The sequence below is a fragment of the Myxococcota bacterium genome (assembly GCA_039030075.1).
Classification (GTDB): domain Bacteria; phylum Myxococcota_A; class UBA9160; order UBA9160; family SMWR01; genus JAHEJV01.
Window position 1 is genome coordinate 1 of the sequence record JBCCEW010000016.1, and the last position, 57671, is coordinate 57671.

50 protein-coding genes and 2 tRNA genes (1 of these 52 running past the window's edge) are annotated in these 57671 nt (G+C 69.6%); 26 read left to right on the forward strand and 26 right to left on the reverse strand.

Annotated features, from left to right (window positions below; all coding sequences use genetic code 11):
- From AAF430_16635 to AAF430_16645, 3 genes are all read left to right on the forward strand, one after another.
- Window positions 1–757: phosphotransferase (locus tag AAF430_16635; protein ID MEM7411859.1), on the forward strand; the 757-nt coding region annotated here is incomplete at its 5' end.
- Window positions 754–1692, forward strand: a complete 939-nt coding sequence (locus tag AAF430_16640; protein MEM7411860.1) for a sugar phosphate nucleotidyltransferase — start codon at window positions 754–756, stop codon at window positions 1690–1692. The genes AAF430_16635 and AAF430_16640, both read left to right, overlap by 4 nt.
- A 27-nt stretch (window positions 1693–1719) precedes the next feature.
- On the forward strand, window positions 1720–2457 hold the full coding sequence (locus AAF430_16645; protein MEM7411861.1) for an MBL fold metallo-hydrolase: 738 nt from the start codon (window positions 1720–1722) through the stop codon (window positions 2455–2457).
- Here AAF430_16645 and AAF430_16650 read toward each other — a convergent pair.
- Entirely contained in the window at window positions 2441–3598 is a 1158-nt protein-coding gene (locus AAF430_16650) for an anhydro-N-acetylmuramic acid kinase (GenBank protein ID MEM7411862.1), read from the reverse strand. The two genes, AAF430_16645 and AAF430_16650, sit on opposite strands and share 17 nt — an antisense overlap.
- Before the next feature lie 196 nt (window positions 3599–3794).
- On the opposite strand from AAF430_16650, the gene AAF430_16655 reads away from it, so the two are divergent.
- From AAF430_16655 to AAF430_16670, 4 genes are read left to right on the forward strand one after another with little or no spacing between them, the layout of a single operon-like run.
- On the forward strand, window positions 3795–4043 hold the full coding sequence (locus tag AAF430_16655; protein MEM7411863.1) for a hypothetical protein: 249 nt from the start codon (window positions 3795–3797) through the stop codon (window positions 4041–4043).
- Window positions 4043–5296, forward strand: a complete 1254-nt coding sequence (locus tag AAF430_16660) for a glycosyltransferase family 4 protein (GenBank protein MEM7411864.1) — start codon at window positions 4043–4045, stop codon at window positions 5294–5296. Before AAF430_16655 ends, AAF430_16660 begins: the two co-directional genes overlap by 1 nt.
- Window positions 5265–5981, forward strand: coding sequence for a class I SAM-dependent methyltransferase (locus AAF430_16665; protein MEM7411865.1), 717 nt, complete (start codon window positions 5265–5267; stop codon window positions 5979–5981). The genes AAF430_16660 and AAF430_16665 overlap by 32 nt, the downstream gene beginning before the upstream one ends.
- The gene (locus tag AAF430_16670; protein MEM7411866.1) at window positions 5981–7282 is read left to right on the forward strand and encodes a glycosyltransferase family 4 protein; all 1302 of its coding nucleotides are present in this window, start codon (window positions 5981–5983) and stop codon (window positions 7280–7282) included. Before AAF430_16665 ends, AAF430_16670 begins: the two co-directional genes overlap by 1 nt.
- On the opposite strand, the gene AAF430_16675 is transcribed toward AAF430_16670, so the two are convergent.
- Window positions 7213–8004 (reverse strand): methyltransferase domain-containing protein, encoded by a 792-nt coding sequence (locus tag AAF430_16675; GenBank protein ID MEM7411867.1) that lies wholly within the window; start codon window positions 8002–8004, stop codon window positions 7213–7215. The genes AAF430_16670 and AAF430_16675 overlap by 70 nt on opposite strands.
- Window positions 8005–8135: 131 nt before the next feature.
- Between AAF430_16675 and AAF430_16680 the strand changes: the two genes are divergently transcribed.
- Entirely contained in the window at window positions 8136–9407 is a 1272-nt protein-coding gene (locus AAF430_16680) for a hypothetical protein (protein ID MEM7411868.1), read from the forward strand.
- Between the two features lie 16 nt (window positions 9408–9423).
- Here AAF430_16680 and AAF430_16685 read toward each other — a convergent pair whose 3' ends face one another.
- The 3 genes from AAF430_16685 to AAF430_16695 all read right to left on the reverse strand — a co-directional run bounded on the left by AAF430_16685 (window position 9424) and on the right by AAF430_16695 (window position 12939).
- Entirely contained in the window at window positions 9424–9798 is a 375-nt protein-coding gene (locus AAF430_16685; protein MEM7411869.1) for a response regulator, read from the reverse strand.
- A complete protein-coding gene (locus tag AAF430_16690) occupies window positions 9795–11429 on the reverse strand; it encodes an ATP-binding protein (protein ID MEM7411870.1) in 1635 nt (544 codons plus the stop codon). The genes AAF430_16685 and AAF430_16690 overlap by 4 nt, the downstream gene beginning before the upstream one ends.
- 112 nt (window positions 11430–11541) lie before the next feature.
- Complete coding sequence (locus AAF430_16695) at window positions 11542–12939, reverse strand: sigma-54 dependent transcriptional regulator (protein ID MEM7411871.1); 1398 nt, start codon at window positions 12937–12939, stop codon at window positions 11542–11544.
- Window positions 12940–13048: 109 nt separating this feature from the next.
- Between AAF430_16695 and AAF430_16700 the strand changes: the two genes are divergently transcribed.
- Window positions 13049–14446 carry a sigma-54 dependent transcriptional regulator gene (locus AAF430_16700; GenBank protein MEM7411872.1) on the forward strand — a complete coding sequence of 466 codons (1398 nt, stop codon included), beginning with the start codon at window positions 13049–13051 and terminating at the stop codon, window positions 14444–14446.
- A gap of 373 nt (window positions 14447–14819) precedes the next feature.
- Window positions 14820–15584, forward strand: coding sequence for a FliA/WhiG family RNA polymerase sigma factor (locus AAF430_16705; GenBank protein ID MEM7411873.1), 765 nt, complete (start codon window positions 14820–14822; stop codon window positions 15582–15584).
- A 114-nt stretch (window positions 15585–15698) separates the two neighbouring features.
- Here the strand turns inward: AAF430_16705 and AAF430_16710 are convergent, their stop codons facing one another.
- Window positions 15699–16439 carry a Stp1/IreP family PP2C-type Ser/Thr phosphatase gene (locus AAF430_16710; protein MEM7411874.1) on the reverse strand — a complete coding sequence of 247 codons (741 nt, stop codon included), beginning with the start codon at window positions 16437–16439 and terminating at the stop codon, window positions 15699–15701.
- 218 nt (window positions 16440–16657) lie between these two features.
- On the opposite strand from AAF430_16710, the gene AAF430_16715 reads away from it, so the two are divergent.
- From AAF430_16715 to AAF430_16750, 8 genes are all read left to right on the forward strand, one after another.
- Window positions 16658–18103: a response regulator gene (locus AAF430_16715; protein MEM7411875.1), complete on the forward strand. Its 1446-nt coding sequence runs from the start codon at window positions 16658–16660 to the stop codon at window positions 18101–18103.
- Window positions 18104–18159: 56 nt separating this feature from the next.
- A complete protein-coding gene (gene nadC, locus AAF430_16720; GenBank protein MEM7411876.1) occupies window positions 18160–19044 on the forward strand; it encodes a carboxylating nicotinate-nucleotide diphosphorylase in 885 nt (294 codons plus the stop codon).
- Window positions 19041–20039, forward strand: coding sequence for a biotin--[acetyl-CoA-carboxylase] ligase (locus AAF430_16725; protein ID MEM7411877.1), 999 nt, complete (start codon window positions 19041–19043; stop codon window positions 20037–20039). Before nadC ends, AAF430_16725 begins: the two co-directional genes overlap by 4 nt.
- On the forward strand, window positions 20036–20842 hold the full coding sequence (locus tag AAF430_16730; GenBank protein MEM7411878.1) for a type III pantothenate kinase: 807 nt from the start codon (window positions 20036–20038) through the stop codon (window positions 20840–20842). The genes AAF430_16725 and AAF430_16730 overlap by 4 nt, the downstream gene beginning before the upstream one ends.
- 37 nt (window positions 20843–20879) lie before the next feature.
- Window positions 20880–22937: an elongation factor G gene (gene fusA, locus AAF430_16735; protein ID MEM7411879.1), complete on the forward strand. Its 2058-nt coding sequence runs from the start codon at window positions 20880–20882 to the stop codon at window positions 22935–22937.
- 65 nt (window positions 22938–23002) lie between these two features.
- The gene (locus tag AAF430_16740) at window positions 23003–24088 is read left to right on the forward strand and encodes a hypothetical protein (protein ID MEM7411880.1); all 1086 of its coding nucleotides are present in this window, start codon (window positions 23003–23005) and stop codon (window positions 24086–24088) included.
- On the forward strand, window positions 24088–25053 hold the full coding sequence (locus AAF430_16745; protein MEM7411881.1) for an ADP-ribosylation factor-like protein: 966 nt from the start codon (window positions 24088–24090) through the stop codon (window positions 25051–25053). Before AAF430_16740 ends, AAF430_16745 begins: the two co-directional genes overlap by 1 nt.
- Window positions 25053–27338 (forward strand): sensor domain-containing diguanylate cyclase, encoded by a 2286-nt coding sequence (locus AAF430_16750; GenBank protein MEM7411882.1) that lies wholly within the window; start codon window positions 25053–25055, stop codon window positions 27336–27338. The genes AAF430_16745 and AAF430_16750 overlap by 1 nt, the downstream gene beginning before the upstream one ends.
- Here the strand turns inward: AAF430_16750 and ald are convergent.
- The 4 genes from ald to AAF430_16770 form a co-directional block, all read right to left on the reverse strand.
- On the reverse strand, window positions 27335–28468 hold the full coding sequence (gene ald / locus AAF430_16755) for an alanine dehydrogenase (protein MEM7411883.1): 1134 nt from the start codon (window positions 28466–28468) through the stop codon (window positions 27335–27337). The two genes, AAF430_16750 and ald, sit on opposite strands and share 4 nt — an antisense overlap.
- Window positions 28469–28557: 89 nt before the next feature.
- Entirely contained in the window at window positions 28558–29583 is a 1026-nt protein-coding gene (locus AAF430_16760) for a hypothetical protein (protein MEM7411884.1), read from the reverse strand.
- The gene (locus AAF430_16765; GenBank protein MEM7411885.1) at window positions 29580–30095 is read right to left on the reverse strand and encodes a Mov34/MPN/PAD-1 family protein; all 516 of its coding nucleotides are present in this window, start codon (window positions 30093–30095) and stop codon (window positions 29580–29582) included. Before AAF430_16765 ends, AAF430_16760 begins: the two co-directional genes overlap by 4 nt.
- Before the next feature lie 127 nt (window positions 30096–30222).
- Window positions 30223–30711, reverse strand: coding sequence for an Rrf2 family transcriptional regulator (locus tag AAF430_16770; GenBank protein ID MEM7411886.1), 489 nt, complete (start codon window positions 30709–30711; stop codon window positions 30223–30225).
- A 258-nt stretch (window positions 30712–30969) separates the two neighbouring features.
- On the opposite strand from AAF430_16770, the gene AAF430_16775 reads away from it, so the two are divergent.
- A complete protein-coding gene (locus tag AAF430_16775; protein MEM7411887.1) occupies window positions 30970–33990 on the forward strand; it encodes a DEAD/DEAH box helicase in 3021 nt (1006 codons plus the stop codon).
- On the opposite strand, the gene AAF430_16780 is transcribed toward AAF430_16775, so the two are convergent.
- Window positions 33873–36038 (reverse strand): VacB/RNase II family 3'-5' exoribonuclease, encoded by a 2166-nt coding sequence (locus tag AAF430_16780; GenBank protein ID MEM7411888.1) that lies wholly within the window; start codon window positions 36036–36038, stop codon window positions 33873–33875. The two genes, AAF430_16775 and AAF430_16780, sit on opposite strands and share 118 nt — an antisense overlap.
- 66 nt (window positions 36039–36104) lie before the next feature.
- On the opposite strand from AAF430_16780, the gene AAF430_16785 reads away from it, so the two are divergent.
- A tRNA-Leu gene (locus tag AAF430_16785) sits at window positions 36105–36191 on the forward strand.
- A 243-nt stretch (window positions 36192–36434) separates the two neighbouring features.
- Window positions 36435–38843 carry an endopeptidase La gene (lon, locus tag AAF430_16790; protein ID MEM7411889.1) on the forward strand — a complete coding sequence of 803 codons (2409 nt, stop codon included), beginning with the start codon at window positions 36435–36437 and terminating at the stop codon, window positions 38841–38843.
- On the opposite strand, the gene AAF430_16795 is transcribed toward lon (AAF430_16790), so the two are convergent.
- The 5 genes from AAF430_16795 to AAF430_16815 form a co-directional block, all read right to left on the reverse strand.
- On the reverse strand, window positions 38840–39358 hold the full coding sequence (locus AAF430_16795; protein MEM7411890.1) for an N-acetyltransferase family protein: 519 nt from the start codon (window positions 39356–39358) through the stop codon (window positions 38840–38842). The genes lon (AAF430_16790) and AAF430_16795 overlap by 4 nt on opposite strands.
- A 14-nt stretch (window positions 39359–39372) precedes the next feature.
- Complete coding sequence (locus tag AAF430_16800) at window positions 39373–40605, reverse strand: glycosyl transferase (GenBank protein ID MEM7411891.1); 1233 nt, start codon at window positions 40603–40605, stop codon at window positions 39373–39375.
- A gap of 78 nt (window positions 40606–40683) precedes the next feature.
- Window positions 40684–41016 carry a PilZ domain-containing protein gene (locus tag AAF430_16805; protein MEM7411892.1) on the reverse strand — a complete coding sequence of 111 codons (333 nt, stop codon included), beginning with the start codon at window positions 41014–41016 and terminating at the stop codon, window positions 40684–40686.
- Between the two features lie 105 nt (window positions 41017–41121).
- Complete coding sequence (locus AAF430_16810; GenBank protein MEM7411893.1) at window positions 41122–42189, reverse strand: DNA polymerase IV; 1068 nt, start codon at window positions 42187–42189, stop codon at window positions 41122–41124.
- Between the two features lie 7 nt (window positions 42190–42196).
- Complete coding sequence (locus AAF430_16815; GenBank protein ID MEM7411894.1) at window positions 42197–44635, reverse strand: penicillin acylase family protein; 2439 nt, start codon at window positions 44633–44635, stop codon at window positions 42197–42199.
- Window positions 44636–44811: 176 nt separating this feature from the next.
- On the opposite strand from AAF430_16815, the gene gap reads away from it, so the two are divergent.
- From gap to AAF430_16840, 5 genes are all read left to right on the forward strand, one after another.
- A complete protein-coding gene (gap, locus tag AAF430_16820; GenBank protein ID MEM7411895.1) occupies window positions 44812–45807 on the forward strand; it encodes a type I glyceraldehyde-3-phosphate dehydrogenase in 996 nt (331 codons plus the stop codon).
- A 40-nt stretch (window positions 45808–45847) separates the two neighbouring features.
- Window positions 45848–47029: a phosphoglycerate kinase gene (locus AAF430_16825; protein MEM7411896.1), complete on the forward strand. Its 1182-nt coding sequence runs from the start codon at window positions 45848–45850 to the stop codon at window positions 47027–47029.
- A 62-nt stretch (window positions 47030–47091) separates the two neighbouring features.
- On the forward strand, window positions 47092–47844 hold the full coding sequence (tpiA, locus tag AAF430_16830) for a triose-phosphate isomerase (GenBank protein MEM7411897.1): 753 nt from the start codon (window positions 47092–47094) through the stop codon (window positions 47842–47844).
- A gap of 58 nt (window positions 47845–47902) precedes the next feature.
- A complete protein-coding gene (secG, locus tag AAF430_16835; protein MEM7411898.1) occupies window positions 47903–48274 on the forward strand; it encodes a preprotein translocase subunit SecG in 372 nt (123 codons plus the stop codon).
- A gap of 61 nt (window positions 48275–48335) precedes the next feature.
- Window positions 48336–48422: transfer RNA gene (locus AAF430_16840), tRNA-Leu, on the forward strand.
- A gap of 41 nt (window positions 48423–48463) precedes the next feature.
- On the opposite strand, the gene AAF430_16845 is transcribed toward AAF430_16840, so the two are convergent.
- The 10 genes from AAF430_16845 to dnaK form a co-directional block, all read right to left on the reverse strand.
- On the reverse strand, window positions 48464–48970 hold the full coding sequence (locus AAF430_16845) for a hypothetical protein (protein ID MEM7411899.1): 507 nt from the start codon (window positions 48968–48970) through the stop codon (window positions 48464–48466).
- Window positions 48971–49052: 82 nt separating this feature from the next.
- Window positions 49053–49706 (reverse strand): DsbA family protein, encoded by a 654-nt coding sequence (locus AAF430_16850; GenBank protein MEM7411900.1) that lies wholly within the window; start codon window positions 49704–49706, stop codon window positions 49053–49055.
- 28 nt (window positions 49707–49734) lie between these two features.
- On the reverse strand, window positions 49735–50214 hold the full coding sequence (locus tag AAF430_16855; protein ID MEM7411901.1) for a flavin reductase family protein: 480 nt from the start codon (window positions 50212–50214) through the stop codon (window positions 49735–49737).
- On the reverse strand, window positions 50211–50615 hold the full coding sequence (locus AAF430_16860) for a hypothetical protein (protein MEM7411902.1): 405 nt from the start codon (window positions 50613–50615) through the stop codon (window positions 50211–50213). The genes AAF430_16855 and AAF430_16860 overlap by 4 nt, the downstream gene beginning before the upstream one ends.
- Before the next feature lie 57 nt (window positions 50616–50672).
- Window positions 50673–52067: an AarF/UbiB family protein gene (locus tag AAF430_16865; GenBank protein ID MEM7411903.1), complete on the reverse strand. Its 1395-nt coding sequence runs from the start codon at window positions 52065–52067 to the stop codon at window positions 50673–50675.
- 11 nt (window positions 52068–52078) lie between these two features.
- The gene (locus AAF430_16870) at window positions 52079–53404 is read right to left on the reverse strand and encodes a DUF4147 domain-containing protein (protein MEM7411904.1); all 1326 of its coding nucleotides are present in this window, start codon (window positions 53402–53404) and stop codon (window positions 52079–52081) included.
- The gene (locus AAF430_16875) at window positions 53401–54144 is read right to left on the reverse strand and encodes an OmpA family protein (GenBank protein ID MEM7411905.1); all 744 of its coding nucleotides are present in this window, start codon (window positions 54142–54144) and stop codon (window positions 53401–53403) included. Before AAF430_16875 ends, AAF430_16870 begins: the two co-directional genes overlap by 4 nt.
- Window positions 54145–54196: 52 nt before the next feature.
- Window positions 54197–56620, reverse strand: a complete 2424-nt coding sequence (gene lon, locus AAF430_16880) for an endopeptidase La (protein MEM7411906.1) — start codon at window positions 56618–56620, stop codon at window positions 54197–54199.
- Window positions 56621–56658: 38 nt separating this feature from the next.
- Entirely contained in the window at window positions 56659–57051 is a 393-nt protein-coding gene (locus AAF430_16885; GenBank protein MEM7411907.1) for an Hsp20/alpha crystallin family protein, read from the reverse strand.
- A 30-nt stretch (window positions 57052–57081) separates the two neighbouring features.
- Window positions 57082–57671 carry the end of a molecular chaperone DnaK gene (dnaK, locus tag AAF430_16890; protein MEM7411908.1) on the reverse strand. Its footprint extends 1336 nt past the window's final position, so 590 of the gene's 1926 nt are visible here — the last part of the coding sequence; its start codon lies off the right edge, out of view; the stop codon is at window positions 57082–57084.

The following is a 57671-nucleotide window of genomic DNA, read 5'->3' on the forward strand; positions in this document are numbered from 1 at the left end:
CCAACTCCTCGAGGACTGTGGACGCCTGCCGCTGCGAGACGCCGTCGCGACGCTGTCCGGGCCCGAGCGCTGGTCGCTCCACATCGAAGCGTGCGACTGGGTCGCGCGGTTGCAAGCGGTGCCGCGCGAAGCAGGCGTGGAAGCCTTCGGGCGCCGGCTCGACGCCACCTTGCTCGCCTACAAGGCCGATCTCGTGATCGAGCACGGACTGACCGCGCGCGGCCGGGCGACGACATCGGCAGAAGCCGAGGTCGTGCGCGCGGCGTTCTCCGAGATCGAAGCCGCCGTCCAAGAGGCGCCCTCGAGACTCGCCCACCGCGACTACCAGAGCGCCAACCTGCTGGTCGATCCGGCGGCACCCGCGGGCCAGCGGCTGCGCATGATCGATCTACAGGGGGCGTTCCTCGCGCCGCCCGAATACGACCTCGTCTGCCTTCTGTGCGACTCGTACATCGAGATCCCGGAGGAGACGATCGTTTCCCTTCGAGAGGCGATCCGACCGAAGCTCCCGGACGCACCCGACCCCGACGAATGTGCGCGTCGTTTCGACCTCCTGACGCTCTCGCGCAAGGGCAAGGACCACGCGCGCTTCCTCTACGCCGCCCGCCAACGCGGCGACACACGTTTCCTCGACTGGGTGCCCTACACGGTACGCCTGCTCCAACGGGCCGCGCAGCGCCTGGCCCCCACCCACCCTGCCCTGGCGTCCTACGCCGAGCTGGTCCACGCACTTCCGGAGTCTCCGTGCGCGCCATGATCGTCGCGGCAGGCCGGGGCACCCGCCTCGCACCGCTCACGGACTGGGTGCCGAAGCCGGCCGTACCGGTTCGGGGCTTGCCGCTCATCGCCTACCCGCTGGCGTTGCTCGCCGAGCACGGTGTCGACGAGGTCATCATCAACCTCCACCACCTGCCCGACGCGCTTCGCGAAGCCGCCCTCGCCCACTGCCCTCCTGGGATGCGGCTCGAGTTCTCGGTCGAAGAGGAGCTTCTCGATACGGGAGGAGGGATCCGACGCGCAGCCGATTTCCTCCGCGAGAGTGATCCGTGTCTGATTCTGGGCGGAGACATGCTGCTCGACTTCGATCTCGGTGGCCTCTTGCGCGCCCACCGCGATGACGCGGCGGTCACGATGCTCCTCAAGGAGGACCCGCGGGTCGCGACGTTCGGCAGTGTGGGCGTGGACGCCGAAGGCGTGGTGCGGCGCATCGGCTCCCGCTTCGACTTCCGCAACGATCCTGGCGAAGAGGCGCGTGCGGGGATCTACGTGTGGGCGAATCTCGTCTCCGCACGCGCGTTCGATTCACTTCCCGAGCGCGAGGTCTTCAGCCACATCGACCACTGGTGGGCTCCGTTGCTCTCGAACGGCGCGCGAGACATCCGGGGTGTCTTCGAACCGTGTACCTGGGAGCCCGTGGGCACCTTGCCCGAGTACCTGCATGCGAACTTCCATCCGCCCTCGCTGCGCTTCATCGACCCCGATGCGCAGGCACAGGCCCGCGGGGTCCAGATCGACGCGCACTGGGTCTGCGGTGCTGGCGCGCAGGTCGGCGCCGGAGCTAGCCTCGATCGCGTGGTGGTCTGGGACGGAGAGCGGATTCCGGCGGGCTTCGAGGCCCGCAACGGCGTCTTCGCCGGCGGTCGTTTCATTGGCCTGCCCGAGCGCGACGCGGACGACGGCTCCTCGTCGTGACCTCCCGGGCCGAGGGCGCGCGCACCCGTGAGTGAGATCGTCTTCGTCGGGACGAGCGACGCGTTCGGTGCCGGCGGGCGACGCCAGTCCGCGATCGTGCTGCGCGGCGCCTCGGGCACGGTGTTGTTGGATTGCGGCGCCACCACGGGAAGCGGACTCAACGAACTCGGGATCGCGGTCGAGGAACTCGACACGATCCTCATCTCCCACTTCCACGGAGATCATTTCGGGGGCATCCCGCTGCTGTTGCTCTCGGCGCTCTACGAAGACGAGCGCAAGCGTGCGCTCCGCATCGCGGGGCCGCCCGGAATCGAAGCACGCGTCCGGGCCCTGGCTCAGGCCATGGGCCACAGCCTCGACGGACGGGAGTGGACCTTCCCGATCGAATTCACCGAGCTCCCGGCCGGCACGCGCCGCGAGATCGGGCCCATTCAGGTGCGTTCCTTCGAAACCCACCACTCCCCCGACGCGATCCCCCATGGCCTGGTGATCGAGAACGCCGGCACGCGGCTCGCCTACTCGGGCGACACGGGTTGGTTCGAAGGGCTACCCGGCGAAGTGGCGGGCGCGGATCTCTTCATCTGCGAGTGCACCTATCACCGGAGCGGGTTCCACTACCACCTCTCGCTCGAGGAGCTCGCCGAGCGCCGGGAGCGCTTCGACTGCGGCCGCATGGTGCTCACCCATCTCGGCAAGGAGATGAGCGACCGACGCGCCAGCTGCGACTTCGAAGTCGCCGACGACGGGCTCAAGCTCCGAATCTGAGTCCAGCCCGTCCGGGCACGATCTCGCCCAGCACCCGCGCCTCTCCGGCCCCGGTGCAGGCGGGGAGATGGTTGGGGAGTCCGAGGAGCGCGTTGCGACCCATCAGCGCAAAGGCCATCGCCTCGGCCGCGTCCGCCGGCACCCCACAGGCATCGAAGGGCTCCACGGCTGCGCCGGGGACCGCGCGTCCGAGCGCCGCCATCGAGGCCGGGTTCCGCGCGCCGCCCCCGCCCACCAACAGACGGTCCACCTTGCCCCCGCCCAGATGGGTTCGGCAGGCGTGGCCGACCGCTTCCGCCGTGAAGGCGACGAGGGTCGCCGCCAGATCGTCGAGGGGGCGCTCGCCCCAGCGCGCGACCAGCGCATCGACCTCATCGCTCCCGTAGCGTTCACGACCCGTCGACTTCGGCGGTGGCGCGAGCAGGAACGCGTCGTCGAGCAGTTCGTCGAGGAGCGCGCGATCGACCTCGCCCCGCAGTGCGCGCGCGCCATCTCGATCCATGCGTTCTGCGCCCCCGGTAACGCGTTGGATCACACCGTCGAGCAGCGCATTCGCGGGACCGACGTCGAAGGCAATCACGTTCTCGCCGCGGTCGCCCGCGGGCAGCCAGGTGACGTTCGCGATCCCGCCGAGGTTCAGGACCACGCGGTTCTCGTCCGCCGATGCGAACGCCACGAAATGGAAGAAGGGCGCGAGCGGCGCTCCCTCCCCGCCGGCCGCGATGTCGCGTGGGCGGAAGTCCGCGACCGTCGTCACCCCCGTACGCTCCGCGATGACGGATGGATCGCCGATCTGCAGCGTCGCGCGCAGCTCGGGATGGTGGGCCACGGTCTGCCCATGAGACGCGATCGCGTCGATCTCGTCGATCGGCACGCCGGCCGCCTCGGCGACCGAAATCGCGGCATCCGCGAATAAATGCCCCAGCTCCACGTCCAAGCCGGCGAATTCGCGAAGTGCCTCGCCTGGCGCGACGCGCCCCGCCGCCACCCGATGAATCCGCTCTTGGAGCGCCGGCGGCAAGGGCGTCTCGAGTTGCGCCCGCAACCGAAACGGACGCGGGGCCTGCGGATCGTCCCACTCCACAAGGGCGGCATCCACGCCGTCCGCCGACGTTCCCGACATCAACCCGATCACCCGCATGGGGCGCAACGTACCCCGGGACAAGGGCGGACCGCGATGGCCTGCTCTCCCAGTTTGACAGTCCCCACGACCGCGGGGATCATCCTCGCCCCGGCGCGCCACGCCTTGGGGTGAAACCCCTCCGGATCGTCGCGCGCTGCCCCACCCCTCGATTCCACCCCGCACACGCCTCTGGCCTCGATCCATGGAGGATCCGATGAACGACTCTTCGCGCACCCAGGGTGGCCTGATCTGCGTCGGCGTGGCCGTCCTCGCCGCGCTGTTCCTGATCGGACTGCTGCAGCAGAGCTACTGGGCCGTCGCCATCCCGGTGGCCATCCTGGTCTTCTTCGTGCTCGGGCTGACGTTCTGGGTCGGCTACACGATCGCCACCATCCAGGTCGAGCCCGAGATCGCCCCGCCGGCACCGCCCGCCGACGCCGAGGGGACGGAGTCCTCGGCCTAGTGCGGATCGCGCTGCTCACGTATCGCGGGAACATGTTCTGTGGCGGTCAGGGCATTTACGCCGCCTATCTCGCTCGAGAATGGAAGAAGGCGGGGCACGACGTCCACGTGATCGCCGGCCCGCCCTTCCCGGAACTCGAGCCCGACATTCCGCTCCACGAGATTCCAAACGAGAACGTCTTCGGCGTGGAGCATCCGGAGTGGGCGCGACGCGAGAATCCGTTCTCGCTGCTGAAGCCGCTTTCCTTGTGGGAGCTCGGCGTCTCGCGCTTCGGCGTGTTCCCCGAGATGCAGACCTTCTCGCTGCGCCTGCTCGCGCGCTGGAAGCAGCTCCACGACCGCTACAAGTTCGACATCGTCTTCGACAACCAGTGCCTCGGCTGGGGCCTGCTCGGCATTCGCGCGACGGGAGTGCCGGTCGTCTCGGTGATCCATCACCCGCTCCACATCGACCGCGAGGCCGACTTCGCGATCGATCCGAGCCTCGTCAAGAAGATCAAGCGCACGCTCTACTTCCCGCTGTTCATGCAACAGCAGGTCGCGCCGCGGCTCGATCGAATCGTCACCGTGAGCGAGGCCTCGCGGCGGGAGATCGAGAAGTACTTCCGCATTCCCGAGAAGGAAGTGCGGGTCGTCTACAACGGCACCGACACCGACCTCTTCCACCCCGTCGAAGTCCAGAAGGACGCCGACCTCCTCTTCATTGGCCGCACCGAAGACCGGAAGAAAGGAGTGGGCACGCTGCTCGAAGCGATGGCCCGGCTCCCGGACGTCCACCTCAAGATCGTAGACGGACGCATTCCCGACGACGGCCTCGTCATGCGCTACCTGGATCGCTACCAGATCCACGACCGGGTGACCCTGCACCGGGAGATGCTCTCCATCGAGGATCTCGTGCGCCAGTACTCGACGGCACGCGCCGCCGTGGTGCCGTCGTTCTTCGAGGGGTTCGGCTTCCCCGCCAGCGAGGCAATGGCTTGCGGTCTTCCCGTGATCGCGAACGCCGCCGGCGCGCTGCCCGAGGTGGTCGGGACCGACGGGACGAGCGGTCGCCTGGTACCCCCGCGCGACCCCGATGCGATGGCCGAGGCGATTCGGGACGTGCTGACCGTCCCCGGACGCGCCGAGTCGATGGGTCGCGCTGCGCGCGAGCGGGTGAAGCGGTTGTTCCAGTGGGACCAGGCCGCGGAAGAGCTCGTCGCGGTGTTCGAGGAAACGCTGCATGCTGCTCACCGTCGATCTCGAGCGGCTTGACGTTCGCCGCGGGGAGCGGCTGCTCGACGCCGGCTGCGGCGAGGGTCGACACTGCTTCGGCGCGCTCGAGAAGGGTGCCGACGTCGTCGGGCTCGACCTCGACTACCCGTCGCTGCGCGCGGCCGCGGGGGGCCTTCGCAACCGCGGCGAAGCGCTGGGCCAGATGGGAGCCATGCTCCAGGGCAACACCTTCCACCTACCATTTGCCGACGACAGCTTCGACAAGGTGATCTGCTCCGAGGTGATGGAGCACGTCCACGACTACACGGGGGCTGCGCGCGAACTCGCCCGCGTGACCAAGCCCGGCGGCCTCGCTGCCATCACGATCCCCACGACCACGAGCGAGCACCTCTACCTCCGGGTCGGCGATGACTACTTCGAATCGCCCGGCGGACACATCCGCATCTTCCGACCGCGACAACTCGCGGAGGGTCTGGCGCGGGTCGGGTTCGCGACCGTCGGCGTCGGCTTCGCCCATGCGCTCCACACGCCCTACTGGGTGCTGCGGTCGATCGCCGGGCTCCCGAAGGCCGACGAGAGCGCGCTGGTCCGGGCCTACCGCCTGTTCCTGATCCGGGCGACGGCCTCGCCTGCGCTGACCTGGCTCGAGAATGCGCTCAACTACGTCTGCCCGAAGAGCGTGATCCTCTACGCGGAGCTGCGCGCGACGCCTCGGACCGCATAATGGACCGCCCGCTGCGCATCGCCTTCGTCGCCTACCGCGGCAACATGCGTTGCGGGGGACAGGGCGTGTATCTGTGGTTCCTGGCCCGCGAGCTTGCGCGCCTGGGACACGAGGTCGACGTCTGGGTGGGCCCGCCCTACCCCGACCCGATGCCCTTCGCGCGGCGGGTCACCCAGCTCCCGAACCAGCAGTACTGGGCGGGCTGGTTCTCGAAAGACCGAAAAGCGCTGATCCCGGACCCGCCGCTCCGCATCCTGCACCCGCTCGAGCTCTACGAACTCGGCGCCAGCTATCTCGGTTTCCTGCCCGAGCCGTTCGCCTTCAGCTTTCGTGCCCTGCGCTCCGTCTCGAGTGCGCTGCGCGCCGGTGGGCGCTACGACCTGATCCACGACGTCCAGTGCCTGGGCTGGGGACTGCTCGGCCTGCGCGCGCTCGGCCTGCCGCTCGTCACGACCGTGCACCATCCGCTCACGGTCGATCGCCGCACATCGTTCCTGCGCGATCGCAACTTCCGCGAGGCGATCGGGACGATGGCGTTCTACCCGGTGGGCATGCAGTCCTTCGTCGCGCGCCGGGCGGACCGGCTCTTCACTTCGTCGGCCGTGAGCGCCAAGCAGATCGAGGCCGACTTCGGCGTGAACCCCGAACGCATCCGCATGGTCGCGAACGGGGTGGACACCGAACTCTTCTCGCCCGACCGCGACGTCGAACGCAGCGATCACGAGGTGCTGTGCGTGGGCCGCGCGTCGGACCCGAACAAGGGCGTCGTCACCCTCGTCGAGGCGATCGCGAAGCTGCCCGCGTCGACCCGCCTCACCCTGGTCGACGACGATCACCCGGACAACGGGGCGCGAAAGCGGGCGAAGGAACTCGGCATCGCCGACCGCGTGGACATCGTCGGGCGCGTCCCGGTCGATACCCTGGTGCACCTCTATCGCCGTGCGACGGTCGTAGCGGTGCCATCGCTCTTCGAGGGCTTCGGGCTACCAGCCGCCGAAGCCATGGCGTGCGAGACGCCCGTGGTTGCCTCCGCCGCGGGCGCCCTGCCCGAAGTCGTCAACACCGGTGGCGGAGGCCTGCTGGTGGAGCCGGGCTCGGCCGATGCGCTGGCCGCCGGGCTCTCCCAGCTGCTGTCCCAACCCGCTGCGCGACGCGAACTCGGCGTACTCGGACGCAAGGGTGTGCTCGCGGCCTACGCCTGGCCGCGGGTCGCCGAGCACACCGCCGAGGTCTACGCCGAGGTGCTCGCCGAACGCGGCCGGCCGACCAACAGCACGACGTCGGCACCGCGGGGCCACTGACGCGCGAGGGCGTCGGCGCCGCGCAGCGCGAGATCAGCGAGCTTCTCGGGCCACGCGGTGACCCACCGCGACCAACGCGGGTAGCCCCAACCGAGCGAGATGCCCTCGACCCGCTCGAGGGTCAGCCATTCGCCCGCCTGTTCTCGCATCAGGTCGAGTTCGTAGCGGGTGAAGTGATCGTGGGGCACGTCGTAGTGTCGACGACCGCGCGGCAGCGCGGTGCCGCGCCAGCGTTCCGCGAACCAGTCGCCGGCGCGCGCGATGCGGCAGGCCAGCGAATCGAAGTTCGCGATCGTGAGCACGACGCGGCCGTCCGGACGGGTCACGCGCGCCATCTCGCGGATCGCGCGGCGCGGGGTGTCGAAGTGGTCGATCGCGCCCTTGCAGAAGACGGCGTCGAAGCTGTCGTCCGCGAACGGCAGGCCGTCCGCCCAGCCCCGGACCTGGGTGGGCGTCGGGCCGTCGTGCTCCTCGTCCTGGAGCCGCGCCAGCGCCGCCATGCGACCGGAAGGCTCGGCTGCCACGACGAGCCCGCCCCGCCCAGCGAGCGCGCGCGCGTCCTGGCCGAAGCCGCTCGCGACGTCCAGCACCCGGCGACCCGGCCCGGCGCCCGTCGCATCGAGGGTCCGGGTGGTCATGTGCTCGAAGAGGTAGTCGCTGTCGCGGGTGGTCGCGGTCGGGATCACGTCCCGCATGTCCCGATCGAGGTCGACGACGCGCATGGCGGCGGAGCCTAGCGCGGGCGTTCCCCGCTGGGGACGGGACGGCTATCTTGCCGCTGACCCCACTCGCCCCCCGTCGGCCGCCCGCCACGCAGGCTGGGCCGACGTTCGAAACGGTATCCTGAAACCGCATGGCGGAAGGGATCGCGACCCTCGACGCGCGCACGCGCCCGGATTCCCCGGAGGAAGCCTCCCGAGGCTTCGACCGGCTCTCGTCGTTCCGCGTGACGATCGCGGCGATCTTCGCCTTCATGCTCTTCTACATCCTGAGCGTGGAAGGGCTCGAGGCCGTGCTCGACACCCAGTTCCGCGCCCAGATCACCGAGGCCACGCGGGTCAGCCCGAGCCAAGGGCCGATCGTCACCCAGATCCAGAATCGGGTCTCGGATGTCGTGCAGGAGTCGCCCTGGGTCCGGTACGGCGGGATCCGGGTCAACGTGACCGTGCTCGGTGCCGACGGCCTGACGCCGCTCTACGTCGGCGGGGGCAAGGTCGTCCCGCCGCCTCCCGCCCGCAGCCTCGACGCGGCCATGCGCGAGGCACTCGAGCTGCTCCCCGCGATCTCCGACGTCTTCGTCTCGGTGCCCCACGGCTCTTTCCTGTCGATCGGCCTCTTCATCGGATACGGCACGATCCTCTTACAGGGCCTGTTCCTCTACAACCGCCGCGTGGCCCGCCTCGAACGCGAGCGCCTCGACGTAGCCATGTCGGCCCGCGCGTTCTCCGCCGAACGGGCGCGATCGATCGAAGCCGAGCTCTCGAAGGTCCGCGAGCGCCTCGGCGAAGTCGAACCGACCGAGCGCGCCCAGTCGCGTGAGATCGACGAACTCGAACGCGAGCGCGCCGAGCTGCGCGCAAAGCTGCGCGACCTGGGCGAGCGCGAGTCGGAGCTGCGCGCCACGGCCTCGCGCACCCACGAGCTGGAAGAGGAGCGGCAGACCCTCGAAGACCTGCTCGACGAAGCGCTGGACGATGTAGCGGTCAAGGAAGAGGAGATCAGCACGCTCCAGGACCGGCTGAAGACGGCCGACCGCAAACAGGGCGCACGCGAGAAGGGGCGCACCCGCGAGGCCGACCGCCTCGCGAAGCGCCTGCGCACGCTCTACAAGAATCTCCAGGTCGACGAACGCGCGGTGTCGGACCTCACCTCTCTCGGTGACGAGTCGCTCAAACTCCGCGCCGAAGAGCTGCTCAAGCGACTCGACGATGATCCCGAGTCGGCCGCCGTGCGCCGCAAGGTCGGTGGCCTGCCGCCGCAGCTCTCCATCTTCGAGTTGGGCTTCGCCGGGAAGGGCCGCATCTACTACACGCGGCGCGAGCCGTCGGGCTTCCGGGTGCTGTTGGTGGGCGGCAAGGCCACCCAGAAACAGGACCTCGAGTATCTGAGCCGGCTGGCGCTCTGATCCAGTCGAACGCGGATCAGCCGCCCATCGCCTTGCGCAGGGCCAACTTCAGGTCGGCGTCGTCCCAGGGTTTCGAGAGCACCGCCTGCACCCCGACCCGTTCGAGATCAGCCGGGGCGATCTCTTCGTTCCACCCGGTGATGATCATGCGGGCGGCGTCGGGCTGGAGTCGCGCCACCTCCACGAGCAGCTGCAGGCCCGTCATGCCGGGCATCTTGTAGTCCGAGAGCACCGCGTCGAGGCGGGTCGTTTCCACGACGGCGAGGGCCTCGGCGGCCGTCTCGGCGAGGTGGATCTCGTAGCCCTCCCGGCGCAGCGCGCGTCGCAGCGCCGACAGGATGCGCGACTCGTCGTCCACCAGCAGCAACTGCGGCTTGCGGTCGTCGCTCACGCGGGCTCGCTACCGATCGTCTCGCGCAAGAGCGGCAAGCGCAGGCGGAAGGTGGTGCCCTCGCCCGGCGTGCTCTCGACACCGAGGGTGCCACCATGACGTCGCACGATGCTGAAGGACGTGGAGAGACCGAGCCCCGTCCCCGCGCCGACCTTCTTGGTGGTGAAGAACGGATCGAAGATGCGGTCCAGGTTCTCGGCGGCGATCCCGACGCCGCTGTCGCGCACCGATACCTCCACGCCCCCGTCATGCGCGCGGGTGCGCAGCACGACCGAGCCAAGCTCGCCCGAATCGCCGACGACATCCTCGATCGCTTGATAGGCGTTCACGAGGAGGTTCATGAAGACCTGCTTGAGCTGCATCGGGTAGCAGGGCACCGGGGGCAGCTCGCCGTATTCGCGCTCGAGCACCACCAGGTGCTTCATCATCGGCCAGACGATGTTCGCCGTCGCCTCGAGACAGGCGTTGAGATCCGCGAGCACGCGTTCGCCCGTGTCCTGGTGCGAGAAATCGCGGAGATCCTGGACGATGTGGCGGATTCGCTCCGAACCCTCCTGGGACTCGCGAATCGCCTTCGCGAGGTCCTGGAGCAGGAACGGCACGTCGACATCGGCCGCGGTCTCGCCCAACTCCTCGGCGGCCTGGCGAATCGCCGGCAGATCCTCGGTGTCCACCGCCTTCTGCAGCCCCTCGGTCCGCGACCACACCTGACGCAGGTCGGTCACGTACTCGGTCATCTGGAAGAGGTTGGCGTGGATGAAGCCCATCGGATTGTTGATCTCGTGGGCGACGCCCGCGGCGAGCTGTCCGATCGACGCCATCTTCTCGGTCTGCAGGACGTGGGCGCGCCACTCCTGCGCCTCGCTCTGATCCTGGAAGACCACGACCGCGCCTTGCACGTCACCCGCGTCTCCCTGGACCGGCCCCCAGGAAAGACTCACCGGGATCGAACGCCCCTCACGTCCGCGCAGCTGGGTATCGAAGCCGCGGGCGCTCGGTTCGGGATGGGCCGCGAGCGCCTTCGCGTCTTCCGCGTCGACCACCCAGTCCAGGAAGCGCTGGCCACGCAGGAGCTCGGCCGACTCGCCGAGGATCTGCTCGGCTCCGCTGTTCGCGAAGCGAATCGCCCCACGCCCATCGACCACCACCAGCGCGCTGCCCAGATGACGCAGGATCCCGTCGGCCCCCGCGTCGACGCGCTCAGGCGCGGCCTGGCGAAGCGACGCGAGCCGCTCCCATTGCTCGCGCGCGGCGTGCCGTAGCGACGCGAAACCGCGATCGGCAATCACGCATTCGTTCGCGCCGCGCCGGAACCAGGCCAGCGTCTCCGGGTCTGCCGGCTGGGCCTGGACCACCAACAAGCCGACGCCACTCGTGCGCAAGCGGGCGACGATCTCCTCGGCATCGCGTCCCAGCGCTTCGTCGACCACCACCAGATCGACGGGAACGCGACGACAGTGTTCGATACAGCCAGCCAGGTCATGGACCCAGGCCAGCGAGCCATCGCGCGCGAGGGGCGTGAGCGCCTCGGCGATCGGCGGCGTCCCGGCCGCCGCAGGCGTCGCCACCAGCAGGTGGGCTCCCGATTCCGCGCGTTCGCGCGGGACGCCGAGCGGACCTTCCCCGCTCATCCCCGCCTCTCCATGGCATACCCCCGGCGCCAGGCGAAGCCCTGGCGTCGCACGAGGGGGGGAGCCGGAACGGTACCGCCAGAGACCCGATTCCGCATGTGGAATCGGGGACCTAGCGCCGCCCCAGTCCGTGCGCCGCGAGCTTGCGGTAGAAGGTGCTGCGTCCCACGCCCAGCAGTCGCGCCGCCTGGCTCGCGTCGCCCTCGGCCTCGGCCAGCGCCCGTTCCAGGGCGGCCTGCTCGTACGCCGTCAGGCTGAGGGGCAGCTTCACCAGATCCGGGGCTCCCGTGCGGCGGGAGCGCCGCTCGGCCGGCAGGTCTGCCACGCGCAGGCGCGGACCCGGGGCGAGCGCCATCGCCGACTCGATCACATTCTCGAGTTCGCGCACGTTGCCGGGCCACTCCGCCTCGCAGAGCACGGCCAGCGCATCGTCGTCGATGCCTTCGATCGGCAGATCGGGCCGCGCGTACTTCGCGATGAAGTGTTGGATCAGCAGCGGGATGTCCTCGGGCCGCTCGCGCAGCGGTGGAATCTCGATGCGCACCACGTTCAGGCGATAGAACAGGTCCGCGCGGAATCCGCCCTCCTCCACCATCTGCTCGAGGTCGCGATGGGTGGCCGTCACGATCCGCAGATCCACCGAGACGGAATCCCCGGACCCGACCGGTCGTACTTCCTTCTCCTGGATCGCGCGCAGGAGCTTCGCCTGTACCAGCGGCGGAATCTCCCCGATCTCGTCGAGGAAGAGCGTGCCGCCCGCCGCAACCCGGAAGAGCCCCGGTGAACCCGTCGCACCGGTGAACGCGCCCTTCTCGTGACCGAAGAGTTCGCTCTCGATGATCGACTCGGGCAAGGCGCCGCAGTCGACGGGAACGAAGCGCGCCTGCGCCCTCGGGCTCGCCGCGTGAATCGCGCGCGCCACCAGCTCCTTGCCGGTACCGCTCTCTCCGCGGATCAGGACATGACTCTCGTTGTGGCGCAGGCTGGCGATGGTGCGGGACAGCGCGCGCATGCGGGGTGACGTTCCGATCAAGGACGGGGTCGACTGGCGGTCGCGCAGCTCGTCCTCGAGCTGCTGGTTGCGCCGCAGCAGCCGTCGCCGCTCGACCGCCCGCTGCACGGTGGTGCGCACGCGATGCGGGTCGAAGGGCTTCGCCACGTAGTCGAACGCCCCGCGCCGAATGCAGCCGACCGCGCTCTCGATGCTGGCGTTGCCGGTGATCACGATGACTTCGAGCTCGGGACGCTCGAGCTTCAGGCGATCCAGGACCTCCAGACCGCTGTCGCGGCCCAGGCCCAGATCGAGGAGGACGACGTCGAGGTCCGGGTCCGCGAGCCGCGCCTCGGCCTCGGCCACGGATTCGGCGAGCCACGACTCGTGGCCCTCCTCGTCCAGGATCCGCCGCAGCGAACGCAGCAGCAGGGGCTCGTCGTCGATCAGGAGGATGCGCCCCGGCAGCTCCTCGGAATCGGGAACCTCGCGGCCGGCACGCGAGAGGAGGCTCGACATGGGAGCGCTATCGGTGCCGGAGCCGCCGGTCTTGAATCCGAGACTCGGGAATCGGCCACCGCTTGATGGGCCGTAGACGCCTGTCTACACTTGGGTTTCCCCCCTCCGCGTGGCGGAGGAGCCCACCCTGGCCAAGTCGCATGTCCTCGTCGTCGATGACGAGGAGTTCTACCGCAGTGCTCTCGCGCGCATCCTCGGACGCGCCGGCCACGAAGTCTTCGAAGCCGGCGACGCGAAGGAAGGCCTTGCCCGCGTCACCCAGGGCGGCATCGATCTGGTGGTCGCGGACATCCGCATGCCCGGGATCAACGGCCTGGAGTTCGTGCGCCAGGTCCACGAGCTCGAACCCGACCTGCCCTGCATCGTGGTGACGGGCTTCGGGAGCCCGGAGAGCTCGGTGGAAGCCCTGCGCGCCGGCGCCTTCTGGTATCTCGAGAAGCCCTTCGACCAGGGGCATCTCGACGTCGTACGGCGCCTCGTGGAGCAGGCCATCGAGCACGGTCGCCTCAAGGCGGAGAACCGCGCCCTCCAGAGCGAGCTACGGGCGAAGTACCGTTTCGAGAACATCGTGGGACACAGCGGTGCCCTGCGGAGCGTCCTCGACATCGTGGCGAAGGTGGCGCCGACCGACAGCACCGTGCTGGTGACCGGCGAGAGCGGCACCGGCAAAGAGCTGATCGCCCGCGCCATCCACTACAACAGCAAACGCGCGGACCGGAACCTCGTGACCGTGAACTGCGGTGCGATTCCCGAGGAGCTCCTGGAATCCGAACTCTTCGGCCATCTGAAGGGCGCCTTCACCAACGCCGTCGCCGATCGTGAGGGCCGTTTCGCGCGCGCCCACGGCGGCACGATCTTCCTCGACGAGATTGGCGACATGAGCCCGAACCTCCAGGTGAAGCTCCTGCGCGTGCTCCAGGAGCGCACCTTCGAACCGGTCGGCTCCTCGAAGACCGAGACCGTCAACGTCCGCGTGATCGCCGCGACCAATCAGAAGCTGGAAGAGGCGATCCAGGACGGCCGCTTCCGCGAAGATCTCTACTTCCGCCTGAACGTGGTGCCGATCGAGGTCCCGCCCCTGCGACGCCGGCGCGAGGACATCCCGCTCCTGGTGCAGCACTTCCTCGACGTGCTCAATCAGGACCGCGGCACCCGCGTCGATTCGGTCGCGGACAACGCCATGCACCTGCTCTCCCACTACGGCTGGCCCGGCAACGTGCGCGAGCTCGAGAACGTGGTCGAGCGCCTGACCGTGATGCGCGACGAAGGCGAGATCCAGGTGGACGACCTGCCCGACGCCTTCCGCCGCGCTCCGGCGCCGGACGCCGACGCCGGGAGCGCACAGAGTGGCTCGCTGAAGGATCGTGTCTCCGCCTTCGAGCGTCAGCTGATCATCGACGCCCTCGAAAAGACGGGCTGGAACAAAGCCGCCGCGGCCAAGCTGTTGGGGATGAACCGCACCACCTTGATCGAGAAGATCAAGAAGTACGGCATCGAGGCCGATTAGACCGGCACAGGCCGAAAGGCCCTCTGGCTCGGGCGGACGGCCCGGCCCCCCACAGCCGTCAAGAAATCCCGCACCGCTCCGGTGAGGCGTCAGCCTCCCGACAGGGGACGTCTCCCCTGCCGCCCGCGGTGGCAGTCCTGACGTGCACCTCGCTGCGTATCACGAGCACGCAGCGGCATGCGAAAAGTCCAACGATCTCGCAGGACTGGCGAGGGGCCTTCGCATCGACGAGGGGAAAGAACCCCTCCCCTGGCCGCCGCTTCCGCTCTCCCCGGAAGACTTGGCACAGCCCGTGCTTTGTCCCTGCGTCAGCGCGCAAGGGGGCGGCAGGGGTGTCGCCGAACCACTTGCGGAAGCCAACAGGGAGACTCGAATGGAAACGCTCCTCCGCGAGGCGAAGGAGAAGCACGACGCGATCCCGGCGAACTTGAAGGAACAGATCGTCCTCGAGCACACGCCGCTGATCCGATACATCGTGAATCGCATCGCCGTCCGGCTGCCGTCGCACATCGACCTGGACGATTTGCACAACACCGGCGTCATTGGCCTGATGGACGCGATCGAAAAGTACGATCCCGAGAAGAACTGCAAGTTCAAGACGTATGCGGAGTTCCGCATCAAGGGCGCCATCCTCGACCAGCTGCGATCGCTGGACTGGGTGCCGCGCAGCGTCCGACAGAAGAGCCGCCGGCTCGAGCGCGCCTACGGCGAGGTGGAACAGCGCCTCGGCCGCACCGCGAGCGAAGAAGAAGTGGCGGACTCGCTCGGTCTGCAGATCGAGAAGTTCCACGAGCTCCTGAACCAGGTGCGCGGCATCTCGCTGGTGAACCTCGAAGAGATTCGCGGCACCAACTCGGATGGCGAGCGCGCCGGCACCTTCGCCGACATCGTCGAGGACGTGAACTCGGAGAACGCTTTCGCGTCTCTGAAGCTCACCGAGACGAAGCACGTCATCGCGGAGACGATCGCGAGCCTGCCCGAGAAGGAGCGCCTCGTGATCTCGCTCTACTACTACGAAGATCTCAACATGAAAGAGATCGGCGGGATCCTCGGCATCACCGAATCGCGGGTGTGCCAGATCCACACGAAGAGCGTGCTGCGCCTCCGGGCGAAGCTGAAGAGCATGCTCGACCGCTAGCGAGTCCGCAGTGGCCTCGGCCTCTGTTGCGCCCGATACCGGATCAGGCAACCGGTATCGGGCGCCTCCATGTGAGGCGCCGCTTCGCGGCCTCGGACTGCAGGAGCGCGGGATTCAGTCCGCCGTTCCCGGATCGTCACAGCGCACGAGCGCCACTGTGATGTTGTCCTCGCCGCCCCGTTCGTTGGCCAGGCCCACCAGCGAAACGCAGTTCTGATCGAGGTCGTCGCTCGCCGATGCGAATTCGGCAATCTCGTCGTCGCTCACGTGGTTGGTGAGCCCATCGGAGCAGAGCACGACCGTGTCTCCTTCGGTCGCGGTCAGCTCCGCCAGATCGGCCTCGACTTCCCGCCGGACGCCGAGCGCCCGCGTCAGCACGTGTCGGTGCGGGTGTCCCTTCGCGTCCTCGGCCGACAGCTCCTTGCGCCGCACGAGCTCGGCGACGAGCGAGTGGTCGTCGGTCAGCTGGCGAATCTTGCCCGCGCGCACCAGGTACGCGCGGCTGTCCCCGACGTGCGCCAGGGCCAGGCGGCCGTCGCCCGCGAGCAGCGCCACGAGCGTCGTGCCCATCCCCTTCACTTCGGGTTTCTGCTGTGCTGTCGAGTAGATGTGATGATTTGCGAAGGCAACGCAATAGCGGAGCTTCTCGGTCAGCTCGGCGTCGCGTTCGGCCACCGTCTGGAAGGCCTCCACCGTGCCGTTGGCAGCGAGCTGGCTCGCCAGCTGTCCCGCGACGTGGCCCCCCATCCCGTCTGCCACCAGGTACAGCCCCAGCGCAGGCGCCAGCGCGAAGGCGTCCTCGTTGGCCGCGCGACGCAAGCCGACATCGGAGCGTGCGGCAGCTCGGAGCTTCATGGGGTGCGGCTGGACCTCGACACTTCCCCCGGGGCCGAACGGGCGCCGGGCTCTCGGCTGCATCGGAGTCCGGAGGCGTGGGCTTGACTGCGGTCGGGTCGGAAGCGTCGAATCTGCGGGCGCTTCACTCGGAAAAAGCCTTCAATGCGGACGTTCCGTCGTCGATACGCTAGATCGAGGCATTGCCGGCGTGCCCTGCGCACGCGATGGGGGAGACCATGCCCAAGACCCTGCTCCTCGCCGACGATAGTGTCACGATCCAGAAGGTCGTTGGCATCAGCTTCGCGAGCGAAGATATCGAGATCACCACGGTCGACAACGGGGACGACGCCGTCGCCAAAGCCCGTGAAATGAACCCGGACGTCATCCTGGCGGATGTCGTGATGCCGGGACTCAACGGCTACGAGGTCTGCGAAACGCTCAAGGCGGATCCGCAGCTCTCGCACGTGCCGATCCTGTTGTTGACCGGGACCTTCGAAGCCTTCGACGAAGCCCGCGCGAACAGCGCGGGGGCTGCGGGCCACGTGGCCAAGCCCTTCGAAGCGCAGACCCTGGTGGACCGCGTGAAAACGCTGCTCGAAGCCACGCCCGCCGCGGCGACGCCGCCGCCGGTTGCCACGCCGGAGCCCGTCGCCTCGGAAGCGATCTCCACCCCGGAGCCGGCGGCGACCCGCGTGGAGCCGATGCCCGCCTCGACCGTGTCGGGCGACAGCGCCTTCGACTTCTTCAACGACGAGCCCGCCGCACCGGCCACTCCGACGCCGGAGCCGCCGGTCGCGGACACCGACGTGGAAGTGCTCGGTTTCGCCGCCCAGGACGCCGCGTTCGCGTTCGGCGACGAAGATCTCGGCAACGCCACGACGGCGCCGGACGAGACCGTCGCCTTCATGCCCGACACGCCGCCGCCCCCGCCGCGCGAGGAGGCACCGATCGTCGACCCCGGCTTCGCGAGCGATGCGATCGCGGCACCGGTCGACCACGCCGACCTCGCCCAGGCCACCCAGCTGGACCCGAGCGGCGCATCGGACTACGACGTGTCCTCCTCGGACCTCTCGCACCTGACGGAGAACGCCAACCCGGCGGCCACCCAGGTGTACTTCGGCGACGACGCGCCCCCGGCCCCGCCGTCCCTCTCCTTCGACGCTCCGTCCGAGAGCGAGGCGCCCGCCTTCGAACCGCCGCCCGCCGAGACCCCCGGGTTCGAGACGCCTTCGCTGCCGCCCGACCCGGTTCTGGGCATGCTCCAGAGTGAGCCCGTCGATGCCGCCTCACCGGGCGAAGAGCCGCTGCTCGAAGCGGAGCCGCTCCCCGCGGTGGATGCCGACGACGCCAGCCCCTGGCCGCCCGAGCCCGAGGTCACCGCGGCGCCGACCCCGATGCCTACCGAAGTCCAAGCGATGCCCACCGAGGTGGACGCGATCCCCGCGCTGGAAGTCGACGCGGCGCCGATCGAGGACAGCGTCCCGGCCCTGTCGCCGGCGATGCGCGAAGAGCTCAGCGCCACGCTCGAGAAGGTCGCCTGGGATGCGTTCGGCCAGGTGACCGAGAAGATCGTGCGCGAGTCGATCGAGCGCATCGAGAAGGTCGCCTGGGAAGTCGTCCCGAAGCTCGCCGAGACCCTCATCCAGGAGGAGATCCGGCGGCTCAAGGGCGAAGACCGCTAGCCCGGAGCGTGCCGCTTCCGGCAGCGCGGCGCGCGGGGACGAAGTAGTCTAAGCGCGTGCTCGGCCCCGTGGACCTGCCTCCCTATCGGTCCTGGCGCGCGCTGGTCCAGCTCGCCCTCGACGAAGACCTGGGCCCGGGCGACGTGACCACCGCGCTGGTCACTGGCCCCGAGGATCCGGGCGTCGGCGTGATCGAGGCGCGTCAGGAGCTCTGCGTGTGCGGCCTGCCGATCGCGGCTGCGGTGTTCCGCGAACTCGACCCGGGCCTCACCTTCGAGCCCGTGGTGCGCGACGGCGATCGCGTACAGCCCGGTGAACCGCTGGCGCGACTCCACGGCTCGCTGCGCTCGATCCTGATCGGGGAGCGCCCGGCCCTCAACTTCATGATGCGCCTGTGTGGCATCGCCACCGAAACCCAGCGCTACGTCGACGCGGTGGCGGGTACGGGCACCGAGATCGTCGATACGCGCAAGACGCTCCCGGGTTGGCGCGTCCTCGACAAGTACGCGACCGCGGTCGGCGGCGGACGCAACCACCGCGTCGGCCTCTTCGACGGCATCCTGCTGAAGGACAACCACCTGGCGCTCGCCGGAGGCGTCGAAGCCGCGCTGAAGGCCGCCCTCGCACACGCGCCCGCTGGACTGCGCGTCCAGGTGGAGGTCGAGAGCGAAGCCGACGCCATCGCGGCCGTCGATGCAGGCGCCGACTTCCTGCTGCTCGACAACTGCGATCCGCCGACGATGCGTTCCATCGTCGATCGCCTGGGCAAGACGGCGCTGCTCGAAGCCAGCGGCGGCGTCACCCTCGCGAACGTGCGCAGCGTCGCCGAGACCGGCGTGCACCGCATCTCGATCGGCGCCCTCACCCACTCGGCGCCGGCCGCTGACGTCGCACTGGAACTCGAAGGAGCGGGAGCGACCGGCGGAGGGGTCACGCGTTGAGCGCCGGGCCGGCACGGGTACTCGACGCGCTGCGCAGCGCAGCGGGACGTCCCCTGACCGGCGTGGCGCTCTCCGAATCCCACGGCGTCTCCCGTACCCAGATCTGGAAGGACGTCGAGACCCTGCGCGCGCGGGGCTACCAGATCGATGCCGAGCCCGGGGGTGGCTACCGGCTCGTCGCGGCGCCGGATCGGCTCTACCCCGAGGAGCTGCGGCGCGGTCTCGAAACGCGCTGGATGGCCTGCGAGATCCACCATCTCGATGAGACCGATTCCACGAATCGCGTCGCGCTGGAGCTCGCGCGCGACGGTGCCCCGCACGGCGCGACCGTGGTGGCAGAGGGCCAGACCGCGGGCCGTGGGCGTCTGGGCCGCTCCTTCTACTCGCCTCCCTACCTGAATCTCTACTCGTCGACGATCCTGCGCCCCGCCCTCGACATCACCCAGGCGCCGGCCTGGATCCTGGCCTCGGCGGTCGCCGTCGCTGAGGCGATCAGCGAGACCCTGGAGGCCCCGGACGCGGTCGAGATCAAGTGGCCGAACGATGTCCTCGTGAACGGCCGCAAGAGCTCGGGGATCCTGATGGAGCTCGGCGCCGAGGCCACCCGGATCGCCTTCCTGGTGCTCGGAATCGGCGTGAACCTCAACGTGGATCCCGGCGATTTTCCAACGGAGTTCCGGGCGACAGCGACCAGTCTTGCCGCCGAGCGCGGGGCCCCGATCGACCGCGCCGCCTTCGCCCGGACCCTCTACGGATGGCTCGAAAAGGTGCTGGATGCCTGCGCCGTCGAGGGATTCCGTGGGATACTGCCCCGGTTCGAAGCGCGTTTCCGGATGCGAGGCCGCGAGGTCGGCGTCCGTGAGCAAGATGGCAAAGAGCACCGGGGCCGCGTCCACGGGATCGACACCGATGGGGCGCTGCTCTTGGAACTCGCAGGAGGATCTGTGGCTCGGTTCGTGGCCGGCGACGTCACCGTCGCGAAGGAGACGGCGTGACGCTGCTCGTGGTCGACATCGGCAACACCAACGTCTCGCTCGGACTGTTCGACTACGGCCCCAGCGACGATGGTGCCGTACAGGGCACCCTGTCCCAGCACTGGCGGATCGGGACCCATCGCGAGCACACCTCGGACGAAGTCGGCCTGGTGCTCCACAACCTCTTCACCCAGTCCGAGCGCAACCTGCGCGAGGTGAAGGACGTCATCATCTCGAGCGTCGTCCCTCCCCTGCTCCCGATCTTCGAACGCGTGTCGACGAAGCTCTTCGACAGGCCTCCGCTGATCGTCGGGCCCGGCATCCGTACGGGCATGCCCGTGCGCTACGAGAACCCGCGCGAGGTCGGTGCGGACCGCATCGTCAACGCGCTGGCCGCCTACCAGATGTTCGGCGGCCCGGTGGTCGCCGTCGATTTCGGTACGGCCACCACCTTCGACTGCGTCTCCGAAGGGGGCGAGTACCTCGGTGGCGTCATCTTTCCGGGGATCCACACGTCGATGGAAGCCCTGTTCGAGCGCGCGTCGATGCTGCATCGGGTGGAGATCGCGCGCCCGCGTTCGGTGATCGGAAAGACGACGACGGCAGCCCTTCAGTCGGGCCTGCTCTACGGCACGGCCGGTGTCGTCGACGCGATGATCGATCGCATCCGCGAAGAACTCGGGCCGGCTCGGGTCGTAGCGACGGGAGGCCTGGCGGGCCGCGTCGCCGCCGAGAGCAAGGCCATCGAGAAGGTGGAGCCGTTCCTCACACTCGAGGGGCTGCGCATCATCTACGAGAAGAATCGACCGCCGGGGAGCGACTGACCCCGAACGAGGCGAGCCGACCGAAAAGGAGAATCCGGTGAAGGACGTGAAAGTCAGCGACACCCACAATTTCGCGATCGTGGGTCACTCGGGAGATGGCAAGACGTCACTGGGGGAAGCCCTCCTCCACGGCGCCGGTGCCACCGAAACGCTCGGCAGCGTCGCCGAAGGCAGCTCGGTCCTGAACCATCTCCCCGAGGAGAAAGAGCGGCAGACGACGATCACCTCGTCGATCTACAGCTACCAGGCCGGCGACAAGGCCTTCACCCTCGTCGATACCCCAGGCGATTCGAACTTCCAGGCCGACGGCCAGATCCTGCTCCAAAGCCTGGACGGTGCGGTGCTCCTCGTATCCGGGGTCGATGGCGCGAAGGTCGGCACCGACCGGATGTTCCGCTTCTGCCGCGAGCGGAACCTTCCGCTGGTGGCCTACGTGAACGGGCTCGACCGAGAGCGCTCCTCCTTCGAAGAAGCGGTGGCATCGCTCGAAGCGATGGAGGCGAAGCCCGTCCCCCTCACCCTGCCGATCGGCGCCGAGAGCGCGCTCTCCGGCGTCGTGGACCTGCTGGCCGGAAAGGCGATCACGCCGGGCGGTGAGGCGGAGATTCCGGCCGAGCTCGCCGAAGCAGCCGCTTCTGCGCGCGAGGAACTCGTCGAGAACGTGGCCGAGTGCGACGACCTGCTCCTCGAGCGCTACCTCGAAGAAGGCGAGCTGACACCCGAGGAGATCCAGCAGGCCCTGGTCACCGGGGCGCGCTCGGGCCAGATCCTGCCCGTGCTGTGTGGCTCGGCCACGGGCCAGATCGGCGTGGGGCCCCTCCTGCAGGCCATCGCCGAGATCCTGCCGTCGGCCGCCGATCGCGTCGAGAGCTTCGCCAGCCGCGACGGCGAGCCCCTGGACCCGGACCCGGACACCCACTTCACCGCCCAGGTTGTGAAGACCAGCATCGACCGCTACGCCGGCACGCTGTCGATCTTCCGGGTCGTGAGCGGGCGGATCCACCCGGACACACCCGTCCTGGACACCACCCGCGAGAGCAAGGAGCGCTTCGGAAAGCTCTTCCTGATGCAGGGCGACCAGCACATCGAGGTGCCCGAAGCCGGCCCCGGCGATCTGGTGGCCGTGGCCAAGCTGAAGAACGTCCACACGGGCGACGCCCTCACCGCCGAGAAGGGGGGCGTGGCACTGCCCGCCCTGAACATTCCCCAGGGTGTCATTTCCTATGCCATCCAGGCGAAATCAAAGGGCGACGAGGATAAAGTTTTCAGCTCGCTCGGCCGACTCGTGGAGGAAGATCCGACGATTCAGCTCGGGCGCGATCCGGCCACGGGGGAATTCCTCCTCACCGGACGCGGCGAGCTCCACGTCCGGATGACGGTCAGCAAGCTCAAGCGGATGTTCGGCGTCGATGTCGACCTCAAGACGCCCAAGGTCCCCTACCGCGAGACGATCCGGAAGAAGGCCGAGAACGTCGAGGGGAAGCTCAAGAAGCAAAGCGGCGGGAAGGGGATGTTCGGAGTCTGCTACCTCACCATCGAGCCCCTGCCCCGCGGCGAAGGGATCGAGTTCGTCGACCAGATCGTCGGCGGCGCGATTCCGCGCAATCTGATCCCCGCGGTCGAGAAGGGGGTCGTCGAGAGCTCGGAAGCGGGCCCATTGGCCGGCTACCCGGTGGTCGACGTCCGCGTGCGCTGCATCGACGGCAAACACCACTCGGTCGACTCGAACGAGATGGCGTTCAAGCTAGCCGGGTCCTTCGGCTTCAAGAACGCCATCGAGGCCGCGTCGCCGACCCTGCTCGAGCCGGTGATGGACGTACACGTCTCGGTGCCGGATACCCACGTGGGCGACGTGATGGGTGACCTGTCGAGCCGCCGCGGTCGCGTCGGGACGGGAACGGCCCAGGGCGCATCCCAGGTGATCGAAGCACAGGTTCCGATGTCGGAGATGCTGGAATACGCGAGCGCGCTGACCAGCATCACCGGCGGACAGGGCGAGTTCCACATGGAGTTCTCCCACTACGACGAAGCCCCCGCCAACGTGCGGGACAAGGTGATCGCAGAAGCCCAGGCCGCGAAGAGCGAAGACTCCTAGTCGAAGCCGGCGACGTACGGCTTCGATCGGGAAGCGGGACCGGGTCCCGTGGAAAGAACGGAGCCGTGTCCGAAAAGCCGCCCCAGAAAGTCCGCCTCGAGCTCTCGGCCCAGGCCGCGAAGTACGCGCGCCGGGACGCCCCGCGCGAAGCGCGCCTGATGGCCGCCCGCGGCGCCCTGCCCTTGCAGCCCGTGGAGCTCGCGACCGTGCTCTTTGCGCTGATGCACGATCCGGATGCCGAGGTCAAGTCGAAGGCGCGCGACAGCCTCGAGAGCCTGCCGCCCCACGTGGTCGGCACGGTCGTCGAGCAACCGGCGCCGGCGCCCCTGCTCGACCACCTGGCGCGCTCGGCGCCCGAGGACGAGGAGCGGCTGGAGAAGATCGCGCTCAACGCCGCCACCGGCGACGCCACCGTCGCCTTCCTCGCCGGTCGCCCGTTCAAGAAGATCGTCGACATCGTCTCGAACAACCAGAAGCGGCTATTGCGCTACCCGCCGATCGTCGACGCCCTAGGCGACAACCCGCTGACGGGTCGCGCGGTGATCGACCGGATCCTCAGCTTCCTCGGCGTCGACTCGCGCGACGAGGAGGAGGAACAGGACGACGATTGGCTGGACGTCGAAGAAGACGTCGGGGACGAGGAGGCACAGGCGGCCCTCCAGGCCATCCTCGGCGACAGCTTCGCCTCGCTCACCCAGGATGGGGACGGCGAGATCGATCCCGACGAACTCGAGCAGGGCGGTAGCCTCTACTCGGTGATCCAGAACCTCTCGGTGTTCCAGAAGATCAAGCTCGCCCGGATGGGCAACAAGGAGGCGCGCAGTCTGCTGGTGCGCGACCGCAACAAGATCGTCGCGATGGCGGCGGTGACGAGCCCGAAGATCTCGGACACCGAGATGATCGCGATCGCCCAGTCGCGCAACGTCTGCGACGACGTGATCCGGGTCATCGCCCGCAACCGCGATGTCACCCGGAACTACCAGGTGAAGCACGCCCTCGCGACGAACCCGAAGACCCCCCAGGCGACCGCGATGCAGTTCGTGAACTATCTCCAGGACCGCGATCTGCGACAGCTCATGAAGAGCAAGGACGTGCCGACCGTCGTGGCCACCCACGCCCGCCGGATTCTCACGAGGAAAGGGAAACTCTGATGGCGAAAGTGCGACCCGAATCCAGCGAGGTCAACGCGCGCATCGTCTATTGGGGGATCGAGGGCGCGGGCAAGCGCACCAGTCTCCAGGGCGTCTACCGCAAGCTGCGCCCGGATCACCGCGGCGAGATGCGCGAGGTGCCGACCCGCATCGACCCCGGCGTCACCTACACGGTGCTCCCGATCGAGCTCGGCGACGTGGGCGGCATGCGCACGCGCATCGAGATGATCGCGATGCCGAGCGGCGCCGAGCACGCGCCCACCCGCAAGCAGCTCCTCGACGAGGTGGACGGCGTGGTGCTCGTGCTCGACTCCCAGGCCGAGCGCGCCGAGGAGAACCTCGCGAGTCTCGAAGAGCTCTCGAAGGCCCTGTCGGACTACGCGCGATCGATCGACGAGATCCCGCTGGTGGTCCAGTACAACAAGCGCGACCTCGTCGACGCCTTCGCGATCGAGGATCTCCACCGACGGCTCGGACTCGCCGGCGCGACCGTCTTCGAAGCCGTCGCCACCGATGGCACGGGTCTCTTGCAGGCCCTCTCCACGATTTCGAAGAAGGTCATCCGCTTCCTGCGCGAGCAGAGCATGAACGGCATTCCCGCGGCGGCGATGGCCGATCCCGCGGAAGCACCGGCTGCAGTTCCGGCCCAGGACCCGCGCGAGGCGATGGAGGAAGCCATCCTCGCCGAGGCCAACCACCCCGAGCTGCTGGAGGCGAACGAGGGTTCCGACGCCGCCGCCATCGCGCTCGAGGATCAGGCCTGGGGTGAGATGCCCGACGACCTCGACGCGCCGCTGGGCGCGCGCATCGGGGCGAACCTGTCGATCGTCTCGGTGGGCGAGGCCTCGCGGGCCGACGCGCGGAGCGTCCGGATCCCGCTCGTGCTCGGGGACGAAGACGGCGAAACGTCGAGCGTGGTCCTCACGATTCGACTCGATCCCCTGGTGGACGGAAACGAGCGCTGATGCGCAAGCGGATCGGCATCTTCGGAGCCACCGACGAGGCTCTCGCGCTGATCCCGCTCCTCGAGGGGAACGCCACGGTGGAGATCGTCACCGTGGTCGATCCGGACGCGCTCCGACTGCTGGAGCGCCTGCCCGAACTCGAGCCGAGCGTTGCCGCGACGCTCGAGAACACGCTCTGCCAGGATCCCGAGGAGCTGCTCGATCCCTCGCTGCACGCGGTGATCGACGCGTCCACCGGGACCCCGTTCAGCGAGCGCTTCCCGCAAGCCCTGGAACGCGAACTCCAGATCGTCTCGCCGCTGACCGCGCGACTGCTCTGGGGCCTCGGCGTCCCGCTCGAAGAGCGGAAGTCCGAGCTGCTCCAGGCCCTCCACGAGGTCGTCGACTCCTACAACCTGACCGTCGACGCCGACGCCCTCTTCGTCCGCATGCTCGAGATCGCCATCGGCGTGATCGGCGCGGACGGCGGTTCGCTGATGCTCCTGGATCCCGAGCAGCAGGCCCTATCGGTTCGCGTGGCGGTCGGACTGGAGCCCGAGCTGTGGCCGAAGATCCGCGTGCCGCTGGGCGAGGGCATCGCCGGGCGCGTCGCGGCCGAGGGTCGCTCGCTGCGTCTCCGCGGCAAAGCGGATCGTCACCGATTCCGGATCGTGCGCGAGCGACTCGACGTCGAATCGGCGCTGTCGGTGCCGCTGGTGCAGAGCGGCCGCATCCTCGGCGTCCTCAACCTCCACCACCGCACGCGCTCCGACGCGTTCAGTGAAGAGGACCTGGCGTTCACCGAAGAGTTGGCGCGCCTCGACGCCCAGATCATTCTGCGCTCTCAGGAGCACGCGGCCCTGCGCAGCCAGGCGGCGCGCTACGCCGCCGTGCGCGAAGTGGCGTCGATCATGGGAAGCTCGGGTCCCCTCTCGGACCGCCTGCGTCGTCTGTGTGCGTTCGTCGCCGAACGCGTGGGCGGCGGCATCGCCAACCTCTACCAGATGGATCCCGCCGAGGGCGGCCTGCGCCTCGCCGCGACCTCCCTCGCCGGCGGACACCTGGGCGGCGAGTACCGCGTCCAGGTCGGTCAGGGCATCGACGGCCGCGTGGCCGAGAACCGCAGCCCCGCCTTCCTGCGCCAGGCCGACGGCACCATCGACTACGCCGCCCTGCCCCTCGCCGTGGGCGACGCGATGGCCGGGGTGCTCTCGGTGCAATCGGGCTCGCCGGCGCCGCGCGGTCGCGCCGCCGAAGAAATGTTGCTCGAGATCGCCGCCAGCGCGGCGGAAGAGATCGTCCACGCCGAGCGCGAGGCCCGCATGACCGCGCGCGCGAACATGGCCAACGCCATCAACGAGGCCGGCGTGCGCATGATCGGCACTACGGATTCCTCGGAAGTGCTGCGCCTCGGCACCTCCTCGGCGGCCATGGTGCTCGAAGCCGACCACGCCGTCTTGCGCTTGCAGGACGCCGAGACGCGCCGCTACGTGATTCGCTCCTACTTCGGCTCGGCCGACGGGCCGCTCCAGGAGCGCCTGTTCCGCCTCGACAAGGACGTGTCCGTCGAAGTGCTGAAGCGACGCGGACCGATCCGGGTGGCCGATGTCGCGGCCAGCCCCCACCTCACCGATCCCGGCACCGGGGTCCGATCCCTGGTCGCCGCCCCGCTCCACCGCCGTGGCCGGGTGATCGGCACCCTCGCGCTCTACGACAAGATCGCGAACGATCGCTTCTACGCCGGCCGCTTCAGTGAAGAGGACGCCCAGGTCTTCGAGCAGTTCGTCTCGACCCTGGAGCGGGCGCTCTCGAACGCCCTCTTCTACGAGCAGAGCCGCCGCTTCCGCAACTTCGACGAAGACACCGGCCTCCCGAACGCCGCCTACCTCGAACAGCGCGTGCGCGAAGAGATCGCGCGGGTCGGACCGCGCGAGGGGGGCCTGGCGCTGGCCGTCGCACGCATCGAGAACCTGGCGGCGGTCGAACGCGCCGGCGACCCGGTGAAAGCCAGTCGCGTCATCCAGCGCATCGTCGACGCCCTCCGCGGTCACGCCCGCGACTTCGACGTGATCAGCCGCGTCGACGACGACGAGTTCGCCGTGCTGCTTCCCGACCCGGGCCACGACCCGGCCCAGCGCATCCTCGACTTCGCCCGGGCGGTCGCCGAGGACGTCACCAAGGACGAGGCGCTGAACACCCCCGAGCGCATCGCGCTGGCCTTCGGCTACGCCATCCACCCCGGTGACGGGACGGACGCGGCATCGCTGCTGGCCCGCGCGCGCGACCCGCGCATCCACATGGTCTAGCTCGCGGGGGCCTCGAAGGTCCCGGGGACGAGCTCCTTCAAAGGCGTCAGCGGCAGCTCCGTCGCATCCGCCACGCCAGGGTGTACGAGCTTCCCGCGGTACACGTTGGTGCCGAGCGCCAGCGCGGGCTCGGCCGCCAGGGCGGCATCGATGCCCGCCCCGGCGATACGCTCGATGTAGGGCAGGGTCGTGTTCGTCAGCGCCTGGGTCGAGGTCCGCGGTACGGCCCCGGGCATGTTCGCCACGCCGTAGTGGATGACGTCGTGCACCAGATAGGTCGGGTCGGCGTGGGTGGTCGGGCGGATCGTCTCGACGCAGCCGCCCTGGTCGACCGCGACATCGGCCACGACCGAACCCGGCTGCATCGCCTCGATCATCGCTTCGGTCACGATTGTCGGCGCGCGCCGGCCCGCGATGTAGACGGCGCCGATCACCAGGTCGCTCGTGACGACCGAACGCTCGATGTTCGCCGTGTTGGCGTAGAGCGTGTTGAGCTCGCCCCGAAAGATGTCGTACAGGTAGGTGAGGCGCTGGAGATCGATGTCGAGGACGTCGACCTCGGCGCCCAGGGCATGCGCCACCCGGGCGGCATTGATCCCGACGATGCCGCCCCCGATCACCGATACGCGACCGCGCAGCACGCCCGGCACGCCGCCGACCAGGATGCCTTTGCCGCCGCGGTCCTTCTGGAGGAGGGTCACGCCGATCTGGGCGGCCAGGCGTCCCGCGACTTCGCTCATCGGCGCCAACACCGGGAAGGTCCCGTCCGGGCTGCGAATCGTTTCGTAGGCGACCCCGATCACGTCGGCCGCGAGCAGGGCGTGGGTCAACTCCGGGTTCGGCGCCAGGTGCAGATAGGTGAACAGCACCTGGCCGCGCTGCATCAGCGGCACTTCGTCGGGCTGGGGCTCCTTCACCTTCACCACGAGTTCGGCCGACCAGGCGGCCTCGCGGTCGACGATCTTGGCGCCGCGCGCCTCGTACTCGGCGTCCGCGAAGCCCGACCCCGCGCCGGCACCCGCCTCGATCCAGACCTCGTGGCCGGCCCGTGACAACGCCGCCACGCCGTCCGGGACCATGCCGACCCGGAACTCGAGGACCTTCGTTTCCTTCGGAACGCCGATGCGCATCCTCACTCCTCTGGGCGGTGCCCCGGAACCGGGGTTGGGTCGTGCTCCGTAGACGCAAAGAGCGTAGGGGCCGGCTCTCGCACGCGCGCCTACCACACCGGGTAGTCGGCATCTCCGTCGTCGAACAAGAGCCGATCACCACCCCCATCGAAGCGCCGCAGGTAGAGCTGGTGACGGACGGGCTGCTCGCCCGAGACGTAGGCGACGAACCGCCCATCCGGCGACCCCGTCGGCCAGGCCTCGGCGCGCTGGGCGGCGCCGAGGCGGGCCCGCGCACTGCCGTCCCCCCGGATGCGGAAGAGCTGCGGCCGACCGCGGCGCACGGCCGTGTAGACGAGCCAGGGTCCACTCCCTACCCAGCGCGGTTGATGCCCCGACCCGAGGGCACGCTCGTCGCCGGCGAGGTCCACGGTGAAGAGAGCGCTGCGACCCCGCTCGACCCGGACGAATGCCACCTGGGAATCGGCACAGCTCGGACTGTGGTCCGTCGCCCCCACGGTGAGGTCGCGGAACGGACCGCGCCCGCCGGGTTCGCTGACCTGGAGGCGGGACACCGGCGCGCTGCGATCGGTCTCGATCCGGGTGACGACGATCCGGCCGTCGGCCCAGAAACAGGCCTGGGTGTGAAGCGCCGGCCCCTGGGTGATCCGCCGGACACTGCCTTCGGCACGGTCGTACTCGTACACCTGCACATCACGGCTGCCGGGCGTGGGCTGGGCGAACAAGAGGCGTCGATGCGCGGCGTCCCAGTCCTGGGGAACGGCACCGCGCCGCGCGGCTTCGACCAGTTCGAGCGCTCCCGTGCGCGGATGGAGCAGGGCCAGGCGACCCTCCCGGACTGGCTCGGACGCCACGCCGAGGCGGTCCGCGAAGAACGCGCCGAGCGCATCGAGGTCGGTGTAGAGCCGGGCCTTCGAACCGACGCGGGTGGTGCCGGCGGCGACGCTGTCGACGGCAGGCGCACTCGACTCGGCGCGACGCCGAGCCTCTTCCGGTGTCCGGTACTGGATCGCGATCGGCTGGGCGGGAAGCGCGTCTGCCGGGACTCCGGCGCCCAGGCATCCGCCCGTAGCCAGACCCGACGCGCAGAGCAGGAAAGCGAGCGCCCGCTTCACGCGGGCTCGGCCTCCAACCGATGGGCGGCGAAGTCGAGCCCGCTGCGCAGGAAGATGCCGCTCTCGACCACCGATCCCTCGTAGACCGAGATCACGATCTGGTCGGCTTTCGGGAATGGAAACAAGGGGTGACGTGCGTAGTCGAGATCGAGTTTCGAGAGGTAGGCGCCGGCCCCGACATGCGAGTGGTAGACGGCCGTGATCTCCTCGCCCCGGCTCTCGGCCTCGCGAGAGGCAGCCAACACGTCGTGCTCGTCCATGTGGTAGGCCGAGGTGCCGTCGCGCGGGAAATCACTGGGGGACTTCTGATGCAGAAAGGTCACCTGGTTGCGACAGCGAAGCACGCGCCCGTAGCGCAGCCCCTGGTCGCTCAGCACCAGCCCACAGCACTCCTCGCCGAGCGCCTTCTGGGCGTCGAGTGCGTGTTGGTAGAGCTCGTGGAGAATCCGCGGCGGGATCGCCACCGGCGGCAGGTTCTCGTCGAGTTCGATGCGGTCCGTTGCGATGCCCATCGGCCCAAGCGTTCCATCGGAGCAGCGGGGGAGAGGCGGCCGCCCCCGGGGCGAAGCCGTTGCGTGGGGGGCGGCTTCATGATTCAGGACGGGCACCTGGAGCGCAAGCGGAAGAATCCTCGTGAGGTCAGATGAAGTACATCGGCGCTTCGCCCTCTTCGCGGGGCAGCTGGCGGCGCAGCGCCTCCCGGCAGAGGTCCTCGAGAGTCGTCTGCTCGAGGGCCTCGGCGAGCCGGCCGGCGAGGTCGGACCACACGAAGTCCGGCCGCCGGCCCCGGGCCGCGAGCGGGGCTTCGTCGTTCATCGCGATGGTCTCGGCCAGGGGCCCCTCCACCGCTTCGACCACCTCACGCAGGCTGATCGTGCCCGCCGGTCGGGCGAGGGTGTAGCCGCCGCCGGGCCCGCGCTTGCTGTGAACGAGCCCGGCGCGCCGCAGGCGGACGAAGATCTGCTCGAGGTAACGGGTAGGTACCCCCTGCCGTTCGCTGATCACCCGCACCTGGACGGGTTCGCCGTGCCCGTTGTAGGCGAGGTCGAAGGCCCCGCACACGGCGTACTGGACTTGAAGCGAGAGCCGCACGGCCGCCAGAGTGACCGAGCGCCGTACCCACCACAAGCGAGGCGACCGGCGGCGCGCTTTGGCGCCCGCCCACCCTTGCCCGCCCCACCCGAGGAGATAGGCTGACGATCCCCCCACGCGAAGCACCCGCCGAGTGGCCCTCCCCGCCCGGCCCGTGGCCCGACGCTGCGCAGCGCCTCCGGGTCCGGACAGCGCGTGACATCCCCCTCGCCTTCCGCGCCGCGCGCGACGGAGACGCACCGCGTCTCGCGCACCGAGGCGTCGCCCGTTCCCGCACCGGACACGTCTGGTCGAGTGGCGGGCTTCGTCGAGTCCCTGGCCGCATCCACCGACTACGCATCAGTGCTGGCGCATCGCGAGCGTCTGCCGGCCGATCCGCCCCAGTGGTCCGAGCCGTTTCCCGAGGCGTTCGCACGCCTCCGGCCCCTCCTCGAACGACGCGGCATCCGCGCGCTGTATACCCACCAGGCGCGTGCGCTCGAAGGGCTCGAGGCCAGACGCGACGTCGCCCTCGCCACGGCGACGGCGAGCGGCAAGACCCTCGTCTACGCACTGGCCACCCTGCGGCGAGCGCTGGAAGACCCGCGTTCTCGGGCCCTCTACCTGTTCCCGCTGAAGGCGCTCTCCCGGGACCAACGCCGCGGGCTCGAAGCCGACATCAATGCGCTCGGCCGCCCCGACCTGCGCGTCGCCGTCTACGACGGAGACACCCCGCAGTCCGAACGCCGTCGCTGGCGCGACGAACCGCCGACCGTCCTGATCACGACGCCCGACATGCTCCACGCAGGCATCCTTCCCCACCACGGGTCCTGGCGCGCCTTCTTCGAGCACCTCGACCTCGTCGTGATCGACGAACTCCACACCTACCGCGGGATCTTCGGCGCCCACGTGGCCCAGGTGATGCGTCGCCTCGATCGGGTGGCCCACCACCACGGCGCCGCACCGCGCTGGGTGGCCGCGTCGGCCACCGTCGCCAACCCGGGCGAGCTCGCGCATTCCCTCACCGGCCGTCCCTTCCAGGTGATCGAAGAGGACGGAGCGCCGCGCGCCGAGCGCGACGTGCTCCTCTACAAGCCCCAGGGCTCGCCCTACACGCTGGCCGCCCGGCTGTTTCGCGAGGCCATCGGCCAGGGCCTCCGCACCATCGCCTTCACGAAATCGCGGATCGTGACCGAGCTCATGCACAGCTGGGTGATCGAGGCCCAGCCCGAGCTCGAGTCCCGCATCAGCAGCTACCGGGCGGGCTTCCTCCCGAGCGAACGACGCGACATCGAGCGTCGCCTCTTCGACGGCTCGCTCTCCGGCGTGATCGCGACCTCCGCCCTCGAGCTGGGGATCGATGTCGGCGGCCTCGACGTGTGCATCCTCGTCGGGTACCCGGGCAGCCAGGTGGCGACCTGGCAGCGCAGCGGGCGCGTCGGACGCCGCGGACGCGCCGCCATCGCGCTGGTCGCCCAGCCCGACGCGCTCGACCAGTACCTGGTGAACCACCCGGCCGTGTTCTTCGAGCGCGGCTTCGAGCACGCCGTCCTCGATCCGCACAACCCGGAGATCGCGGCCGCCCATCTGCCCTGCGCCGCAGCCGAGCTGCCCCTCCGCGAAGGCGAGCGCTGGCTCGCCGAGCCCGAACTGCGCGCGAACCTCGCCCAGCAGGAGGAGGCCGGCACGCTGCTGCGCAGCGACGTGCAGCCCGAGTGGTTCGCCGCACGTCGCCAGCCCCATCGCGACGTGAGCCTGCGCCAGGCGGGGTCGAGCTTCGCGATCCTCGAGACGCGTTCCGGCGACGCGACACCGGAGCTGGTCGGCTCGATCGGCGCCGGCAACGTCTACGCCGAATGCCACGAAGGCGCGATCTACCTCCACCGCGGACGCCAGTACCACGTGCAGGAACTCGACCTCGAAGCGCACGAGGTGCACGTGCGCGGCGTGCGCGTCCCCTACTACACGCGCGCGCTCTCCGAGAAGGAGACCGAGATCCTGGCCCGCACCCGCCAGCGCCCGGCGGGCAACTTCCAGCTCGTCGAAGGACGCGTGCGCGTCACCACCCACATCACGTCCTACGAGCGCCGCCGCGTACACGGCCAGGACCTGCTAGCGACCGAACCCCTCGAACTCCCGCCCACCGCCTTCGAGTCCACCGGCGTCTGGTTGGAGATGCCGCCCGAGATCGCGGTGGCGCTGGAGGAGGCCGACCACCACGTGATGGGCGGCATACACGCCACCGAGCACGCCGCACTCTCGCTCTTTCCGCTCTTCGCTCTCTGCGATCGCCACGACGTCGCCGGCATCTCCTACACGCGTCATCCCCAGCTCGGACGCCCGGCGATCTTCCTCTACGACTCCCACGCGGGCGGTGTCGGGATCACGACCAGCCTCTTCGACCGGATCGAGACGCTGCTCGAAACGACCCTGCAGATGATCGCCGACTGTCCCTGCGAAGACGGCTGCCCGGGCTGCGTCCATTCCCCGAAGTGCGGCAGCGGCAATCGCCCCATCGACAAAGCGGGGTCCCAGCTCGTGTTGAGGCTCCTGCTCGGGCATGCGCCCCTGCCGGCGCTGCCCGAACCCGTCCCGCCGCCCGAAGAACCCCCCGCCGAAGCCGTGGCGGAAACCGAAGCCACCTCGGCTCCACGGATCGTGTACTTCGACATCGAGACCCAGCGCAGCGCCGACGACGTGGGGGGCTGGCACAACGCGCGCCTGATGCGGGTCGCGGTCGCGGTGACCTACGACACGTCCACCGACCGCTACACCCACTACCACGAAGCGGATGTCCCGGCGCTGCTCGAGCAGCTGCGCGCCGCCGACCTCGTAGTCGGCTTCAACGTGCTCCGCTTCGACTACCACGTCCTGCGCGGCTACACCGACGACACCTTCGACGACCTGCCCACGTTCGATCTGCTGGCCGACGTCCACCGGCGGATCGGGTTCCGACTGCCGATGGGACACCTCGCCGAAGAGACCCTCGGCACGCCGAAGAGCGCCGACGGCCTGCAATCGCTCGAATGGTGGAAGGCCGGAGAGGTGGAACGCGTCGCGGAGTACTGCCAGCGCGACGTCGAGATCCTGCGCGGCCTCTTCGAACACGGCCTGCGCGAAGGTCACCTGCGCTTTCGCACGCGCGACGGCGAACGCGTGCGGCTACCGGCACGCTGGGATCTCGCCGAGCTGGTCGAACGCGCGCGCCACGGGGATCCCTATCCGCCGCCCCGGCGTCGACCGCGACGCGGCGGGTCGAGGAGTTCGAAGTCGACGCGGGCCAAGACCGGGTCGGCCCCGGCCACGCGCACGCGTACCCGGTCGCCGAGGGCGTAGCGGCCGGTCGCCGACTGGAGCGCGCGGCCACTGGCGTCGAGCTCGTAGTGGTCGGGCAGGCGCGACACGTGCACCAGCCCTTCCACCTCGAAGCGATCGAGCCGTACGTAGAGTCCGTGTCGCGCGAGGCCCGCCACGGTTCCGTCGTGCTCTTCGCCCAGGTGCTGGCGGAGCAGGACACAGGCCTTCAACTGATCCATCTCGCGCTCGGCGGCGACGGCCACCCGCTCCCGGTAGGACGCGCGGACGGCGACGTTCTCGGCCTGCCGGCGGCGCAGGGCCGGGGCGTCCCCCGCCAGGTGCGCCTTGAGTGCGCGATGCACCGCGAGGTCGGCGTAGCGTCGGATCGGCGACGTGAAGTGGAGATAGGCCTCGAACGCCAATGCGAAGTGGGGAGACGACCGAGCGCTGTAGCGCGCCTGCCGCATGCTGCGCAGGGCCAGCTGCTGGATCCAGCGCTCGGCCGGATGCCCGCGAGAGCGCTCCAGGGCCTGAGCCAACTGGTGCGCGCTCAGGGCGTCCGGGTCCCCGCCTTCGAGCAACCCCATCGCCGTGAGCTCGAGCACCAGACGCTCGCGGTCGCGCGGGGCCGGCGGTTCGTGGATGCGATGGACGGCCTCCACCTCGGCGTCGATCAGGAACTCGGCGACTGCCTGGTTCGCCGCGAGCATGGCCTCTTCGATGGCGCGGTGCGCGTCGTTCCGCGGCGCGGCCTGGGCGTCCACGGGTTGACCGTGTGCATCGAAGCGGAACACCGGCGTCGGCAGCTCGAAGTCGAGCGACCCCGCTTCGACGCGGCGCTTGCGCAGGGCGCGGGTGAGGGTGCCGAGATCTCGCAGCATCTCGGTGCAAGGGACGTCGTCGCGACCGTCTTCGATGGCGCGCGCCGCTTCCTCGTAGGAGAGCCGCGCGCAGCTGCGGATCAGGCCGGGGTGGAAGCGGCGTCGGGTGACCCGGCCGCGCGCGTCGGCGTGGAGCTCGACCACCATCACGCGTCGGTCGGCGTCGGGCACGAGCGAGCACAGGTCGGACGACAAGCGCTCGGGCAGCATCGGGATCGCACGATCCGGGAAGTAGACGCTGTTGCCGCGAAACAGCGCCTCGCGATCGATCGCCGAGCCCGGCGCGACCCAGTGTGCGACGTCGGCGATCGCCACCCACAAGACGAAGCCATTCCCCGCCCGCTCGACGCACACCGCGTCGTCGTGGTCACGAGCGGTGGCGGGGTCGATCGTGACGAAGGTCTTCTGCCGCAAGTCCCGACGCCCCGGGGTCGCGTCGCCGTCGTCGCGCAAGGCGTCGACCTCACGCCGCACGGCCTCCGAGAAGTCCGTCGGCAGTCGATGCCGCCACACCAACGCCGCAAAATCGGCGTCGGGCTCGCCAGGTCGGCCCAGACGCTCGGTCACACGGGCCCAGGGAGAGACGTCGTCGCTGCGACGCTTTCGGCCCGGTCGCTGCGCCGGCACGGCGACGACGACGTCCCCGGGCTCGGCGCCGCCGGTCTCGTTCTTCGCGACGCGCAGCCACCAATCGCCCTCGTCCCGGTAAGGCCCGATTCCGTAGAGCGATCCCTGGCGCTGCAGGATGCCCACCCAGTGATCGCGACCGCCGGACACGACGCCGAGCACGTCGGCGCGTCCGCCGCGGGTGGCCATGACCACGCGATCCCCGGGCTTCGCGCCTTCGGTATCGCGCAGCCGATAGGTCTGGCCGCGGTCGTCTTCGGCCACGCCGCCGCGCTCGCTGCCTTCGACGATCGCGGCCTCGACGAGGCCGTCCGCCCGGGGAACCCGCCAACCCCCACGCACCTTCTCGACCCGCCCTTCTCGATCGAGTTCGCGCAGCATGCGGCGGAGGGAACGCAGCGCGCCGCGGTCGGCGCCCAGCGACCGCAGCAGTTGGGTCGCGGGAACACCGCGGCGTCCGCGCGCGGCGAGCGCCCCGACGATGCGCTCCGGATCGAGGGGCGCTGCGCGCTTGCTACGGGAGCGGCCTTCGGATCGCGCTTTCCCGCGGCGTTTCGTCGGCCTGCGGGGGCGCGCCATCGTGCAAAGGTACGCGAGCTTCCCCGATTGACGACCCTGGGCCCCGCCTCTAGTCTCCGGCCGCTCGCCCGGGTGGCGGAATTGGTAGACGCGCCAGGTTCAGGACCTGGTGGGGGCAACCTCGTGCTGGTTCGACTCCAGTCCCGGGCACCACGCATCCCTCGCTGAGACCGCCGAGGTCCCAGCGACCCGGATGCCAAGCAGGAAGCCGTCGACCGGACGGCGGGGTTCCGTCAGCGGGCGACCGAGGAGCCTCCGCCCACTTCGGATCCGGACCGACGCCGACCCCCCCAATCGGCCAATTTTCTTTTGTATTCCAGGGGCTTAAAAAAGACCCGGACCCCCTTGACCGCCCCCCGTCCGCGCTTAGCGTTGTTTCCACGGGTAGGAGGAGCCGTGTCCGAAGAGTTTGACGATCAGAGCGAGTTCGAGGCCATCGACGCCCAGGAGATCCTGGCCGCCGGCCACGAGGCCATCGAGGTGCCGTCTCGCCTGCCGCTCCTGCCCGTGCGCGACGTCGTGCTCTACCCGGGCGTCACCGTGCCGCTCGCCATCGGTCGCGCAGCTTCGCTGGCAGCCCTCGAGGAAGCCGGCGACGAGGGCTTCCTGATCGTCGCCACCCAACGCGACCCGGCCACCGAGGAACCGTCCCTCGACGACCTCTACCCGGTCGGTTGCATCGTGCGCATCGTCCGCGTGATCGATGCGAAGCGCGAGGGCAAGCAGGCCATCGTGGTCGGCATCGCCCGCACCCGGATCCTGCCGCCCGATGACGACACGACGCTGCTGCCGATCGATCCCCTCGACGAGACGGAACCCGAGAGTTCGGAGCGCGATGCGATCTGGCATCGGGTGATCGGGCTCGCCCACCGCGTGATCGATCTCCACGACGACTACCCGGACGACTGGAAGGCCTTCGTTCAGAGTCTGCCCACGCCGGGCCTGCTCGCCGACCTGATCGCCTCGACGCTGCCGCTTCCCCCGGAAGAGCGCGTCGCCCTCCTCGAGGAAGCGCGACCGTCCGAGCGCCTGTCGCGCGTGGCCGAGCACCTCGAGCGTGAGGTCACCATCGCCGAGACCCAGCGCGCCCTCTCGAATAGCGACGAGGAGGAGATGGACCCGGCCCATCGCGAGCGCCTACTGCGACGCCGACTGCGCGACATCGAAGACGAGCTCGGCGAAGGCGACATGGGGATTCGCGAGGTCGAGGAACTGCGCGAACGCATCGAGGCCGCCGATCTTCCCGAGCTCGCCCTGAACCAGGCCGAACGCGAGCTCCAGCGACTCTCCGCCCTCCCCCAACACGCTCCGGACCGGCACTTGATCCGCACCTACGTCGAGTGGCTGGCCGACCTTCCCTGGTCGAAGGAAACCGAGGACAAGCTCGACCTGCACGATGCGCGGCGCGTCCTCGACGAGGACCACCACGGTCTCGAGAAGGTGAAGGAGCGCATTCTCGAGTTCCTCGCCGTGCGCAAGCTCGCCCCCGAAGCGAAGAGTCCGATCCTCTGCTTCGTCGGGCCGCCCGGCGTCGGCAAGACCTCGCTCGGTCGGTCCGTGGCACGTGCCCTCGGGCGCGAGTTCGTGCGGGCTTCCCTGGGCGGCATGCGCGACGAGGCCGAGATCCGCGGCCACCGCCGCACCTACGTCGGCGCGATGCCCGGACGCATCTTGCAGGGGCTGCGTCGCGCCGGATCGAAGAACCCGATCTTCCTGCTCGACGAGATCGACAAGCTCGGGGCCGACTTCCGCGGCGACCCGTCGTCGGCCCTGCTCGAAGTGCTCGACCCCGAGCAGAACGACACCTTCTCGGACCACTACCTCGAGATCTCCTTCGACCTGTCGCGCATCCTGTTCATCGCGACGGCGAACACGCTCTCGACGATTCCGCCGGCCCTGCTCGACCGCATGGAAGTGATCGAGTTGCCCGGCTACACCGAGCGCGAGAAACGCGTGATCGCGCGCGAGCACCTCGTTCCGAAGCAGCTCGAGGCCCATGGGCTCGAGACCGGCGAGTTGGCGGTCGGGGACGATGCGCTCGAGCGCCTCGTCCGCGAGTACACCCGTGAGGCCGGCGTCCGCAACCTCGACCGCAGCATCGCCACCCTCGTACGCAAGGTGGCGCGCCGGGTCGCGACGGCGCGCGCTCGCTCCAACGAGCCGGAAGCGATCGAAATCGACGCCGCGTTCGTGGAGGAGGCACTCGGGGCGCCGCCGCACCTCCCCGAGACGGCCGAGCGTACCGACCACCCGGGCGTGGTGGTCGGGCTCGCCTATACCCAGCAGGGGGGCGACATCCTCTTCGTCGAGGCAACGGTTCTCCGGGGCGGCAAGGGCGTACGCCTGCGACTCACCGGTCAGCTCGGCGACGTCATGCGCGAGTCGGCCGAAGCCGCCCTGTCCTGGGTGCGCGCCAATGCTGACGCCCTCGACATCGACCAGGAGCTCCTGGAGGGCTGCGAGATCCACCTCCACGTCCCCGCCGGCGCGATCCCGAAGGACGGTCCCTCGGCCGGCGTCACGATGGCCACGGCCCTCGTCTCGGCGCTCTCGAAGCGCAAGGCCCACGGTGAAGTTGCGATGACCGGCGAGCTCTCCCTGCGCGGGAAGGTGCTGCCCGTTGGCGGCATCAAGGACAAGGTGCTCGCTGCGTCTCGGGCCGGCATCCAGACCGTGCTCTTGCCGAAACGCAACGAGAAGGACCTGGTGGACGTGCCCGAAGAGGTGCGCGACGCCCTGGACCTGCGACTCGTCGAGAACCTCGACGACGTGCTGCGCTCGGCGCTCGAAGCCCCCTCGGCCTAGTCGGCGGGCGCCTCCAGGTCGCACGCGTACCACGCGACGTCCCAGTAGCGTTCGAATTTCCAGCCGATCTCACGGAACACGCCCACCGGCGTGAAGCCCAGCCCGGTGTGGAGGGCGATCGAGGCGGCGTTCGGCAGGGTCACCCCCGCGAAGGACCGGTGCACGGCGGGTTCGGCGCGCAGCGCGTCGAGCAACGCCGTGTAGAGCCGGCGTCCCGCGCCGCGCCCGGTGAAGTCGGGCTCGAGGTAGATCGTCGTCTCGACCGAGCGCGCATAGGCGGGCTTCGGACGATGGCGACCGCTGTGGGCGTAGCCGCGCACCGCGCCGTCCTCTTCCCACACCAGCAACCGATGGGGCCCCGTGTCGGAGAACTGAGCGAACCACTCCCGTCGGGCCTCGACGCCGAACGGCTCGGTGTCGAAGGTGACCGGCGTCTCGCGCACGTAGTGGTTGTAGATCCGCACCAGGTCGGCGAGATCGGATGCCCGTGCCGCGCGAATCGGGCCCAACGTCAACCCGCGCCCGCCGCCTACGATTCGGCGGCGTCGGCCTCGACCGCGTCGCGGAGCTCGTCGAGGAACTCGGGGAGCGCCGAAGCCACGCGATTCCAGTTCGGGATCTGGGGCACGTCCATCGGCTCGCGCACGAAGTCCAGACCGGCGGCGCGCAGCGCACCGGAGAAGGTCTCGACCGCGAGCTCCTCTTCGTGCCGATCGAAGACCAGCCCGTTCAGCATGGCATCGTCGCTGTAGGAGGCGATCGCGTCCTGGGCCATCCGGCGGTAGGCCGCCGTGAGGGTGTTCAAGAAGCCGGAGTCGAACTCGACGCCGTAGCTCGCGAGGTTGCGGATCGTCGACGACGCGATGTCGCGCACCATCCGGTGGAGGCCCCGCGCTGCATCCTCCACCGAGAGTTCCTGGTGGCGGTGGTCGTAGTTCTCGGTGAGATCGACCTGGCAGATCCGCTTCGGAGAGCAGTTCCGGTAGACCTCGACCAGGGTGCCCACCTCGAGGCCCCAGTCGCTCGGGATCCGATTGATCCGGGCGAGGTCCGTCGTCATCGACACCTCGCCGGCCAGCGGATACCGGAACGAGTCGAGGTAGTCGAGCAGCGGATGCTGGCCGAGGACCGCCTTCATCGCGCGCAACAGCGGCGTGACGAACAGACGCGTCACGCGACCGTAGAGGCGATCGGCCACGCGACCGTAGTAGCCCTTCGCGAACTCGTAGTTCAGGTTCGGGTGGGCGGTCGGGTAGCAGAGCCGCGCCAGGAGCTCCCGGTCGTAGGTCCGGATGTCGCAGTCGTGCATCGCGATCACCCGAGCGAGATCGGTGGCGAGCACGTAGCCGAACGCGAGCCAGGTGCTGCGCCCCTTGCCGGGAACCCCGGTCGAGAGGCCCTCGGCTTCGAGGCGGTCGTAGAGCGACATCACTCGGGGACCGCTGTTCCACAGCAGGATCGGCGAGCTCCCGTCGACCGTCTTCACGCCTTCGAAGACCTCGCGCATCTCCTCGTACTCGGCGCGCTGGCCCTCTTCGCCCGAGATGCTCACGACGATCTGGCGCAAATAGGAAACGCCGCGCAGGGTGTCGACGATGCCCTTCAGGCCCGGCCCATGGAGCTCGGAGTGGAGACAGGGCAGCACGAGCGCGATCGGGCGCGTGCGCGAGTGGCGCAGCAGATCTGCCTCGAGGCGCCGGTAGTCCGGCTGACCGAGGCGATGCAGGGTGGTAATCGCCCCACCTTGATGAAAATCGGCCATGGGGGAAGACCCTGGCACGGGCGCCGAGACCGGTCAACTGGCGTTCGGAAACCCGCCAGCGCGGGCGTCGGGCGGGGCCTAGGCCTCGATGTCGGCGACGGCCTCTTCGAGGAGCGCCTGGGCGGCCGGATCGACCTCCACGAACTCCAGGCCGACGTCGGTGGTGATCGGGTCCACCTCGGTGGACCAGGCCACGCGACCCACCGCGACGATCGTGTGATCGCCGAGGTTGAACGTCACGCGCAGGATCTCGCCCAGGTCGATCTCGCATCCGACGGCCTCGAAGCGGATCCCTCCCGTCGAGAGGTCCCGGCTCACACCGAGAAGATCGCGCGCCTCGACGGGCGCGAAGGAGATCACCTGATCCGTCTCGATCCGGCGGTACTTGCGACGTTCTTGGTTCCCACCCATTGGAAGCCCCACTTGCGGCAGGCCTGCCGCCTCCCCCTGATTCGGCGGAATCGGGGGCGGGCTTGAGCGGGGTGCGAGCTTTTCAAGCGGGTGGGAACAGGGCTTTCACGAGGGTGGGAACAGGGCCAGCTGCCGCTCGGCGTCGCCGGCGGGTGCCAGCCGGGAGAGCTGGATGCCCAGCCCTCGGACCGCGCGCGCCCCGGCCTGGGTGCGATCGAGCAGGCGTGCGGCGGCCTCGCGCAGGTCCGCGGCCGCGAAGACCGGCGCCGGTAGGGTCGCGCTGCGGGTCGTAGTCTGCTGATCCACGAAGCGGACCTTCACGGCGATCCGTCCGGCCGCGAGCCCCATCCGGACCAGCTCCTCCTCGAGCTGCTGGGCCAGCCCGGCCAGCTGCTCGGCGAAGCTCCGCAGATCGCTGCTCTCCCCCTGGAGGCGCGACTCGCGACTCAGGCTCTTCGGATGCTGGGCTCCGCGCACGGGCTCGGCGTCGCTGCCGGTGGCGCAGGCGTGGATCCGCAGGCCATGCGGGCCGAACACCTCTTGCAGCCGGTCGCGACCCAGCGCCGCCACATCGCGGATCGTGTGCGCACCCAGGGCGGCCAGGCTCGCGGCCGTCTTCCGCCCGACCCCGTCGAGCCGATCGGCGGGAAGGGGTGCCAGGAACGCCGCCTCGCCGCCGGGCTCCACTTCGCGGATTCCGCCGTCGCCGTTCACTTGGTCGGCGGCCAGCCGCGCCAGGAACTTGCTCGCCGCGATCCCCACCCGGAGCGGGAGCTGTAGCTCCGCCGTCACCCGCTCCTGCCAGATCCGCGCGAGCTCCCCGGCGGTTTCCCCCCGACCGCCGAGATCCGCGTAGGCGCCACCGAGGCCGAAGGGCTCGATCTTCGGCTCGGTCGCGCGCAACACCGTGAAGAGTCGGCGCGAGACCTCGCGGTAGCGCGGCATGTCGGTGCGCACGGCCTTCGCCTGCGGGCAGGTGCGCAGCGCCTCGAGCATGGTCATCTCGAGAGTGACCCCGGAGGCCTGTGCATCGGCGCTCGCGGCCTGCACACGACCACGCTTGCGCGGATCCCCCCCGACGACCACCGGCCGATCGGCCAGGTTCGGATCGTCGGCGCGGGCGACCGCGGCGTAGAAACCCGGGACCTCCGCGAAGACCACGCAGCGTGACATGGAGAGGTCAGCGTACCGGGTCGAGCTGTAGCTGGGCCACGCTGCGATCGTCGACCTCGAGGCGCCGCGTCGCCAGCAGCCGCAGCCGCCCCGCCTGCCAATCCTCGATCGCGTCCGCGTAGTGCGCGTGGCCCGGGTGCTCGGACTGGCCGGGCGCCAGGAGCGTCAGCGCGAGATCCAGCGCCCCCGCGTCGACGGCGAAGCGGGCGACCGGCGCGATCGAGACCTCGAAGGGTCGGGCCGCCGAGAAGCTGGCGATCCGAATCGCATGGGGCGCGCCCGGCGCCGCGAAGGGCCCGAGGGACGCCACGCGCCGCTGCATCGATCGGAACTGCAGGGTGTGAATGCGTCCCCAACTCCAGCGGCGCGGATCCGGTCCGAGCCGGAAGGACAGCGCCAGCCAGGTCTCTCGCAGGCTCGACTCGATCGCCTGCACCACGGCGTCGCGCGCAGACCAGCCGTCGGGCCCATCGCCCTGGGCCGCGTCGAGCAGGACCCCGAAGACCAGCGACTCGAGATCGATCCCTGGCACCTGGAGATAGCGTTCGTAGAGATCGGGTCCGAGGCCTTCGGCAAAGAGCGACTCGGCCAGGGTGTCCAGGAATACGTGGTACACCGCGCTGCCCGTGCTGTCGGCTTCGGCGCGACCATCCCAGGCCGAGAGCAGGCGGACGAGCTCGCTGGCCTCTTCTCCCCGCGCGCGACCGCGCACCAGATCGAGCGCGATCTCGACCACATCGCGACTGCGCTCGAGCGTCACGTCGTCCTGCAGGGCGATCAGGTCCTTCAGCGCCGCCCCGTCCTTCACCGCCTGGGAGAGCAGCTTCGTGAGGCGTCCCGCTCGGGTGCCGGTGCGCCACATCGCGTCGATCGGTCCCCCCGCCGCGGCGCTCTCGAACCGCTGGTCCGCCGCCACCAGGAAGCCCTGCCCATCGAGGAGCGACGCCGAGGGCAGCGCCTCGGCGGCGATACGACTGTCCCACGCGTAGAGCCGGGCGCGTCCCGGCAGGGGCAACAGCTGCGGTGCCAGGCTGCGCTCGGGAATCCAGCCCGCCATCTGTAGACCCGCTTCCCCACTCGACTCGGCCCAGACCAGGGCGATCGGCGGCTCGTGGTGCTGGGTCAGGGCTTCGCGCACGCCCTCCCCCGACACGCTTCGGGCGACGCCGAGCAGCGAGGCGATGCCACTGGCGCCATCGACTCGGGCGCCGCTCCAGTGCACCGCGACTGCCGGGGCACCGGGATCCTCGGACGGGAGCAGCGGGCCCCGGCGCGTCGTGCGCACCTCGAGGGTCGCCGGCTCCGCACCACGCACCTCGACGACTTCGGTGCGGCGTTCGATCTCTCGCCAACGACGCCCATCGTGATACTCGGCGCCTTCCTTTCGGAGCGTCTCAACGTAGAGGTCGGTGACCACGGCGCCCGCGTTGACGGCAGCCCAGGCGAGGTGTCCGTTGCGCCCCCACCAGAAGACCGGCACGCCCGGGAGGCCGGCGCCAGCGATGTCGAGCCCCGGTCCGCGCAGCTGCGCGAGGTAGAGCCGCGCGGGTGCCGTCGGCTCGAAGTGGCTGTCGGCCACCAGCATGGGCTTGCCGCTCTCGGTATGCCGCCCGGCCAGTACGAAGGCCGTGCTCCCGACGCCCATCCCTTGGGCGCCCAGGGCGCGGCGAAGCGATTGCACGCCGCTCACCACCCAGGGAGCGATCTCGCTGCCATCGGCGGTCGTGCGTCCCGCCGGACCGTGTCCCAGCTCGCGGGGAGGAAAGAAACGGCCGGCCGCGGGCGCGCCGAGGCGCTCGACCAGATCACGGAGCACCAGGCTCGCGTCGATCGATGCGGACAGGGACCAGGCGAACTGCTTGTAGAGCGCCAGCGAGTCCTGGGGGCGCCAGGGTTCGAGGGTCTCACCGGCAAGCTGGGGAGGCGGCGCACTGCGCCCGGTGCGGACCCGCTCGAGCCGGGCGTTCACGCCGGCCGCGTACGCCGAGAGGACCCGTCGCGACGCCCGCGGCAGGTTGCCCCACTGGGCCTCGGCCAGGCCGCGGAAGTCCATCAGGCGGGCGAGCCGGTCGGCGTCCAGCGCGGCCGGACCTTCGTGACCGGCCCGGGTGCCATAGGCGAGCCGCCGGAGTGCGATGAGCTGGCCCAGGCGATCCTGGGCGTGGACGAACCCCAGTGCGAAGAAGGCGTCCGCCTCGGTCTCCGCCTCGATATGGGGCACGCCGTGCCGGTCCCGGTCGATGCGGACGCCCTGCTCCAGCCCGGGCAGCGCGAGCCTGCCGCTCACCTGCGGGTGCGCGGCGCGCTCGGCATCGCGCGCCTGCAGCGTCGAGAGTCCCCAGATCGCCAGGGCGCCGAGCCCCACGGCAACGCTCAGCGTTCCCCAGGCGCGTCCCGCGCCGGCTCCGCGTTTCCGGTCGTCCCCCACGTGAGAGGTTTCGGCCAATCGGAGCCTCGAGGCAAGGCGTCTCGGGACGGTCGCGGACTCCCGGGGCGCCCCCGGAAACCGCGAAAACCGCGCGTTTTCGGGCGTCTGCTCGGTTTCGGATGAGGACGTGTGGGCTAGATTCCCGCCTCCTCAACCCCCCGTCCCCTCGAGCGGTGCACAAGGAGAGAAGCGACATGGCCACGCGGGTAGGTATCAACGGATTCGGACGCATCGGACGCCTGGTGTTCCGCGCAGCGCGAGGTCGCGACCTCGACATCGTCGGCATCAACGACCTGACCGACGCGAAGACCCTCGCCCACCTCCTGAAGTACGACTCGATCCACGGCCAGTACCCCGGCGAAGTGGCTGCCGAAGACGGCGCGATCGTGGTCGACGGCAAGCGCATTCCCGTGAGCGCCGAGCGTGACCCGGCGAAGCTCCCCTGGAAGGAGCTGGGCGCCAGTCTGGTGATCGAATCGACCGGTATCTTCGCCGACCGCGAAGGGGCTTCGAAGCACCTCACCGCCGGCGCCGAGCGGGTGATCATCTCGGCCCCGGCGAAAGACCCCGACGTGACGATCGTGCTCGGCGTGAACGGCGACGACTACGATGCGTCGAAGCACAAGATCATCTCGAACGCGTCCTGCACCACGAATTGCCTCGGACCGGTCGCCAAGGTCCTGCACGACGAGTACGGCATCGAGAGCGGCTGGATGACCACCATCCACGCCTACACGAACGACCAGGTCACGCTGGACTTCCCCCACAAGGACCTCCGGCGCGCGCGTGCGGCCGCGATGTCGATGATCCCCACCAGCACGGGCGCCGCTCGCGCGATCGGACTCGTAATGCCCGATCTCCAGGGGAAGCTCGACGGCTACGCGATGCGCGTTCCCACCAGTGACGTCTCGGTCGTCGACCTCTCGGTGAAGCTGAAGAAGTCGACCGACGCCGAGGCCATCAACGCCGCGATGAAGGCGGCGGCCGACGGTCCGATGAAGGGCGTCCTGCAGTACTGCGACGAGCCGCTCGTGTCGATCGACTTCCTGGGGAACCCCCACTCGTCGATCCTCGACGCGCAGAGCACGAAGGTGATGGACGGCAACTTCGCGAAGATCCTCTCGTGGTACGACAACGAGTGGGGCTATTCGAACCGGGTCGTCGACCTGGCGACGAAGATCGCGAGCTGAGGGCCGAGGGTTCGCACCGCGGATCCGGCTCCCGACCCCCATGACAGTTCTCGGTCTCGACCAGCTGATGGCGCGGGGCGTGCGCGGCAAGCGCGTGTTCGTGCGCTCCGACCTCAACGTCCCGCTCAAGGACGGCGTGATCACCGACGACACCCGCGTGCGGGCGTCGTTGCCGACGCTGCATCGCCTCCTCGACGGCGGTGCACGCGTGGTGGTGAGCTCGCACCTGGGTCGCCCGAAGGGCCAGGCGAAGCCCGAGTTCTCTCTCCGACCGGTCGCCCCGCGCATGGCCGAGCTGCTCGGGCGCGGCGTGTCGTTTTGCGAGGACACGATCGGCGCCTCCGCGCGTGAGGCGGTGGACGGCCTGGGCGACGGCCAGCTGTTGCTGCTCGAGAACCTGCGCTTCCACCCGGGGGAAGAGAAGAACGACGCCGACTTCGCCAAAGCGTTGGCCGAACTCGCCGATGTCTACGTGAACGACGCGTTCGGGACAGCACATCGTGCGCACGCCTCGACGGCGGGAGTCACCGCCTACGTCGAGTCCGTGGCCGCCGGCGCGCTCCTCGAGAGCGAGCTCGAGCACCTGCGCGTCGTCCGGGAGCCCGAGCGACCGCTGATGGTCGTCCTCGGCGGCGCCAAGGTGTCGGACAAGCTCGCCGTCCTCGAAGCCCTCGCCCCGCACGCCGACATCCTCGCGATCGGTGGCGCCATGTCGTACACGTTCATGGCGGCGCGGGGCGAAGCCGTCGGGGCTTCGCTGATGGAGCCGGATCGCATCGAGGACGCGCGCGCCATCCTGCGCTCGGCCGAGGAGACCGGTCGCGAGCTTCTGCTCCCCACCGATCACGTCATCGCCCAGGACGTCGCGCCGGGTGCCGCCACCCAGACCGTGACCTCCATCCCCGAAGGATGGATGGGCGTGGACATCGGCCCCGAGACCGCCGCGCGCTATGCCGAGGCGATCGGGAAGGCACGCACCTTCTTCTGGAACGGTCCGATGGGCGTCTTCGAAATCCCCGAGTTCGCGAACGGCACCGCCCAGGTGGCCCGCGCCGCGGCAGCGACCGACGCCACCTCGGTGATCGGTGGCGGTGACTCCCTGGCTGCGATCAACCAACTGAAGCTGGGCGACCAGATCACCCACCTTTCGACCGGCGGCGGCGCCTCGCTCGAGTACGTCCAGGGGCTGCTGCTTCCCGGCGTGGCTGCGCTCGACCGCTAGCACGCCCGCCACCGCCCCGCGTCCGCGGGGCCTGCAACGACCCATCGTCAGGAAGGACTCCCGTGCGCCGACCCATCCTCGCCGCCAACTGGAAGATGCAGAAGAACCGGGACGAGGCCGCCAGCTTCGCTGCGGACTTCGTGCCCCGAGTGAAGGACGCCGACGTGGATGTCGTCGTCGCCCCACCCTTCACCGCACTCGACCGCCTCGGGCAGGCGCTGGCGGGCTCGAACGTCGCGTTGGCCGCGCAGAACGTGAACCCGGAGCCGAAGGGCGCGTTCACCGGCGAGATCGCACCCAGCATGCTCGTCGACCTCGGCTGTCGCTACACCATCGTGGGCCACAGCGAGCGCCGCACGCTCTACGGCGAGACCGACGCGTTCGTCGCCGAGAAGGCAGCCGCGCTCTTCGCGGCCGGCATCCTCCCGATCGTGTGCTGCGGTGAGTCGCTGGAGGAGCGCGAAGCCGGTCGGACCACCGACGTCGTGGGCTCCCAGCTCGAGGGCAGCCTCGCGCAGGTGCCGGACGATCGCGCGGCCGAGCTCGTCGTTGCCTACGAGCCGATCTGGGCGATCGGCACCGGGAAGACCGCGACCCCGGAGATGGCCCAGGAGGTCCACGCCTCGATCCGCGCCCAGCTCAAGACCCGCTTCGGGGACGCGGGAGACGCGATCCGGATCCAGTACGGCGGCTCGGTCAAGCCCGAGAACGTCGATGAGCTGATGGCCCAGCCCGACATCGACGGCGCGCTGGTGGGCGGCGCCAGCCTCGACCCGGAAGCCTTCGCCCGCATCGTCCACTTCGAAGCGCGCTAACCTCCCTCTCCCGCTGGAGCCTCCGGCCTCGCCCCGCCCCCCCGCACAGGATTCCACCATGGACGTCGTCATTACGGTTCTCCACATCATCGTCTGCATCTTCCTCGTCGCGGTGGTCCTGCTGCAGCGCGGCAAAGGAGCGCAGGTGGGCGCCGTCTTCGGTGGCGGCGGCGGAGCCACGATGTTCGGCGGCCGCGGGGCCGGCAACTTCCTGACGAAGCTCACCGCCGCGGCGGCGACCATCTTCATGATCACCAGCCTCTCTCTCTCCTACCTCGGCATCAGCGGCTCGGACGAGCGGCTCTTCGAGGATGGGATCGAGGAGGAGGCGGCAGCCGCGGAGAGCGAGGCGTCGTTCTTCGAGGAAGTCGAAACCCCGACCGAGGCGCCCGAAACGGCTCCGGCACCGGTCGAGGGCAGCGACGGCTGATCCTCTGTCCCTCGATTGTGGGGGACCCGGCGTTCGGTATGCTCGGCGCCCGGCGAGTCACGCGGCAGTGGCGGAATTGGTAGACGCACCAGCTTGAGGGGCTGGCGGGGGCAACCCCGTGGAGGTTCGAATCCTCTCTGCCGCACCACTCGACCGGCTTCGCGCCCTTCCCGGCGCGCCCAGCCGGAGCTAGCCGATCTCGATCGGCAGAGCGCGACCGCTCGCGTCCCAGGCAGCGCAGTCTTCACGCGGCCCGTCCAGGAAGCGCTGGCGCACCTCCCCGGCGAGTACGAGCAGCAGGACGGCTGCGCCGAGGGACCACACCCCGGCCGCCACGAGAGACCAACCGGCCAGCCAGCCACCGCTGCGTCGCAGACGGGCGGCCGGGTCGACGAGATGTCGCGGCCACCGCACCCACCGCCGTTCGCTGTGGACGCGAGGTCGAGTCGTGGCGGGCAGGAACGACTGACGCGCGGTCGCGGCCCGGGTTTCGCGGAGGAGCGCGTCGCCGCCACAGCGTCCGCACAGCTTCATGCGGAGCAGGTGGCGCCAGGCGCAATAAAGCGCTCCCGGAAAGCCGCCAACCAGCCAACCCAGCACCTCGACGTCGTCGTGTCCGTCCAGGCGGGTGTCGGCGACCGCGGTCGCCCCGCAGTCCGCACACACCATTCGAGGGGAAGGCCAGGTCCGCTTCATGCCCGACGCATCGGCGCACGAACCGGCAACCTTTACCAAGAAGCTCGACGATTCCGTCTACGTGAAAACGCCGAGCTGGCGACTAGGCGTTTCGTGACGCCCGCCGGCCGCGCTCCTTCGCCACCCAGCGGCGGTAGGCCTCGTAGGGCAGCGCGCCCGTCACGGCGACGTCGTAGTCAGCCAGCCGCACGGCGGGGACACCCGTCGCACCGCAACCGATCGCCTCCTGATGCTCCGCGTGCACGGCCGCGACGATGTCATCATCGGCGTGGCGATCGAAGGCGTCGCCAGCGAGTTGCAGCTCGTCCCAGAGCGCGCGGAGCGTCCGAGCGTCGGAGATGTCCTGGTTCTGTTCGAAGTAGGCCACGAGCAGGCGCTGGTGCATGCGCCGAAACGCCTCTTCGCCGACCAGACGCGCCGCCTTCGCCACCTGATGGGCGGGCACGCTGTGGGACGGCGGAGGCGCATCGCTGGCCCAGATCCGGAAGGAACCGCTGTCCTCCTCGGATGCGGGGCGCTGCCAAGATCGCGTATACGCGCGGAACTTCTCGGGGTCGCGACCACCACGAGGCTCCGGGCGCAACAGGTAGCTCCGCCACTCGATCTCGACGTCGGGCTCCTCGACCTCGAGACGATGCAATCGCACCGAAGCGTTGAAGCACCACGGACACAGGTAGTCGGAGTATGCGATCAATCGAATCGGCGGACTCTGCGTAGCCGGGTCGGGAGCGCTCACGCCGGCATCCTACCCCACGCAGATCCGGCTAGTCGGCCAGACTTCCGTAGCGACCGCGGTGATAGAGGAGTGGCTCCCGGTCGGAGTAGCGGACGGCGGCGACCTCGCCGACACACACCACGTGATCTCCGTGCTCGTGGAGCGCGGCGACCCGGCAATCCAGGTTCGCGACGGCGCCCTGGAGGAGCGGCGCCCCGGTCTCCGCGGTGTCGGTAGTCAGCCCCTCGAACCGGGTCCACTCGTCCTTCTTCGAGGCGAACTTGTTCGAGAGGGCTTCCTGGTCTCGCGCCAGGATGTTGACGGCGAACACGCCACCATCACGAATCACCGGCAACGTGTTCGCCTCGCGATCCGCGCAGACGAGCACCAGCGGCGGCGATAGCGACACCTCGGTGAACGCGGAGACGGTCATGCCGTGCACGCGCTCTTCGTGGCGTGCCGTCACGATGGTGACCCCGGTGGCCCAGCGACCGAGGACCTGCTTGAACTCCTCCGCCTCGACGCTCATCGTGCTCCCTGCCTCCCGGCTCCGCGCTGCCAGGCGGGCTGGGTCTGGATGACCTCGATCCTCCGAACGCGACCCACGACGTCGGCGGCTTCGGAGGGGCGCCAGTATACGTGGACGCGCGCGCCCTGCCCGATCTGCGGGAGGAGCGCGCGCTGCCCGTGCATCGATACGACCGCGCGCGTCAGCACCGCCCCGGACACGTCGAGCCGGAAGGCCGCGTGCTCGCCCTTGCGGAGGCGGGAGGCCGCCTCGCCGTCGCCCGGCCGGTGCACCTCGAGCAGGCACGTCTTCGTCTGCGGGTCGTAGCCGAGCCAGCGCCCTTCGGATTTCACACTGAGCGCCCACGAGGGGAACGCCCCCAGGAACAGACACGCCAGGAGCGCCCAGAGCCGTACCCACATCGCCACCTCCTCCGCGGCGACGACCTTCCGGATCCGAGACCGGAAGCGGCGGAGCCGCTAGGCGGAGTTCGACGCGCGCGGAGACGGAGAATTCGGTTCTTCGGCGGCGATCGCCGGCGCCTGCAGGAACTCGAGAACGTAGGGACCAAAGAGTTCGAGGGGCCGCAGCCCGGGAGCGAGCTCGACCACGAGTCCGTAGAGCACGGAGAGCGCTCGCGACCACATGACGACGCCCGGTGGAATGCGGAAGCCGCGCAGCCTCGAGAGATGCCCGCGCACCTGTTCGAAGTGACGACCGAAGTCGATGTCGACCATCTCTCCCGGCGTCAGGTTGTAGAGCGTCGGATCGAAGGCCATCTCGGCCAGATCGCGAACGACGGGCACGTCGTCCTCGCCAACGGCCCCCATCTTGACCAGGGACCGGGCATAGAGATCCGGATCCCGCATCACCGACGCGCGCAGGTGATCCCGCGCGGCGGCCAGCACGGCGGGCTCCAGCCGCTCGTTCATGCCGAAGTCGATGATGGCGATCCGGCCCTCGTCGTCGACGATCAGATTGCCGGGGTGGGGATCACAGTGGAAGAACCCGTCCCGGAACATCATGTGGAGGAAGGCGCGACTCGCGCGCGCGACGAGATCCTCGCGAGTCACCCCGCGCGCGTCCGTGCCCTCGACATCGTTGATCTTGACGCCGGGAATGAACTCCATCGCCAGCACCCGCCCCGTGCACAGCGGCCAGTGAATGCGCGGGACCCGCAGATGGGCCCAGAGCTTCGGGTCCCGGGCGAGATTGCGGGCGACCTCTTCTGCCGCCCGCCCCTCACGGAGGTAGTCCATCTCTCCGAGCAGCGATGCGCGCATCTGGCGATTCACTTCGCCCAGGTCGCCCACGGTCACGAAGTTGAAGAGCCACAGGGCCAGCCGCGCCATCGCCAGGTCGACCGCGACCGAGCGCTCGACACCCGGGTAGAGGACCTTTAGCGCGAGACGCTCGCCGTCCTGGGATCGCGCCTCGTGCACCTGCCCCAGGCTCGCCGCCGCGATGGGTTCGGCGTTCAGAGAAGCCAGGCGCTGCTGCCACGGAATGCCCCACTCCTTTTCGAGACGCGCCTCGATCTCGGCGAAGGGGTGTGGCTCGACGCGGTCCTGGAGGCGGGCCAGCTGGCCCGTCAACGATTCGGGGAGCACTTCGACGCGCAGGCTGGCGACCTGCCCGAGCTTGATGAGGCCGCCCCGGAAACGCATCGCGATCTGGACGAAGCGATCGGCGAAGCGCTCGAGCTTGGCGTCCAGCGCGGCGGGATCCAGCGGTAGCCAGCCTCGACTCGACAGGCGCAGGCGCGCGTAGAGCACAGCGGCCCATGCGATCAGGCCGAGCAACACGGTGGCGCGCCACAGGAGCTCCGGGACGGAGGTTCCGGCGGCGCGGATCTGACTTCCCGATCGCGTCATCTCTCTCTGCTCTAGCGGGCGGAATCCCGTCGCGCGAGCACGAGATCCATGACGTTCGTGCCCGTCGGGCCCGTACGCAGCAGTCCCCCTTCCGCCGCGAAGAAGCCGTAGCTGTCGTTGTTTTGCAAGGCCTCGGCAGCGTCGACACCGAGCCGTCTCCCGCGCTCCACGGTGGCGCCGTCCACGTACGCACCGGCCGCGTCGGTGGGCCCGTCGATGCCGTCGGTACCCGCAGCCAGCAGGGACCACGCCGCGTCGCCGTCGAAAACGAGCGCCGCGGCGAGCGCCAGCTCCTGACTGCGGCCGCCGCGACCCGTTCCGCGCACCCGCACCGTCGTTTCGCCGCCTGCCACGACCAGTTGGGGGCCGTCCCCGGGCCCTGCGCGGAGTTCGGAGGCAAGCTGCCGGCCGGCCTCGTGGGCCTCGCCCACCAACCCGTGCGGGAGGACGCGTGTGTCGAATCCGTCGGCCTCGGCGGCCGCCACAGCGGCTTCCACCGCCGTGGCGTTGTTCGCCAGCAGCGTGTGGGTCACGTTGGCAAAGCACGGGTCGCCCGGTTTCGGGGTCTCGGCATGCCCGCCGTCGACACCAGCCCGCAATAAGTCGCGGGCAGCGCTTCCCTGCGACGCCGTCTCGCTCGCGTGACGATCCCAGATGTCGAGGGCCTCGGCGAAGGTCCTCGGGTCGGGCGCGAACGGCCCGGACGCCAACACGTCGAGGCGATCTCCCGGCACGTCGGAGAGTGCGAACACGTCGACGCGACCCGCGCGTGTCGCGGCCGCGGCGCGCCCTCCCGTCGCCCGGGCCAGATGTTTGCGAACCGCGTTGAGCTCGTCGATCGACGCGCCCCCGCGCAGGAGCATCTCCGTCGCGGCCTGCAGGTCGGTCAGAGCGAGCCCGATTGCCGGCGCGCAAAGCAGCGACGAAGCGCCGCCCGACAGCAGCACGAGCAGCGTGTCCGACGGCTCGATCGTCGCCAGCCATGCGAGGAGCTGCTCGGTCGCGAACACGCCGCGCGCGTCGGGGACCGGATGGGAGGCCTCGAACACGCGGCATCTCTGGAGCGGCTGGGCGCACCCGTCGGGAACCAGCACGAAGCCCTGGGCGATGCTGCCGCCCAGACGATCGATTGCGCCGCGCGCGAGCGATCCCCCGGCTTTGCCGAGCGCCAGGAGGAACAAGCGCCCGCCGGGCTCGACCCGACGCCCTCCCAGGACCACCGCGTCGTCGGCGTCCAGACGCACGTGTTCAGCGAGGCAGGCGGCAGGATCCACCGCGCGGAGCGCCGCCGCGAACCAGGACTCCAACGCGTCGCGCGCGCCGCGCGACGGGGTCACGAAGCCGACGCGGCCTCGTCGCTCCCCGTCGACGCCGCACCGTCGCCCTTGACCGGGATCAGGCGAATCTCGATCCGGCGATTCTGCGCGCGGCCCTCGGCCGAATCGTTCTCCGCCACCGGCGCATGGGGTCCGTAGGACACCGCGCGCAGCCGACTCGGATCGACGCCCTCGCCTTCGAAGAGGCGCACCACCTGAGTGGCCCGCGCGGCCGCGAGTTCCCAGTTCGTGCCCCACCGACGCGCGAGTCCCGAAGACAGCGGAACGTCGTCGGTGTGACCCTGGACTTCTACCTGTTGCGGAAACTTGACGAGCTGGGCGGAGACCTTGCGCAGCACTTCGATGCCGTAGGGCTCGAGCTTCACGGCGCCCGACCGGAACAGGATCTCCTGCGAGAGATTGAGCCGGAGCCCCTCGGTGAGCTGCTCGATCTGGATCTGGCCGGCGGCGACTTCGGATTCGAGGTCCTTCACGAGCGCTTCGTAGTTCCCGGAGAGCTTCGACAGCTCCTCGACCTGCTCCTCCCGCTCGCGCAGGTCGGTCGAGAGCCGATCGCGCGTGCGTTGGAGTTCGGCGACATCGCGCGACAGCCCTTCCCGGGTCTCGCGCAGGTCCTCCATCTCCTCGAGGAGCTTGACCCGCTCCTGCCCCATCGCAGCGTTCGAGCGCGTCAGGCTCTCGACCTGGCCGCGCAGCGCATCGCGCTCGTCGACCACTTCTCCGTGCGTCGAAGCGGTCACGCACGCCGAGGTGGTCAGCGCGACGCCCGCGAGGAGCGCGAGCGTCCGCGCGTCAGTTCGCCGCTTGGAGGGTGTGTTCGAGCGCCTCATCGATGGTCCCCACGTAGGCGAGTTCGAGGCCATCCAGCAGGCCCGACTCGATCTCTTCCACATCTTTGCGGTTACGCGCGGGAAGCACCACCCGTTCGATGCCGGCCCGTTTCGCGGCCAGCACCTTCTCCTTGATTCCGCCCACCGGCAGCACGCGACCTCGCAGCGTGATCTCTCCGGTCATGGCGATGTCGGGTCGACCCAAGCGCCCCGTCATCAGGGACGCGAGCGAGGTCACCATCGCGATCCCGGCAGAGGGGCCGTCCTTCGGAACTCCCCCCGCCGGCACGTGGAGATGCAGATCGGCTTCGCCGAAGTCTGCGCGGTCCAGCCCGAAATCGTCTGCACGACCGCGCAACCAGGAACGCGCGGCTTCGGCCGACTCGCGCATCACGTCACCGAGCGAGCCGGTGAGCTTGAGGTCTCCCTTGCCCGGCATCTTCGTGGACTCGACGAACAGGATGTCGCCGCCGGCGGGCGTCCAGGCCAGGCCGACCGCCACGCCGGGATGGCCGGTCCGCTCCGCCACCTCGGGTTCGAACTTCACCGGGCCCAGCAGCTCCGCGAGATCTTCGGGAGCCACACGCAGGTTGGTGTCGGCGCCGCTCTCGGCCACCCGCCGCGCGAGCTTGCGGGCGATCGCTCCGATCTCCCGCTCCAGGTTGCGCACCCCGGCCTCACGCGTGTAGCTCGCGATCACCACTTTGAGCGTGTCTTCGGAAATCTCGACCCCACGATCCGCCACGCCGTTCTGCTCGAGCTGGCGCGGCAGCAGGAAGCGCCGGGCGATCTCGAGCTTCTCCTCCGCGGTGTATCCGGGCAGCTCGATCACCTCCATGCGGTCGCGCAGCGCCGGCGGAACCGGCTCCATCTGGTTCGCGGTGGCGATGAAGAGCACCTGGGAGAGATCGAAGGGCACCTCGAGATAGTGATCGCTGAAGGTCCCGTTCTGCTCGGGGTCGAGCACCTCGAGCAGGGCCGAGGACGGGTCGCCGCGGAAGTCCGCGCCCACCTTGTCCACCTCGTCGAGGACGAACACGGGATTGCGCGTGCCCGCACGCTTCAGGTTCTGAACGATCCGACCGGGAAGCGCACCGACGTAGGTCCGCCGGTGTCCGCGGATCTCCGCCTCGTCGCGGACACCACCGAGCGAGATGCGCTGGAACTCGCGACCGAGGGCGCGCGCGATCGAGCGCCCCAGCGACGTCTTCCCCGTGCCCGGCGGGCCGACGAAGCAGAGGATCGGACCCTTGAGGTCCTTCTTCAGCGACAGCACCGCGATGTACTCGACGATGCGGTCCTTGATCTTGTCGAGCCCGTAGTGGTCCTCGTCGAGGATCCGCCGCGCCTCGTCCGGGTCGAGACGGTCCTCGGACTGCTTCTCCCACGGGAGATCGGCCATCCACTCGAGGTAGGTGCGGATCACGCCGTGTTCGGCCGCCGCAGCGGGCATCTGGGCCAGCCGGTCCAGCTCGCGGGTCGCCTGCTGCAGCGCCTCTTCGGGCATCCCGGCCGCCTCGATCCGCTCCCGCAGCCGCTCGACCTCGGTGTCCGAGTCCTCGGCCTCACCGAGCTCCTGGCGAATCGTCTCGAGCTGCTGTCGCAGCATGTAGTCGCGCTGTGTGCGACCGACCTCGGTCTGCACTTTCTCGCGAATCTCGCTCTCGACCTTCATCGCGTCGTGCTCGCGCGACACCTCGTCGAGCACGCGCTCCAGCCGAAGCCGCACGTCGAGCTCCTCGAGGACGCCCTGCTTCGCGGCGACGTCGAAGTCGAGGTGCGAGCCCACCAGGTCCGCGAGCTTCGAGGGATCGTCCACGCCCTGGGCCAGCACCTGGAGCTCGTCGGAGAGCCGCGAACTCGCCGAGACGAGTGACACGAACTGCTGGGCGAGGTTGCGGGAGAGCGCGGTGATCTCGACGGACTCGCTCTCGCCCGTGTCCTCGAGTCGCGACACGCGACCCACGAGGAACGGATCCTGGGACACGAAGCTCTCGATCTGGGCGCGGGTCACGCCCTGGACGAGCAGACGATACGAGTCGTCGGGGAACTTGAGCATCTTCGCGATGCGCATGACCGTACCGACGCGATAGACGTCATCCGGCCCCGGACTGGCGTCGACGGGACGCCGCACCGCGGTACACACGAGCAAGCGGTCCGGGCTGCGCAGCACTTCGTCGATGAGCTTGCGCGAGCGATCGGTGTTGACCAACAGGGGCGATAACAGGTTCGGGAAGAGCACCGTGTTCTTGAGCGGAAGCACGGGCAACGCATCGGGCAACGACGGCATGGTGAGCTCTTCACCGTCGTCCCCGGTCCCCACCGAGATCTCGGTGCCTCCAGCTCCGCCCAGATTGGGCTGAATCTCTTCGCGCTCTTCGCTCATCGCTCGTTCCGTCGTGCTCCCGATTCCCTTTCGGATGCTCATTCTCCCATGACCGGCACGTCGCGCCGCTCCGACTTTCGCCCCAGCGTGACCGTCAGCACACCATCCTCGAGGTGCGCGCTGACCTTCTCACGGTCCACGGCGACCGGCAGCCGCACCCGACGCTCGAAGGGGCCGGTGGCGATCTCCATCTGGTGCAGCCGGCTGGCCTCGGACCCTGCGGCGTCGCGTTGACCCTGGATGCGCAGGACGTCTCCGTCCATCGTGACCCGGAGTGCGTCGCGGCGGACACCGGCGATCTCTGCACGCACGATCACCGCGCTCTCCGTCTCGTAGACGTCGACGTCCGGTTGCCAGTGATCGCCCCGCAGCCGGTCCGTGAAGTCGCCGTAGTGCGGCGTCGCGGTCTCGGCGCGCTTCGGGTCTCGCATCCCTCCTCCTGAACCCGTCCTCGGACGCCCTTAGGCGTCCTTCTCTTCGGTGTACTCGGCGTCGACCACGTCGTCGGCGTTTCCACCGGTCGGGCCTCCGGCCGGACCGCCCGCGGCACCCGCATCGGGTCCAGGCGCTCCGCCCTCGGCCGCCTGGGCCTTGTAGAGCTGCTCGGCGATCCCGTGGAGCGACTGCTCGAGCTGCTGCTGGGCTGCATCGAGCTTCGCCGGGTCGTCGCTCTCGAGCTCCTTCTTCGCGGCCTCGATCGCCGACTCGACCTTCGCTTTCTCCTCGGCGTCGATCTGCTCGGCGTTCTCGCTGAGCGTTTTCTCCGCCTGGTAGATCATCGAGTCGAGATTGTTCCGCTTCTCGATGCTGTCGCGCCGCTGCTGGTCCTCGCCCGCGTGAGCCTCGGCGTCGGCGACCATCTTGTCGATCTCGTCCTTCGAGAGACCGCCGCTGCCCTCGATCCGGATCGACTGTTCCTTGCTCGTCGCCTGATCCTTGGCGTGGACCGAGAGGATGCCGTTCGCATCGATGTCGAAGGTCACCTCGATCTGGGGCACACCGCGCGGCGCCGGCGGGATCCCGTCGAGGATGAACTTGCCGAGGGTGCGGC

Coding starts and splice junctions, on each gene's coding strand:
- AAF430_16695 (MEM7411871.1), bottom strand. CDS start 12,939: ATGTCGAGCCTCCTCTCGCGTGCCGGCCGCGAGGTTCCCGATTCCGAG.
- AAF430_16860 (MEM7411902.1), bottom strand. CDS start 50,615: ATGTGGGTACGGCTCTGGGCGCTCCTGGCGTGTCTGTTCCTGGGGGCG.
- AAF430_16800 (MEM7411891.1), bottom strand. CDS start 40,605: ATGGCCGATTTTCATCAAGGTGGGGCGATTACCACCCTGCATCGCCTC.
- ald (MEM7411883.1), bottom strand. CDS start 28,468: ATGCGCATCGGCGTTCCGAAGGAAACGAAGGTCCTCGAGTTCCGGGTC.
- AAF430_16680 (MEM7411868.1), top strand. CDS start 8,136: ATGGCGGAAGGGATCGCGACCCTCGACGCGCGCACGCGCCCGGATTCC.
- AAF430_16865 (MEM7411903.1), bottom strand. CDS start 52,067: ATGACGCGATCGGGAAGTCAGATCCGCGCCGCCGGAACCTCCGTCCCG.
- AAF430_16675 (MEM7411867.1), bottom strand. CDS start 8,004: ATGCGCGTCGTCGACCTCGATCGGGACATGCGGGACGTGATCCCGACC.
- AAF430_16665 (MEM7411865.1), top strand. CDS start 5,265: ATGCTGCTCACCGTCGATCTCGAGCGGCTTGACGTTCGCCGCGGGGAG.
- AAF430_16715 (MEM7411875.1), top strand. CDS start 16,658: ATGCCCAAGACCCTGCTCCTCGCCGACGATAGTGTCACGATCCAGAAG.
- AAF430_16765 (MEM7411885.1), bottom strand. CDS start 30,095: ATGGGCATCGCAACGGACCGCATCGAACTCGACGAGAACCTGCCGCCG.
- lon (MEM7411906.1), bottom strand. CDS start 56,620: ATGAGCGAAGAGCGCGAAGAGATTCAGCCCAATCTGGGCGGAGCTGGA.
- AAF430_16670 (MEM7411866.1), top strand. CDS start 5,981: ATGGACCGCCCGCTGCGCATCGCCTTCGTCGCCTACCGCGGCAACATG.
- AAF430_16640 (MEM7411860.1), top strand. CDS start 754: ATGATCGTCGCGGCAGGCCGGGGCACCCGCCTCGCACCGCTCACGGAC.
- AAF430_16750 (MEM7411882.1), top strand. CDS start 25,053: ATGCGCAAGCGGATCGGCATCTTCGGAGCCACCGACGAGGCTCTCGCG.
- AAF430_16825 (MEM7411896.1), top strand. CDS start 45,848: ATGACAGTTCTCGGTCTCGACCAGCTGATGGCGCGGGGCGTGCGCGGC.
- AAF430_16845 (MEM7411899.1), bottom strand. CDS start 48,970: ATGAAGCGGACCTGGCCTTCCCCTCGAATGGTGTGTGCGGACTGCGGG.
- AAF430_16810 (MEM7411893.1), bottom strand. CDS start 42,189: ATGTCACGCTGCGTGGTCTTCGCGGAGGTCCCGGGTTTCTACGCCGCG.
- gap (MEM7411895.1), top strand. CDS start 44,812: ATGGCCACGCGGGTAGGTATCAACGGATTCGGACGCATCGGACGCCTG.
- AAF430_16655 (MEM7411863.1), top strand. CDS start 3,795: ATGAACGACTCTTCGCGCACCCAGGGTGGCCTGATCTGCGTCGGCGTG.
- AAF430_16780 (MEM7411888.1), bottom strand. CDS start 36,038: ATGGCGCGCCCCCGCAGGCCGACGAAACGCCGCGGGAAAGCGCGATCC.
- AAF430_16650 (MEM7411862.1), bottom strand. CDS start 3,598: ATGCGGGTGATCGGGTTGATGTCGGGAACGTCGGCGGACGGCGTGGAT.
- AAF430_16885 (MEM7411907.1), bottom strand. CDS start 57,051: ATGCGAGACCCGAAGCGCGCCGAGACCGCGACGCCGCACTACGGCGAC.
- secG (MEM7411898.1), top strand. CDS start 47,903: ATGGACGTCGTCATTACGGTTCTCCACATCATCGTCTGCATCTTCCTC.
- AAF430_16705 (MEM7411873.1), top strand. CDS start 14,820: ATGGAAACGCTCCTCCGCGAGGCGAAGGAGAAGCACGACGCGATCCCG.
- AAF430_16710 (MEM7411874.1), bottom strand. CDS start 16,439: ATGAAGCTCCGAGCTGCCGCACGCTCCGATGTCGGCTTGCGTCGCGCG.
- AAF430_16805 (MEM7411892.1), bottom strand. CDS start 41,016: ATGGGTGGGAACCAAGAACGTCGCAAGTACCGCCGGATCGAGACGGAT.
- AAF430_16690 (MEM7411870.1), bottom strand. CDS start 11,429: ATGAGCGGGGAAGGTCCGCTCGGCGTCCCGCGCGAACGCGCGGAATCG.
- AAF430_16745 (MEM7411881.1), top strand. CDS start 24,088: ATGGCGAAAGTGCGACCCGAATCCAGCGAGGTCAACGCGCGCATCGTC.
- AAF430_16855 (MEM7411901.1), bottom strand. CDS start 50,214: ATGAGCGTCGAGGCGGAGGAGTTCAAGCAGGTCCTCGGTCGCTGGGCC.